Genomic DNA, 57,671 nt, shown 5'->3' with positions numbered 1-57,671 from the left:
ATTTCGTCGAGAAGTACCAGAGTGTATTCGTTATTATTGCGATTCTGAGTGGGTTAGTGCTCGGTCAGATCGCTGGTGTTCCGCCGATTGCGGACTCACTCATTCTCCCGTTCTTGATGGTGATGCTGTTCGCCGCGTTCACCGGAATCCCACTCTCTCGCCTCCGGGCAGCGTTCGGAAATCGTCGTGTAGTCGGGTCTAGTCTTCTGGTCAATTTCATCTGGAGTCCGCTGTTAGCGGTGGCACTCGGCGCGGTTTTCCTTCGAGATCACCCTGCCCTGTGGGTCGGACTCATCATGCTGATGGTGACACCATGTACGGATTGGTATCTCATTTTCACCGATATTGCGGACGGAGATGTTCCGCTGGCTACCTCTATTCTCCCGTACAACCTCGTTCTCCAGTTGATACTGCTTCCACTCTACTTGTACGTCTTCGCGGGCGAACTGGTCGCGTTACCGATGGAGCTGCTGATCGAAAGCGTCGTTCTCGTACTCGTCGTCCCGCTTGTGGTTGGTGGACTTGCTCGGTGGGCATTGACCCGACAAAAGGGGACGCAGTGGTTCAAGCAGCACTTCCTGCCGAAATTGAGTCCGCTCCAGATTATTTTCCTCAGTCTCGCCATCGGCGCAATGTTCGCTTCGCAGGGGGAGCTAATCCTCGAAAACCCCGGATTACTTGCTCTTCTCGCGGTTCCCGTTCTCGTCTTCTATGCGATCAATCTCGGCATCGGGTTTGGCGTCGGACAAGTACTCTCGTTCTCCTACAAGGAGATGGTCTGTTTCAACAACACGATCCTCTCACGGAACTCACCGACGGCCCTCGCAATTGCCGTCGTCGCGTTCCCGAACGAGCCGCTCATCCCGCTCGCACTGGTTATTGGGCCGCTGTTGGAACTTCCGCTGTTAGGCTTCATTGCACAAATCCATTTGGCGATCCGAAACCGCGAGTGGTGGCCGTTTGATCCAGCAACGGTGTTTAGCAGAGACTGAATGAAGACTGGCAAGAATCATTACTCCCTGATCCTGAGCGGTCTGTGAATCATATGTCTTGACCACTCAGAGTGATCGGTCGATGTTGTGACTGAGACAAGCGATGGTGAGTTCACGGAACTGCTTCCACCATCGTCGTGAGCGGACGAACGCACCGTACTTCCGCTTGAGCGTAGAGTTGACTGTCTCGGATTGACTCCGCTGGCCATAGAGATCAGCATCTAAGCGCGCGTTCCATGCCTTATGGAGCGATGTGAACTCACGATGCTTGATCAGTGGACGAACCTCGTGTTGACGAGCAAGCCGCCTGATCTTCTGGTCGTCGTAGCCCTTGTCACCGAGCAGAATGTCGATATTCTCGGGATTGCGTTTGATCAGTGACGGCGCAACCTGGCTATCGTGTTTCCGGGTCGTCGTCACGTGTAAATCTAGGATTGCGTTCACCTTCGCATCGACCAGCAGCGTCACTTTGAGCTGCTGAATCGTGAGCTCGGCGCGTTTCGTGTAGTGTTTCGAAGCGTGACTGCGGTCGAACCCTGATCCGATCAACTCCAACAACTCCGCTCGTCGGAAGTAGCGTCGCTGAGAGAGTCAATATGATACGCCATACGGTCATATCAAGTCGATTGAACGCCTTACAGAGCGTTGAAGGAGTAGGAAGTTCAGCTAATCCAAGAGCTCGACGGATGCGTGGCATCTCGATCAGTTCGTCAAGCAAGCCACGGTAGGTTGTGTTCTTTTGAACTTTGAGACACAACAGAACAACGTGTTGGGGAAGTGTATAGCGGTGTTTAGAAAATTTCGAGGAGTATCGGGAGACCGCTCGACGCGCCAGATGGATCGCCTTCTCAGCAAAACGGAGAATCTGCGACTTCGGGAGGGCCTTCATTTCGTCGAATTACAGGCTAAACATGTAACTCTTTGAGGATTTCAACAGAGCCGCGGCGCTGTATCCCCTCCTTACTCGCTCCCTTCGGTCGCTCGTTGAGGAAGGGGCCATTCGTCTTTAGTTAAGCCCAGTAGTAATACTTGAGTTTAAATTATGTCTAAGAGTATTAGATGTAGTAGAAATCACGGCTGAGATTCTGTTGTTGCTGATATCGAACGACAAGCAACCCTCAAAACCGCCATTTTCCACCTATTGCCGGCACGAACGTGTCGAATCTGGATCGAATATGAAGCTACTAAGTATTACTAAGAGTATTAACTAAAGACGAATGAGGAAGGGGCCTTAGCGCCTCAATTCAGGTAATCGTCGAGAATCCGCGACTGCTCGCTGTGATGGCGATTCCCGTGATCGCCTTTTACGTGATCAACCTCGGTGTCGGATTCGCTATTGGTCGTATGCTTGATTTCTCGTACGAGGAACTCGTGTGTTTCAACAACACTATCCTGTCGCGAAACTCACCGACTGCACTCGCGATCGCCGTCGTCGCGTTCCCGAATGAACCACTCATTCCGTTGGCGCTTGTGATCGGTCCGCTCTTGGAACTGCCCCTGTTGGGGATCATCGCTCAAGTACACATAGCGATCAGCGAGCGAGGGTGGTGGTCGCATATTTCCGAGGATGCTACGTAGGTGTGGATACGACTGATTGACACAGATCCACCACAGAGAGTATCAACAACCACATAAACACGACCCACTTACCGAATCATAAGCGACAGACACCCTATCATCCGAATACGTTCTATAAAAAACATGGTTCATAGTGTCCATTCAGACCGGTGTGCTCTCAGACAGACAGCATGAACCACTCCCACTAATATATGACTGAAAAATGTTATTTGTGTGGTCGAGAGATTCAGTCTTCCACGTTCGAGGCTGATGGTGAACGCTCGTTCTGTTCGAGCGGGTGCCACGATGTACACACGACGCTTGGGGCTCCCGATTCTCTCGATGTCACCCAGACCACAACTGAGAACAAGATTGATGAGGGAGACGACACTGTTCCTCCCGATCAGTATCGTTCTCGGACGTTCCTCCGGATTGACGGCATGTACTCCGCGACGTGTGAGGCGTATCTTGAATCTCTCGCTGAGAAACAAGAGGGAGTGATCAGTGCCGAGGCGAGTTACGTCACCGAGACGATCCGAGTTGAACACGACCCAGACACTGTTTCGAAGGAGTCGCTGCGTGATGTATTGAGTACCCTCGGGTATACGGCGTATCTCCGTGAGGATGCCTCGTCAGACGTGAGCGAAACCGGTGGGACGACGCGCCGAGCACGAGAGATGGGTGGAATTCGAAAGCGTCGAGACGACCAGCTGTTGGGAATGCGATACTCCGTCGGATTCCTCTTCGGTGCGTTTCTGTTGGTCCCGTACGTCGCAATTATCTATCCCGCTCACCTTGCGTCAATATTTGACTGGCAAGCGCTCGAAATATTCGAGGGTGCCTTCCGTCTAGATAGCGAGGGAGCGTTCGTCTTCCTCCGGCTGTATTTCGTGATGACCGGCATTATTCTCCTCTTCACCGGTCTCCCGGTGTTGCGCGGCGCATACCTCAGTCTCAAAATGCGACGCCCGAACACCGACCTGTTGGTCGCGATCACCGCGATCAGCGCGTACACGTACAGTACGGCCGCTGTCATCCTCGGACAAAACGACATTTTCTACGACCTCGCGATCGTCGTCACGGCCGCAGTCACCGCGATGGTGTTCTACGAGTCGTCGATCAAGCAGCGCGCCCTTGATCGCCTCACCGAACTCACGATATCACAAGTCGAGCGCGCACGAACGTATGACTCGGACGGGAAGACTGAGGAAGTTCGCGTGGAGGACCTCAATTCAGGGGATGTCGTGCTCGTTCGACAGGGTGAACGAGTCCCAGTAGACGGTGAACTGGTCGAAGACAGCTGTACCGTCGACGAAGCGATCGTCACTGGCGAGTCGCTTCCGGTGCTAAAACGCGCCGGCAACGAGATCATTGGTGGATCGATCGTCACGGACGGCGCGGCCTTGGTTCGTGTCGGCACGGACGTGACGAGCAGTATCGATCGGATAACCACAGCCGTGTGGGACCTCCAGAGCGCGACTCACGGCGTCCAACGCCACGCCGACCAACTCGCGTCGTACGCGGTACTTCTCGTTGTCGGAGCCGCCGTTGCGATCGGTGGTGCCAGTGTAATCGCGTTCGACATGAGCATCCCGGACGCGATCCTCCTCGCACTGCTGGTCCTCCTCGCCGGTTCGCCGTGGGCCCTCGGACTTGCGACGCCGCTCTCGGTCGCGAAGAGCCTCGCAAGTGCGCTCCGTCGGGGGATCATTATCTTCGACGAGACGGTGTTCGAACGACTCCGAGACATCGATACCGTTGTTTTCGACAAGACGGGGACCCTCACGACCGGAGAGATGGAGGTGATCGAAGCGGACGCTCCTGCGGACCTCCTTGACGCCGTCGCAGCGCTCGAACAACGAGCATCACATCCCGCTGCAAACGCCATCACAACGGCTTTCGCCCACAGGAATGCGACCGACCAAGGCCTTGACGATCAATCGAACTCGGACAATAACGGTAATGAGACAGAGAAAACAGGCCAGATAAGCGAGTTCACGAATCACCAGTCCGGTATCGAAGGGGTGATCGATGGAACTCCGTATCTTGTCGGAAACCTCGATCTCTTCGCGGAACAGGGGTGGACCGTGGACGACGACATCCGGTCTCGTGTCGCCGACGCTCGGGGCTTCGGTCAGCTTTCGGTCGTCGTCGGTCGCGACGGGACAGCAGAGGGGCTGATCGTCGTGGGCGATGAGCCGCGGGACGGCTGGGACGACACCATCTCTCGGCTCGGAGCACGAGACACGGACATCGTCGTCTTGACCGGTGACGACGAGGAAGCGACGGACTTCTTCAAGCAGCACGAAGCCGTGACGCACGTCTTCGCGAAGGTTCCACCGGAAGGAAAGACGGCGACGATCCGGCGACTCAAATCAGACGGTCAGGTCGCGATGATCGGGGACGGTACCAACGACGCCCCGGCACTCGCAGCCGCCGACCTCGGTATTTCGTTGGGCGGCGGCACGGCGTTAGCTGCTGACGCCGCCGATATCGCTATCGTCGACAACGACATCCGCTCCGTCGAAACCGCCTTCGACCTAGCGGGTGCGGCTCGTCGTCGCGTGAAACAGAACAACCTCCTCGCGTTCTCCTACAACGGAATCGCTCTCTTGGCGTTGGCCGTCGGGTTCTTCAATCCGCTGTCAGCAGCGATCGCAGTCATTGCCGGCGGCGGTCTAGTCGCTGTGAACACCCGACGAAAGTTGCTTCAGTAGCATGTACGAGCCAAGACGAGAACAGAGTTGAGTCGCTCGGTTGAAATCCTCAGGAGTTGATAGATTTTTCGTGCTAAATTCAGAGGATGACGGCACCGTAGAAAGGTGTATTGATGAGTTACCTGAGTTTTCTATGTGACTTCAATTGAGGTGTCTAAAATAATATTTGTAAGTTATTTACATCAGAGTTTCGTTAAGTCAATAAATTGGGTAATAACGTGTTTAGAGAAAATACTGAACATGAGCAAGAGATGCTCTTTTCGCCTTTGAAAGACCTTTCAGGCAGGATACGAAAGAAACTGCAGAATCACTGGTCTACTCACTTCTGCGAACATGTTTTCACCCAAATTGATGAAACAAAGTTCGAACGGCTATACCACGACGGGTATAGCCGTCCGAACAAGCCAGTCAACGAGCTTGTCTCCTTGGAGATTATCTAACACCTGCCGGTATGTCCGACAAAGAGCTCGAACACGCCTACGTCTTCGACTTTCGCGTCAGGAACGTATTAGGAAAGGAGACACTCGGAGACAATATTTGTGAGAAGACACTCACCAATTTCCGCCGTCGGTTGATGGAATACGAAGAAGAGACCGGTCACGACCTGCTAAACGAGGTTTTCGAGAATCACCGTACCTACTTTCAGGGTGAATTTGAGATTGATGCGAGTACTCAACGGATGGATTCGACGTTCATTGAGGCCAACATCAAGCAACTGTCTCGTGTCGATCTCCTCGCTAAAGTGCTTCACAATTTCCTGTGCGATCTCCTTCGGGAGATCGCACAGGAACTTCCTGCTGGAATGACGAGTTCGCCGACATCGAGAACTTAGAGCTGTCCTATCATCTTGAACCGGGCGAAATTCCCGCAACGATGGAAACGCTCGCCGAGCATACTGCGTGGCTTGTTGATCGATTCGGAGACGAGGATGAATACGCCGGGTTGAACAGCTTCGCTCATCTACAGCGTGTCCTCGACGAACAATGCTATCGCATTCCTGATCTCGAAGACGATGACGATAATCAGGATTCTGCTGATCAGGGCCATCCCGGTGACGAGTCACCGGGCTGGCAGCCACTCCAAACGTACACCTCTTCAAGTGACTCTACAGAGACTGCCGAAGATGAACCCGACTCCGAGTCGTTAGAAAGAGACGCCGAAGACAGACACGATCACATCGGACTGGAAGAGTCCGACGAGATCGACAGCAGCTCACTGCAAAACCCTCACGACGACGAAGCGACGTATCGTTCCAAGGACGCGGAAGATTACTTCGGCTACAAGTCGAATATCGCTGAGACATGCGATGGTGAAAATCCGTTTCGTCTAATTACGGCGGTTCGAGTCGATACGAACAACACGGATGATGGAGACCTCTTGGCCGAAGACGCGAGGAATCTCGCCGAGGAAACGGGATTACGTGACCTGCTCGTAGATGGTGGGTACACGCACAAGGAAGTAGAAAAGTGCTGCCGTGATCAGGAGATCACGCAGCACTTCACAGGAATCACGGGTCAACGGCCTGCGGCGGAGAAGATGTCGCTTGCCGCCCCAGAGTGGGATGGGACGAGAATGGTTGCGTGTCCTGCCGGACACGAACCATTCGAGCAGAACCATTACGAGACCGGCCGTATCTCGGGGAAGATGGACAAGAAGTTCTGTGATGGCTGCCAGCACCAAGAGAACTGTTTCGTCGAGGAACAGCAAGAACACTATAGCTACGGGTTCAGGGAACGGCGGGTAGAAGTGGCTCAGCGACGGAGGCGGTTGGATGATCCAGCGGAACAGGAGTTCCTGAACTTACGTGCCGGAGTTGAGTCATTGATGAACGAGATGTATCACAAAGACGGTGAGAAAACGAAGTTCACGGGGAAAATCAAGGTGAAAAACGCCTCGATAGCGAAAGCAATGGGGAGAAACCTGAAGCGAGCCTCCAGATTCCTGGAATCGGAGGCGAAGCAAGAGAAATCGACAGGATAGCCGGGCAAGAAGTGTCGTTTGTCGCTGTCAGCTGGTCCCTGTGTGGTGACGGCTCCGTTTTGATGAGAGAATCACCGGTGATCGGGCCGGGGTGTTCTCGTCAGAACACCCCTTTCTACGGTGCCATCAGAGGATCTATGTAGCACTCGGCCAGTGTGATTTCACGGCGATAATTGTAAATCAGTTGATCATCAGATTTGCTTTCTTAAACACTTTGTTTGTCCAGCCACCATTCCTGATATGGAATTCGACTTCACGCGCTCGGTGATTCCACTTGCTGTGATCGTCGCCGTCGCAACAGTCGCGCTAACGGTTATGATGACCCCCTCGACGGTCTTCATGATGGTCCTCCCCTCAATGATCGTCTTCTCGGTCATCGCGTTCTTCTTCGGGATGAAGCACGGTGAGTTCCGCGCTAGTCCGTAGTGGTACAGCCCAGTCCGTGAGATTCACAGGGTCGAGATCCATGCTCGCCCTGCGTTGTCTCTATCCGATTGATATTGCTGATCAATACGCTCTTTATTTCAACAAGACCTCGGTGAACAATCACCGACAGAGGATATCAACAGATGTAGTTGAGTCTATCTAATCCGCACTAACCTCAAACACGTCTTTTCGGGTAGGTGTAGCGGAATCGATCGAATAGATGAGCGTCCCGGTGAATAGCGCGATGCTACCCAAGAGGAATATCGAGTTGAGCGGCGACGCCGAATCGACGAAGATCCAGTATATCGGCGCCGCAATCGTGGGACCCGCGGCGATTACTGCGACTTGGGAGACGAGCGGCCCACAGCATCCACACGTACACGCACCGACGACCGTCGCCGTCCCGGCGGTGCCCTGTGTCGCTCCTGCCTCACGATTGAGACGCCAAGAGTGAGCAACGGCGGCCGCATTCAGGCCCACGAGAACGCCAAGCGATCCGAGTACCAGTAGTACTCCCGGAGAGATAGCGATGAAGAACGGAACGTCCGGAAGGAGTATTTCGAGTGTGGGCCACCGTACGATCTGATACAGTACGGATAAGACGGCCACAGTTGTCTCTTCGGGGGCACCTTCCTCACTGAAGAACGACAGATACCCCGATGTCGCCATAAAAAAGATACTCACCATGGCTCCGATACCGAATCCGAACCGACGTGCTACCGGATCCTGAAGAATCACGGACAGCGTCGGGCCCACATCTTTCCAGAGAATATATCCAACGAGCAGTGGTGTTGCGAGGACAATCCCGTAACCTATCGGATTCGTGTAGCCGCTAAAACCCGGAAGTAGGTACGGATACAGTATCCATCCTCCAAGTATCATTCCGAGAACCATGTACCGGGGACATGTTGTCCAACGCACGACCCCGACGATGAAACTCACAACCACGACCGAAAGACCCGTTACGATCGCGAGCGGCTGATACCACGACCGGGGGAACGGCATCGAACTGGCCTGATACGTCGGGTCCGGGGCCAGCCCCTCGAACAGAATCGCTCCGGCGACAGTAATCCCGATGCCGACCGCAATCCCGTACAGAGCGGCTGTCGGAGAGATTCGCCCGCTTCGTTTGAGCAGTACGAGAGTACCGACTGACAGGACGCCGATCAGAACGATCGCCAGTCCGTGCGATTGCGAGAGGCCTGACGCTTCGGAGCCACCGTGAGCGGCCACGGTCGGGATCAGAGAGAGGAGGATAACCCCGACTGAAAACAGGATACATAAGCGGGAGAACCTTCGATGAGAGCCCTCTCTGTCACCGTCTGTATCCTGTTGGCGTCCTCTCGGAAGCATTACCCAAGTTTAGCGATCCGCATACAATTATCTGTCTCTTTCGGCCCTCACGAAATCGTTGAAGTGACTCCGCGGAAATTTCCGTCCGGGCAAAACGTTTTGGAGAGAGCCCGATCAGGTTGTTTTGTGAAAATGTCCGATCTTATCAGTTCGGTTCGTATCCGGCGTACTCCATGAGCTGGCTGAAGATGTCCGAATCCATGACGGAGCGATACACGACTCCGGTAAGCATCCCGCCGGGATAGAACGTCCCATTCATGACGTGGTTGACCTTGTGGCAGTCCATGAGGTAGATGCCGGGGTCCGCGTCGGCCGTGAACTCGATCGTGTGCCGCTCGGCGGGGGCAATGTTCGTGACGTCGATGTCGTGTCGGGCTGCTTCCGGGACGACTCCACCGTCCTTTTCGACGCGCTGGAAGCGGTGGTTGTGGATGTGCATCGGGTGGGACATGTACCCGCCGTTGACGAGGTGAATTCTGACTAAATCTCCCTTATCGACGATGATCGGAGAGCCCTGTTCGGGATGGAGGGTTCGGGGTGCGCTCTTCCCGTTGACGGTGAAGACGTCCGGATTGCGCGAGGCCGTGTCGTACGTGAAGTCCGCTTCACCGGCCCACTTCTTCGGGACCCGCGAGTCCCAGTCTTTGATCGTCATGAAGTATTCCCGGTCCGCCGGTTCGTAGCCTTCGGGGTCGACCCGGAAGATCCCGTACATCCCCATATCGATGTGGCGGTGGGTCTGGAGGTGACAGTGGTACAAGTGCGTCCCCGGAACGTTCGCCGGGATCTCGTACGTGTGTTTCTCGCCTGCCGGGACTTGGATGCCGGTCGACGTCGGAACGCCGTCATTCTTCCACGTCTTCGTGACGCCGTGGAAGTGGATCGTGTGCGGCCGGCGTCCGTTCGTGTTGTCGAGCGTCACTTCCATGTCGTTACCTTCGGTCGTTCGGAGGATCGGGCCCGGAACGCTCGGGTCGTTGTCGTCGGCCTGCCACGCCCAGACGCGCGGGAACTCGACCGGGCCACCCATTGAATCGAGCGGGTGGACGGCGTGTCGCGCCGGCTGCGTCCCCATCGTTACGGAACCTCCCTGCTCGTCGACGTTGACCACCGTTGGAGGACTGGTGTAGGGAAGGTCAGACGACGTCTGTCCTTCGTTCGGGGCGTTCGCGGCCGCCGTCGGCGCGTTAATTGTTTTTGATGAACAGCCTGCCAACGCCGATACACCCGTCACGCCGGTTGCAGCGAGAAATTCCCGCCGGGACAGTCCAGTTCCAGGGGCACCGAAAGATCGGGTCATGGTCCATTTGGACGTTGTGCTGTCGCGATAAAGGGAGACTGCAGAATCTCTGTCTGTGAGAGGGCACGCTAACATGTTCGGTAACAGCCGGACGGATCCGGCAAGCAAACGCTTAGTTCTCCGTCACGAGAGCTAGTATCCGGGGTCAACGGGTAGCAAACAGTTACATTCCACCTGTGGCCGTCAAATATGCGCTCGTAAACTGTATCGCATTATACGCACCGTGAATCAGAGCCGGAACAACGAGGTTATCGGTGTACTCGTAGGTCGCACCGAGTACTAGAGCTAGCACGAATGCGATACCGACGTACACAAGCTTTCCTTCTCCACTCAACGAGAAGAGATGGATCGACGCGAAGAGGGCACTCGCAAGAACGATTGCACGGGTTGGATGTAGCGTTTCTCGAAGTGTTCCCTGAACCAGTCCTCGGTATAACAGCTCTTCGCCCGGACCGACTAGCAGAAACGATAGAGGGATGAGAATCAGAAACGCTGTCGGATTCTGCTGGCCAACTGTTACTACCTGGTTTTCCGCCGATTCCAGTCCGAGTGAGGAGATAACGCGTGATGCGACAATGAGCAATCCGAGAAGTGTACCTATTCCCCCGATGATTACAGCAATATCCCGCCTGTCCGGAATCGAAAGCGAAACGAATTCGAAGTCGAGATCGCGAAATCTGAGATAGAGGATTGAGAGCCCTCCGAATGTTACCCCCTGTAATAGGATCGTGCTCATTACGAGGCGCAACGATGGACGAGCGGTTACATCGACCCCGAATGCGCCCAGCAGTGCGGCAGCGATGGTGACAATTATCGACCCGATAACCGTTGAGCCGTACGTGAGCCCAACTGCACTCCCGACAGACTGAATCCGTGTCGTTGATTCTGTCATTTGAAAATACTGGTCACTGATCGATCTGTGAAAGCGATACGTCGAGTTCTGATACTGGGTTGTGCTTGTAAATTGGGTTTGATCATTGGTTGCGTGGTTTTGTCTTCGTTTGTCTCACAGATACAATTATACAGATAGCTCCTGCGGCTGTAATGAGCGTGAATGCCAGAAGTGAGAGATTCAGAATTGTCATCTTTTCTACAGGAACTGCTATTGTACAGCGGCACACGGTCCTTTGAGGGAGCAGGTGGTTGTCGCGCTTGCAACACTGTGTGATACGTTGCGATCACTCCACCCAGAACTGACAAGGGAATACTAGTCCGCCAAACAGTAGGGCGAGCTTCGATCGCTGCGACACCCATAACCATTACTAGTGGGTACATCAGAATTCGTTGGTACCAACAGAGGTCACACGGTACCAGTCCGAGGCTAAACCAGAGACTCCCAGCTGTTGCGATCCCGGCGATGAGGGTTGCGACTACCCAATACGAGCCAGATCCGATCACGATCCATCTGCGAGTTGTTCGATAAGGGTACGAGTTCGTTGTTCGTCACTCAGCGGGTTGACTGTTTCACCATCGATCACAAGGGCGGGGGTTCCCGAAACGCCGGCGTCGGCTGCTGCCTGACTCGTCTCTCGAACCGGTGATTCGTAGGCTTGTTCCTGAATTTTTGTCCGGAGCTGTTCCGTCTCCGTTACTCCAGCCTCCTCAGCGAATGACACGAGTTTGTTAGTGGTTGCCCATTCCTCACCCTCCGGTGGTTGATTGGCGAAGACGTATTCGTGGTATCGCCAGTAGGTTTCAGGAGCTACATTCCAGACACCGAGACCACCTTGAGCGGCACGAGGGGCATCAGAGGCGAGGAATGGCTCACCGTCGATGTAGGCCAACGCACGGAATTGTAGGCTGATGTCTCCGGGCTCGACGTAGTCTGTGACTATATTCGCTAGTTGTCCACTCTGGCTCAGCAGCTCACAAGCTGACACGTTGTAGTGAAGGAAGCGGGTGAATCAGGAACCTGATTCATCCGCTGTCCGGATACGCACCTAATGAATCTTCCACAACTCAAGCAGGTGCTTACAGATCCGGACGAGTTCATTACGAACAGCCAACTCAAGACTCTTGCTCTGGAGGTGCTTGAGTTGATTCCGATGCCAGGAATCGAGGGGTCGCCCCTCGATTCCGGCGATATCATGGAAGTCGTTCTCCGTGCGGCTGTCGGGACAACCTCGGTCAACGGGGTCACGACCAACACAGACGAGACACCCAACAGAGAACCCGTCATGGACTGGCTCCATACTCTCGACAAAGAGCCGATGCTGGACGCTGTCAACGACATTCTCGCGACGTTGGCGATGTCGGTTCTCGACCGGTCGCGGTCGAGAACCGTCTGCATCGATTTCATGGACAACCCGTTTCACGGGCACCCAGCGGACGAAGACGAGTTCAGGCGAATGCAAGCGCGTGATGGCACGACGAAGTGCCATCGGTACTCGCACGGCGTTCGTACTCGCGCAGGGAAAGCCGCTGACGCTGGCGGTTGAACCGGTTGCTGGCGACGATAGCGCAGCCGACGCGGTCGAGCGCGTGCTCGCCCGCGTCGAACTGTATCCGTTCGAGCTCGAGCGGATTCTCATGGATCGAGCAGCCTACGTCGGCGAGGTGATCGGCGTGCTTCGGGCGACAGCGCCGCCAGTCTTCCCGGTCAAGACCGGGAAAGACTCGCTCCGGAAGAAACTTTCAGCGACAGCGTCGTACATGACCGAAGAAACGATCTGTGAAGGTAAAGCGCACGAACAGACGTTTCCGCTGGCGGTGAACGTGACCTACCAGAACGGTGATCGCGGGAAGTCAGGACTCAAACAGACTGGATACGCGGCGTACGGTCTGGAAGACCGCACGCCGCGGCAAGTGGCGCGGATCTACAACAACCGCTCACGGATCGAGAAGAGCTACGAGAAGTTCCGGGAAGCGCGGGCCCTTACGACGACGCCATCGACAACAATTCGGCTCTTCTACGTGGGTGTAGGGTTCCTGTTAGAGCAGTTGTGGCTGGTGGTGCGAGTGGGCAGTGCTCGCCCGGCCACGGCGTGGCGGGCGAGCACGCCTGGTAGAGTTCACGTTCAGTGATGCGTTTCTCCATGGGATCGAACGGGTGTTGGACGACGAGCTCGGCTGGAAGACCAAGCATCGGACAAACGGGGAGGGACTGCCACCAGGATACGAGCACGGACTCGGGTGAGCCGCCTCGCTTCGGTCGAAGCGAGGCTGGCGGGGAGCAACAGCTGTCTTCTGAGAGCGGTTTGAGCGATGGCCACAGCGGAAAGCAACCAGATCTTTGACTCTTTTCCCAGTCTCTGTAGTGCCAAAAGTGTCCTTCGTCTCGTTTCGGCGCTCTCACCATGTCAGACCAGCCTCTTGCTGCCGCCGCTATCGAGAGAGTGGACAACTAGCGACAATGGACCGAAGAAGATCACCTTCCGTTAACGGGGCGAGCGTAGGATTCTGTAGCGGTTCTACCTGGCTACCCTGGAACGTCACGAACTGTAGACCATGTCTATGGTCGTATACTGGGGGAGATGTCCCAATCTCATCGTAGAACTCCTTGAGTGGGCTATCATCGAACGGGATGTCTTGGAGAATGAGACCAAGATTTGAGCGAGTGAAACTCTCTGTTTCACGCTGTAGCTCAAACCAAAGGAGTCCGTAATCAACAGGGAGAACACCGGCAATTACTGGTCCATAGTTCCAGCCCCGCTCAGTAGCGTCATCAAGCCGGGTGTAGATATTATCAAGACGACCGAGATCCGTATAAAGGGATTCGCTAGCCCGACCGATAAGATGAACATCGGCAACTCGAATCGAGTACCCGAATTGGCGCCCTATTTTCCCACCAAGATGTTCCTCAGCAGCTTCAAGAACGTCTGGGATATCTGGATATCCAGTCTGACCGGAACTGGGTTCGGAGCCGAACCGTGTGGGACTTGCGAATATAGTCGTGGAAGAACCCAAACCCGAACACGGCTGTATGGGTGTCGTTGGTGCGAATGGTGGCGCGTCGCTCGAAGAGGTTGGACCTATTATCGTCACCAGAAAGAGGTCCAGGAGTAAAATTCAGATGCTCAGTTCGTTTAACCAGCGAACTCGGGACTGCTTCCTCACGTTGTGCCCGTCGCTGATAGAACTGATCGATTTCGCCAGAGGTCATTTCTCGCATCCCATCCTCATCCCGAATCCAGACCTGGTATTCTCCCTCATAGTCAACCTGTATGAGTCTCTGCTGAACTTGGTCGACATCGATACGGAGGACCCGATGTCCCATACACTCCTCAAATGAGATGTCCCAGAAGTTCTGTAGCTGCGGACTGGTGTACTGCTGAGCAATATGGGTGAGTTCTTGACGGGGTTCCTCGTCCGGTGAGAATGTTTGGTATAGTAAGCCACTATCTTGGTGCCGAGCTCCGATGATCATCGTTCCCCCCGCTTGATTGGCCATCGCCGACAGGATACGGACGACTTTCTTCTTTTGCCCTGTCGTCTGAAGAATCTCCTTCGATTTGAATTCTAATCGAGAGTGCTCAGCCCCAGGATTTTCAGCAAATTCCGTCAGGAGATCCTCAGTATCGCGCTGAATTGTCATGTACGCGTGATTGGGTCCGGATCGGATAAGATTAGGTAGTAAACGAAGAGCAGCGCATGAGTTTGTCAGGTCCTGATGGGTGGGGCCCTCAAAAGGAGGTGTCCCAGACAGAGGTGAGAACGATGGCAACCAGAGACATCTACGAGAGCGGATTCGACGAAGACGTCCGAACGGAATTGAGTACGAACCAATGCCCGGAATGCGACGGCCGAGTCACTACGAACGCGGTCGAAACGGTCTGCGAGGACTGTGGCCTGGTCATCGACGAACAGCGTATCGATCACGGGCCGGAGTGGCGGGCGTACGACGACGAGGAGTGCGACCGGACGGGTGCCCCACTCACTGCGGCCCGGCACGATCGCGGCCTGTCGACAGAGATCGGTCGCGGCACCGACGCGAAGGGGAACGAGATCTCCGAGCAGAAGCGACGGCGACTTGCGCGGATGCGCCGTGAGCAGACCCGTGGGCGGTTTCAGTCGAAAGCGGAACGGAACCTCGCACACGGGCTGGGCGAAGTGCGCCGGCTGGCCAGCGCGCTCGACCTCTCCGATTCGGTCCGTGACCAGGCGTGCCAGCTCTTCCGGAGCGCCCAGAACGAGGATCTGCTTCGTGGCAGATCCATCGAGGCCATCGCCGCGGCCAGCGTCTACGGGGCCTGCCGGTGCAACGGCCGCTCGCGGTTGGTGGATGACGTCAGCGAGATGGCCCGCGTCGCGGAGTCGCGGGTCACGAACGCGTACAAAACGCTGAACGAAGAGCTGGGCCTTCCCGCTGAGCCCGTCTCCCCCAGCATGTTCGTGCCGCGACTCGCCTCGGACCTCGAGTGTCCGGACGAAATCCGACAGCGGGCCCGAGCCCTCGCGGAACAGGCCGAGGAGCGCGGCGTCACGACGGGCGTCCATCCGGCCGGGTTCGCCGCGGCCTGTCTCTACAAGGCCGGTCGCGAGGAGGGGCGATGGCTGACGCAATCCGAGGCCGCGGACGTGGCGAACGCCTCGAAGGCGACCGTCCGGGCACACCGGGATACGTTGGAGGAACAGGTCGCCTGAGGCAGATCACGGTCTCTCCGTCTGTACTGCACATCGCTCTATCCACGCTACGATTTAAACACGAAGACGAACCATGTTCTCTGTAGACTGCTCTATGAACGGTCGTTACTCCGACTTTGAGGAACTGCGGCCGACCGGCGAGGCGTCCCACATTCCGGACACGAGGCTGGACGACGGGTGTGAGAGTGCCCCCCGACGGCAACGCGTCGCGACGAACTCTGATAGCTACCCTGATGCGCCGACGGCCACCGACGGCGAGTGTCGGTCCTGTGGGGCGTCAGTCCCAGACGGCCAGACGAAATGCCGGTTCTGTCTCACCAACCATCTCGGAAGTGACGCCACTAGCACGAACGAGACAGCGTCGACGACGTTCCTGGGCATCATCCACCTGGTCGTCGAGTCGACCACGTTCTACGGCGCCGTGGCGAAAGGCGGCGCCGCGGCGACCCTCCTCTCTGCCAACGAGGCGGAGCCGGCCGTCGGCGACTACACGCTCATCTACGATCTCGACGAGGCGCCAGCGCGCCAGCTGGCCGAGCAATGGCCCTCACTCCCCGACGCGGTACAGGTGGCGTCAGCGGAGGGAGAGCGGCTTCTCAGTGCTGCCAGTGACCGGACTGGGTGGCACGGGCAGGGAGCATCGGAGCGTCAGGAGCAGGCCCCGACGCGGCTCTACGACCAGCGTGGGGACGGCATCCGCGGCGCGTCGCGTCTCAACACGGTCCTCGACGACGCCGACGACGCGGTGTGGCTGGTGCCAGCGATAGCGCTGACCGAATCCACTGGCGAGGCTGCGGCTGATCAGCAGGAGTCGTCGGTACCGACGACGCAGGAACTCGAGTGTCAAACCTGTGGACGGGCGACCGACCATCGGTTCAAGACCCACGAGTCGGTCCCGGATGAAGCGTGGACGGGGCAACCGATCTGGGAGTGCCGGGTATGTGGCTCGGCTCGCTACGGACCCAGCCTCGAGTAGCCCTAGTGCTGAGCGTCGATTAACCAACAACCTGCGAGTATCGTCGAGGTTCGTTGGTTAAGGCCGCGAGCTCCTCCAAGCCCGACGCCAGTCTCGATGGGGCGTCTTTCCACGCCAGCGAGTGGTGAGGCGCTTCCGATGGAGCAAGAGTTCAAACAGGGCTACCGGATCAATCGTGTACTCAGCAATCTCAACCGACTCGACGTCGGCCGATTAGAGGACGCGGATCGAGAGCGAGTCGAGACCGCGAGAGACCTCCTGGAAGAGGTGAGCCTTCTCACGCGGCCGGGCGACGGAGCCGGGGCGGACGCCCACGCAGACTCCTAACTGGAGTCGCCGGCCACACCTCGTGGGGTACCTCTCGTGTCGGTTTATCGCCCCCGACACGGGTACGGGGGCGACCCGTGAAGTCTAAACGGGGTGACACTGCAAGCTGCGAAGACGTCGACCGGCGCGATCGTATCGGATCCGCAGACTGTCCGCGAGCTCTACAAGATTGTTACCAACACCCCCCGACGCCAATACCTACGTCAAAGAAGAACTCAACATCGACTTACAACAGTCAGAGACATCCTGCTACCTGTGGAACAGTTCGTCAATTGTTCCTAACTCCTCAACGACAGCTTGGTAGATCCTAGCATAATTTCCTTCCAGTTCGTCAGTTCGCGCCTCTAAGAGATTATGGAGCTTTGCGGACTCTTTGGGAAGGTTGATGCTCTTATTCACACCAAGACAAGCTGCTAGGAATGACTTCATCAATTCATAGTCATTTTCAAACCATATGAAATGGAGATCGTCATCTAGTGCGATTGAGAGGATTCCTTCGTGGGAAAGGATCCAAATGAGCCATCCTGGTCGCGGTTCCATCTCTGCCCGGGTAGCGGCCCATTCCACGATGGACTTGTAGAACTGGCACTGATTCTCTGGCTCAAAAGTATCATTCACATGCTCCTCGATAACGTCCGGCCAATTATCGACCAAATCAAACTCGTGATGGTACAGTAATGATTTGATGAAAAGTGGATACCCCTGTATCAACCATTCTACCTCACTGAATACTTGTAGCGACGACCCCTCACTGTCAATATCATCGAACTTCCGTCTGAGATGATCATGAATGATTGATAGGAGTGACGCGATATTGGTTGGTTCATTCTCAACATGAGCAACCCCAGCAATTAGCTGACTATAGTAGTAGACTGTCGTCTGTAAAGTGTGAGATCCTTCAGGAAGACCGCGATCAGGGACCTGGAGATCGCCCTCTTGATATTCTAAAATGATGTCCAGAATTTCCTCGCTGTCTGTCATTAAATCATCAATATTTTGGTAGGCGGCTACCCGTTCAAAGCTACTGCCAATACACTCCATAACATACTGAAATTCGTACTCATAGACGGTGTCGCCTCGGTATTGAAGCATCCAAGAAGCATCCGGACTACTCTCCTGGTGCAAACGGTATGCCTCAATCATTACCCCAACTAGATCATCGACCTCATCATACTCCGCTGCAAGTGTATGATTCGCAGCAACTCTAGATAAGATATCGAGCGACGAATACTCTGGACGTTCGGTCGTATGTACTTTTCTCCCTCGCTGATAGGCATTATTCGCCTCCGCGTCAACCTGTTCTACGATACCCTGGACTAATTCGTTCGCCTCGATCGTTGCAAGGGGCAGTGGTAGATCCGTAGTAGATAATGTCTCTACCGATCGGTAATACAATTGATCCGTATCATCTGTCTCTAGGATAGTTGAAAGAGTGATCTCGGCGCCGTCAAGACACTTCTGCTCAAGTCGAGGATACTGCTCCCGGTGGGATACATTCGCGCAGATAGTGATGTTTAATGCAACATCGGAGAAATATGACTCGTATCCTTGCTCAGCGAGTACCGGAACATATCGGTCAAGTTGCTCAAGACATTCCTCGCGGAAAATGATCTCTTGATAGACATCTGGAATAAGCCGAAACGTTCCATTCTCCGACGTCTGCCAGTACCGGGACAGATTGTCAAGTGCCTCCGCAAATACACCTCGCGAGATATCGGTCAGCTGTTCCAACTCATCCTCTGGCAATCCACGGGTCGTTGCCAGCCATTTAACGATTCTCCGTTGCGCAGTCTCGATCTGGTCACTCCTGGCCGATGTCAGGTTCTGAATATCGTGCCAAATTAACTCATCTTCAGTCTGAATACTCGTGAGATCCTGACCATCACAGACCATGCGAGCGGCTATTTTCGCAACCTCCGGATTCTGCCCTGCGATGTCGATAATTGAAGACAGTTGTTTCTGGACAGTCTCTTGATCTCCCTTTACATCACCAACCCACGTTGCGATCGCCCGAATTCCGTCTTCGTCAATTTCTGGGAGTTCGAATACATCACTAAACCGCCAAAGCTCATCTTTCCTGGATTCTACCCGTTCATTCGCTGTCCGACTCTGCATCTCATCGTTCAGTTGGCCATATACTTCATCACGGCACTCAATCAGTAGTTTATCGATTATCCCGTCGTCGACAAGCTCAAGCAAAAAGGAGATCTGGGACGCATCATCAACAGCAAACGCACCCACACGATAACTTGTAAAGACAACTAACGGCCCCTGAACGGCCTCAAGAGCCGTTTTCACAAAGGTACGTGACTCTTGGTTGAACTGAGGGATGCGAACAGTATATTCGTCAGCCGCGAACTGTTGGCAGAGCCGATATGACAGTGTTGTCTTGCCGGTTCCGTGTGGTCCCCGAAGGACCTGAATTCTGGACCCAGTAAGGATATCGCGGTACCGCTGATCCAGATCGACGTTCTGCAACTCTAGGTCGTCAATCGATATCGACCCAGAAACCTGTAGATACTGACGTTCCAAAGCTTCCAACTCTGTCCGGAGTGTGTCTTGTGACGTGACCGCGTCGTGTGTTCTGGCCGAGATGAACTCCTCTATAACCGTGACGCGGTCGGAAAGCTGATCCAGATCCTCTTGGAGTTCTTCGACCTCTGCTTGTGTTTGTGTAGCGATGGTTTCCAAATGGTCGATATCGGCTTCCAGCAGTTGGGTGAGCTGTGAGTGGAATTCAGGGCGCGTAATGGTTCGTAGATATTCGAGCGTCATCGGCGGAACGCCCATTTCTTCTTCGAGCGCACAGCGACTTGGGGGAAGCAGTTCGTCGTCAAGTAACTCGCCGAAGAAGTCGGCAGTAGCATCACGGGACTGTGCTGTCCCATCTGGCCGCAGAAGGGCACCAACGAGGAGTGGGCCGACAATCGGAGCGGCACTTGCACCGATTCCACTAGCGATGCTTGCCGTCGCTGCTTGGATGCTCTCTTGATTTTGCTCAAGAATCGGTTGGATAGTGTCCTGATACGCTTGGTCGTAGTCTTGGAGGAATTCCAGTGCGTCTGACCCGGCAGCAGTGAGCTCATCGGATGAGGGAAGTGTGATGTTTCTGAATCCGATGCTTTCGCTGAATCGGCCAGCGAATCCACGGAGCGAAGTAAGGACTCCGTCCTCCGAAAGGTCAAGCAAGTCACCGGGGAAGATACCGCCACTCTCACCAAGAACTGACGACCTGAGCACGATGAAAGGCACAAAGGAGGAATAATCCTCCAGTGAATCGTCTTCGAAGGTGTAGGCGTACTCAAGTCGGTCGATATTGGCTTGGATCTCCTCCTCGGAGAGGTCGGATGCGAGGCCTGCGGCTGTTTCAATAGCTTCGCCTTCATCGAATTGCCGAGCTAAGAATGTGAATTCGGTTATCTCAGCTACATCAGTAAAATCGGAATGTGTGAAGAGCCAGTCCAAGCTTCGTGGCCGCGTCACCAAACAGACACCATAGTCTCTCGCTAGCACCTCCTCAAACTGCTCTGTTAGCTCGTCATTTGTCGATGATCGATATTCTTGGTAGAGACAGTAGATATCGTCCAGAGCTACGTACTCAGCAACCGGATCACTGAGATCAGCCAGTCGCTCAATCTGTTGAACGTTATCCGTTTCATCGATAACAGTAGACTTCCCGATATCAGCTGCACCAAAGAACACGAGATTCCCTGACTCAAGGTACTGCATCAGATCCGGAGAGCGAGAACAGATATCCGTCTCAGGCATAGCTAACTCATATAACACCATCCATTTATTGATTGCCACCAGTGCCCGTGGGTACGCATCCCTTGTCCCCGTAGAATTGCCCAGTTTTCCCGGAACCGTTCTACTTCAGGGAAGCATCGTAACCAACGAGTTATTGCGAGAACTCGCTGACCATCTCGAAGCCGACGAAGAACTCGATATCCAGACGGCGGGGTTCACCAAGTGCCGCTTCCCAGTCCTGGCCAAGCGGTACGTCGTTCGCGATGGCGAAGTCCTCCACGCGGACCTCAGTTCCCCCGATCCGATCGACCAGTAGCGTCGTTCGTCCCCCGGGAGGGGTGCGGGGGGATCCAGTCGCGGTCGCCCCGTGAGGTGATTGCTCGATGGGACACCGCGCACTCGTTGCGTACGAACGCACAGACGGACAGTACACGCTCCACTACAGCCATTGGGGCGCAGCGAACCTCAAGCTCAAGCACCGAATTTCGACTGAGTCGCCGTTCGGTGGCGACGACACCGACTCCAAGTGGGCGAAACAGCTGCTGGCGGAACTGGCCGATGGCCTCGAGGCAGAAGCCGTCGACGGCTACCTCGCTGACGAGGATCGACCGTCGACGGTCGTCGAGCCGAAGCCCCGCGCCACCGGGCTCACCCTCGACGAGATCGTCGCTGACCATCTCGACTACCTCCACCACGAGGCGTTCTTCGTGGTATCGACGACGTTCGAGGTGACCGCCTATCGGACGCTGTGGTTCGGCCTCCAGTACGATTCGGAGACAGTCGAACAGGGAGAGACGGTCGGGAACGGCGCGCTCGCGACGGTGCGGTGGTACAACGGCGAGCCGGTCGGCGATGGCCACCTGCAGGGACAGTTCGCGGCCCTCAAAGACGTCGTCGGCGATATGCTCGACAAGGGCGTCTTCACGCCGTCGACGTCGAGACAGTACCTGAAACGGAAGCTGGCCGAGCGAGTCGGAGACCGACAGGAGCTGCTCATTCCGATCGGAGAGTCACCCTTCGAGAAGGCGAGCCTGAACCACTCCAAGTTCGATCTGCTTCGTGGCAGGTCCTGTTTTTCAGGGGTCGGAATGGGTGAGCCCCGCCGTAGGCTCGTGATTCGATGGCCTCAGAGGACGACCCGTTTCACGACTGCGAGTTGGATCCCGAGACGATCCTCGGGACACACACCTTCGAAGACGTCCTGTTCACCAACGAGACGGAAACCCCGGTGAACGTGCTCACCGGCGAAACACCGGCACATTCGCAAGCAACCGTCGAGGAAGCGAAAGAGTTCGCTGCGAGTATCGACACAGAGACGCCCCAGATCGCGCTCCCCGCATCCGTCGAGTCGCAGGTCGAAACACAGAGCAAGCCCTACACGGCGGCCGCATTCTTCCACTTCAAGGCGACAGGCTCGCTCGAACGCCACCGTGCTTACCACGCCGCCTACGAGTCGGACGCATTCGTCGTCGACTTCGAGGCCGACTACGAATCGGGCGACCTGACCATTACTGTCGAACGAGCGGACGAATCCTGAGAATCCGCCGTCACGAGGAGAGTTTTTCGAGCGCCGGCGATGGGTGCCGGCGCAGCTGGAGCGAGCAACGATTCCCGGTGCGTCGGCGTTTCGAGGTGTTCGAGATGCATATGGTGATATACAGGCGATCGAGGCGAATGCTCGGGGGGTCGAACGCGACACTCCGAGACACTAATCATCAAGTGGCAACACGCCGATAATCACAGTACAGCGATGTGGTACGACTATCGCTTCCGCGCCTATCCCGACCGGACGGATGTGGCTGCGAAAGTGGAACGTCACATCGACATCCACCGCCAAGCCTACAACCACACCCGCTACGAATACCAAACCCTCGACACCGACGAGGACAACATCGGTTCGGCGTACCAACACCAGAAGCGCCTCACCGAGTGGAAAACGGAATGGACCGTATTCTCGGAAGTTCATTCAAAGGCGTTACAGAAGACCGTCGAACGTTTCTACGACAACCTTTCAACCCTCTCCGAGAAGAAGCAGAGCGGGCACACCGTCGGGTGGCTCAAATGGAAGGCACCACAAGAGTACCAGAGCGTAACGTACTCGCAGTCCGGCTTCGAACTCAAAAACACGAGTGGCCGACACGCGACGCTCTGGCTCTCCAAAATCGGTGACATCCCCATCCGCTACCACCGACCTATCCCCGACAACGCCATCATCAAAGAAGTAACCCTGAAAAAGGAGACGACGGGTGAATGGTACGTCACGTTCGGCCTCGAAATTGAGGACACAGCGCTCCCTGAGAAACCCGGCGTGGATGACTTGGATGCTGAGGATTGCGTTGGCATCGACCTCGGCATCAACAACTACATCTACACGAGTGATGGCGACAGCGTAGACTGGCTCGACCTCTCCGGGGAGTACGACCGGTTGCGCCGTGAGCAACGCAGTCTCTCCCGCAAGGAACATGGGAGCAACAACTGGGAGAAACAACGCCGAGAGGTCGCTACGATCAAGCGTCGGATTAAGCGGAAGGTCGAGGACTTCCAGCACAAGCTCACGACGTGGCTCGTCTCGACGTATGACGCCGTGTTCGTAGAAGACCTGAATGTCTCGGGGATGCTTCAGTCCGAAGGTAATGCGCGGAACAAGCAGGATGCCGCGTGGCGTGGGTTCATCGAAATGTTGGCGTACAAGGGTGACCTGTACGGCACGCACGTCGTCCAAGTGGACCCTGCGGGGACGACCAAAGAGTGCGCGGAGTGTGGTGTCGAGACGGAGAAGCCGTTGTGGGTGCGGGAACACAGCTGTCCGAGTTGTGGGTTCGAGGCGGACAGGGACGCGAATGCGTCGTACAACGTTCTTGCTCGGGGCCTTCAGCGGTTAGGTCTGGGACAGACCGAAGTGACGCCTGTGGAGACTGCGACCGCTGTGGAAACCGATGGAGTCTCGTCTTCGTCGGTTCCTGCAAGTCGCGTCATCGAAACAGGAAGCCTCAAGACTTGATCTCGAGGCGGTTCACGCACTCGTAGAGGCATCGACACACGACGATGCGCTGGATTGGCTCTGTTGAAATCCAATTGTCTCGATAACTTCCACGCTGAAATAGCCGTTTGGTGAGTGTGCTCACCGACGACTAACGCCTATAGGGATTTTCCCTGCCAGAGTCCTTGATTCTACAAGAATGTGAAGCCGTGGGAAGCATTACTTGCCCACACTGTCAAGAACGCCAGTATGGGCGACGCAGAGGACACAAACTGGTTTGAGGAGGCCGTCGAGAACGCATTAAGCACCGACCCCGAAGACGTTGTCGCCGACGCAGACGAGATAGCAGACGTGGTATTCGAGTACAGTGACGAACTCCTCGCCGAATACGCGGTAAAATACCCGTCCGTGATGGACGATGAGTCCGCCACCCGAGAAGGATTCGAGACGCGTCTACACCACCGATGGGGAAAAGCCTTCGACAACCTCGAGTTCTTCATCCTGCTGAACCACGAGGCAGGTTCCACGTTCAAACAACACCTTATCGAGGACGACGAGTTGTCGGACACAGACCCGCTCTACTCCGCACTGTTCCGGCTTCACGCACGGGCTTGTCAGGTTTCACGCGAGGTGTTGGCGTTGATACGAGCTGGATACGCCGACGGCGCATTTTCCCGCTGGCGCGCACTCTATGAGATCGCAATCTCTGCCCAATTCATCTCGAAACACGGTGCGGATACGGCAGAGCGATTCCTCCACCACAAAATCGTCGACGACTATTTTGAAGCCCGGCTGCTTCAGGAACACTACGAGGAACTCGGTATTGAATCGTTTTCAGACGAGGAAATGGATGCTATCGAAGACCGATTAGAACAGATAGTGGACAAGTATGGAGGCGCGTTCAAGCAATCCTATGGATGGGCACACGTGGAATTAGATGAAAACCCGTCTCGACGTACTGTCGCCGAGGACGTCGGACTGGATAAGTACGAGCCCTACTTCGCCTTCGCAAGTGATACCGTCCACGGCGGTGCGAAAGGCACCCTGTACCGGATGGGGTTAACTCCCAATACTCAGACGGAAGTGATGGCAACTGGTCCGACGAATACCGGGTTCACAGACCCCGCGCAATTCACCGTGTTGATGCTCGCCGATGTCACCGAGGCCCTGCTACTCAATCGGGAGGAAGTCACGTGGTCGCTTGTTTCTACGTCCGTGATCAATCTGACCCACGAAGTCATCGCGACGTTTGACGACATCCGCAAGCAGTTAGAGGCAGAAATAGCGATGGCCGAAGGGAAAGGGTACACTATCGGCGGTCGAAACTGATTAGCAGATTTTAGTCGTCGACGGCGACGATTTCGTCGTGTCGGAAGTCCACTGACACGCGTTCCCCAATCTCCACGTCCTCGAACACTGGAAAATCCTTGTACTGTACGGATCTATCGTACTGAGTGAGATTTGCTTCGTATGGCCACCTGAATTATCCCTCCCTCTGGTGGCTGTTTATTCGCGCCAGCGAGAGAGTGGCGCGCGTCGGTGACTGTACCGACGGGCGTTGGAGTGGTTCAGATGCATATGGTCATCTACGCGCTCGTCGAGGCATCGACACAAAACGAAGCATTGGCTGCAGGGCAAACGGTGTTCAATCGATTGGTTGGGGCTGAGCCGCATTCCTGCGCAGTATTCGACTATTTTGTGACCTTCGACGAGGAGGACACGTCCGTTGCGGGGAAGGCACGATGGGGGGAGTTGCCGACGGCAGCCCCCGTCGACTCTGATGACGGCCAGGACCTCCTCGAGCGTGGCTGGGAGGCGACGAAGGAGGAATTCGAGCGTAATCTCGATCGGGTGAAGGAGGCCATCGACGAGCTCTCCGACGAGGAGATCATGCGCGACGAGGACCTCGCCCGGCACGCCTTCCACCAGGTCGGTGCGTACGACGGCCCGACGATCTTCCTGTACACCGAACACGGAACCGGCATTCGCCACCGTGGACAGTTGGACCGACTCCTCGAGGAGAGTGAAGAGCTCTGGATCGTACCCGCTGACGTCCACTTCTGAATAATGCCTCCCATCACCAACTGGCGACGCGAGAGCCGCTCGCCGACACTCGCGTATCGGAACACCGAGACCGGTGCGCGAGCCGTCCTGCATCGAGCCCCGGACTCCTACCGGTACAAGTGGCGCGGGGTGATTCTCGTCGACGGCTACCCGGTCTGGTCGCGGGGATACGAGACGAAGGATGCGACATCGTTCCGTGACGAGCTCCGGGAGCGGCCCGCACCGGGCCTTAACTGCCCGGAGTGTCCGAACGACGACGTTCGCGTCGGCGAGAAGGCAGCAGACGGGGCGAAAATCCAGCGATGGTAGACTGGCCCCGACTGTGGGTACGAAGCCCCCTCACGCATCGTCTACGGCGCCGAACGGTGAGTGAGTGAGCGGTGGGCGCTGTTTTTCGGCCGGGCACGAGATGGTGGCCCGGTACGACCGGGTGAGTCAACCAATGACCCTCGAAGTACATGACCGACACAGCGAGGCACTGTTCGAGTTCCTCTGGTGCCCCGTCTGCGGGCAGGAGGTCTTCACTCACATCCCCTTCGAGGGGGTGTTCTCGAAGAACTCCAACACCCAGGTCGAACTCCAAGAATCCCGAGAGACGCGCGGCTACGAGGAGGCCGTGCTCGCCTGCTTCGATTCTACCACGACCTGGAACCTCCACGTCGACGAGAAGCTACGTCGCGACCTGCCTGATGGGTCAGCCCGCGTGAAGATCCTCGGCGCATCGGGCGCCTACGAGGTCGACTGGTGGAGTCCGGAGCCAGGTGAGGACTGGGAGCCTGTCGAGCGTGGGGAATTCGACGACGTTGAGGAGTCAGACGAGGTGGCGCATCTCGCGTAGTATCTACCAATAGATCCCAATTGGTTTGATTTCAAACTCCACATCCTCGTCATTCTGGACCTGGTCTTCCTCTCCCGTTATAGTCTCCCAGAGCAATTCGGCTTTATCGTCACTATCTACATCGGCATCAAGTTCCTCTAATACATGTTCTACCTCATCACGAGCCTCAGTATAGTCCTCAAACTCGCTATCAGCTGTAACGTCATCCGAAGCGAATGTTGTAAGGTCAGAATCCACAAGAGAATATCCTCGGGTTTCGAGACCCGATTCCAGATCAGATAATAGCTCTTCGAGATTCTTCTCAACATCAATTGACACCTCGGATTTTCCGCCCTCTTTTTCTAAGTTCAGCAGGGCAGTTTTTAATGCCATATTTACCTGTCTTGCTTGATCAGGGAAATGGTCCTCAAGAACTCGCGTGAGTCTAAGAGGGGTCCAATCCACATCATTTGAGATCACGCGCCCATATATTGTAAACTCCGTATTGTCGGAAAACACTGTTAATGGGTCGTCCCAAAGGGAGTCGCGATTGAGATACGCTACGATAGAAATTGGCTTACCTTCTTCAGCAGAGTTGAGATTATGTATATGTTGAATATGGCCCTCTACTATCCTGTAGTTGGCGGCATCAATCTTTACTGGAACCTGATTGCCAAATAGTGAAGAGAGGAACCCCGAAACAGCGTCAACCTCCTCACGTGGAATATCCTCAATAGACTCTTGCAGTTCCTCAATATCCTCAAACGTATTAGTCATGTATTCAAGTATTTTGAAAACTCTATACGACTCAGCTACATTTACATAGCCATCCAATTCGATGATTTCACTTCTCGTAACTTCCTCAACCTCCAGCCCTTCCTCAGAAGGGAGAAGAAGCTGATTTTGTCGTGATTCATAGAGTTCATCAAATCGGGATTGAATTACGGACTTCTGGATAGTTTCAGAGCCACTCCTCTCCAGAGTTTCCGACTCATTGATTCGATTATAGCCGGTCCCTTTGTACGAGAGGCCTTTATCACTCTTCCCGAGCTCTCGGTTTACGGACTCTGAACGAGTGATTAGGCTCTCAGTGATCTCGCCCTCCAAAGAGGCCAGTAAACTCACAACGCTTGTTTCATCAAGATATATGAATTCGCGAAGTGGTTCAGGGTCATCATCACTCTCCTCAGAGAATCTCGATTTTATCCAATCTATCACACCCATATCATTCACCTGTTGCTTCAACAGCCCGAAGGAGGTCATCTTGAGTTACAAGATCCCCTTCTCGCCTAATCGATATTGTGACGGCACGGCTAATGACCCCCGATAAGTCTGCTCCAGTCCATCCTTCTGTAGATTGGGCAAGTAATTCTAAGTCAACAGATTCGCTGAAATCGACATCCTTAGTGATTTTTTCGATAATCTCTTTTCTCTCAGATTGTTCCGGTTTCGAGAATTCGATTTTCCGATCAAAGCGTCCTGGTCGAATGATGGCAGGATCAACCTCATCAAGGGCATTGGTTGCACCAATTACGACAACATCATTCAGTGGTTCGAATCCATCCAGTTCTGTGAGAAGTTGGGCAACTATTTTGCGCTGAAACTGTTTTGTATCTCCTCGATCTGGAGCAATACTGTCAACTTCGTCCATAAAGATGATAGCACGTTCTTGTTCTTTGGCATGTGAAAATATTTCTCGTATAATATCTTCTGTTTCTCCATACCATTTGTTGATGATCTCCGGTCCATTGACGAGATAGATACTAGATTCTGTTTCTTTAGCTACAGCCTTAGCGAGCAGGGTCTTTCCCGTCCCTGGAGGTCCGTGGAAAAGTATTCCTGTGTCAGGTTTGACCCCATGCTTCTCAAACCTATTTATATCATTATCAGACTCTCGCAGTGGTATCTCGACGACGTCCTTTACCTCCTCTATCGTCTCTGTTAATCCCCCGACATCATCGTACCCTGAATCAACCTCACTAATCTCTCCAGGTTCTTTTAAATACGATTCTGCTCTGCTCTTCTCCTCAAACCGGTCTTCTATTCCCTTTGGCGCAACCGCTTCACTTGAGATTGTTGAGGTTATCATACCTCCATAGATCTTAACCGTCTCACCACTCTCTGGATTTTCAGAATCAAGAGAGTCACATAGTTCTACACGACTATTTCGCTCAACGAGGTACTCGCTTTCGCTGACACGCTCTCGAATAATACCGACAGAAGGGGATGCCCGCCCAATTGCGTCAGCCGCCGCTCTTCGGTCTTGAGTAATCCAGACTTCAACTAGGTCACCAACCGATCTATCACCTTCAGTATTATCTTCAACAACAACTTCCTGTCCCCCAATCTGTACCTTTAGCGTATCCTCAGTAGGACTCGTCGATCTAACGGGGGCAAAGTGGATATCCATACTCGGCTTCTTGGTTTGATTATGATTTAGAGGGCTGTTTGAAGTAGTTTAGCCCTCTGTATCTATCCGCGTGAGAACGCAACCGGTCTAAATGATGCCGCCGATGACGAGAAGGCCGACGACCAGTAGCAGGGTCGCGACCACGCTCCCCCGGCCAGCCACTTGTTCTCCATCACCTTCTCGTGGATCGGCATCGCGGCGTACTCCTCGCGGAAGGCCTCGAGATTCTCCTCGTCGTAGAAGTACTTCGTCTTCAATGCGAACCGTTCCGTCACCGCGCAGCCCGTACAGACCGGTTCGCCTTCCAGCCGCTCCGTTTTGGTGTGGCTGGAGCAGGCGATGGCCCCGCAGTTCGGACAGTAGGTGTACGTCTCGGTGACGCCACTCGTGTCACAGTGGACGCACTGATGGATGCCGTCCTCGGCGGTCACTCTCGACGGGCCTGCCGCGTAGTACTCGTAGGGGTAGGTGTACTCCTGGACGTCGGTAGTGTGCCGAACTTCCGGGAGGTAAACTGGTTCGATCGACTGGACAGAGATGTCCGAGCGGTTCGGCTCACAGGTCTTGTTGTACGTGACGTTGTTGTCGCCGGTGTAGGTGACCGTCGTCGTGTGATGCTTCTGGAGGCGCTCGACGGCCCACTCCTTGTACTCCGTTTGCGTCTGCCCGAACCGCCGCTCCTCGACGTCGTCGAACACCTCTCCGAACTGCTCGGCATCGAGGTCGACCGTCGCGTGGAGATTCTCGGTGACCAGCGTCGCGACGTCCTCCTCGACGACCTGCGGCTGCCCACGTTCGGCGTGGGCGAAGAATCGGGTCCGGTCGTTGATCCGGTGGATGACGCCCACCGACGTCTCGAAGACGGCGTTCGTGGCCGCGGTGACTGAGACCACCGGGCGGAACGTCACCGATGAGTGTGGGTCTGGGAGGTCGGCAGCTTCGATGTTCTCGATCTCACGGAACGCCTCCGTGACGGGTGCGTCGACGTCGGCGGCCGGGTCGTACGGGCGAAGCGTCTCGTCGCAGAGAATCTCGATGCGCCCGTTGTAGAGGTCGAGGCCGATCTCGTCGGCGAACTCCCGAAGGTCCTCGCCGTCGAGTAGCTCGATTGGGTGTGGGTCGTCGTTCTGCTGGAGTCGGTCGGCGTACTCCTGAGCAGGGTTCGTAAACCGGCCGGTCGTGACGACCATTCCGCGTTTGGGGCCGTCGAAGTCGAACGTCGCGATGGCGGAGTGGAGCTTCTGGACGACCGGCCGCCCGACCGTCCCCGTGTGCTTACACTCGACGATGATCGCACGCCGCGTGCCGTCGACGACCTCCTCCATGATGACGTCGCGCCCCTCGTCGGCGGTCTTTTCAGCCTGTCGGACGTTCTCGTAGCCGAGATTGCGGAACACGTCCTCCATCACGTCCTCGAACTCGAACCCCGAGAGATCGTCCAGTACAGCCATCGGATCTAGCTGGTACTAATCTTACAAGACTCAAATACGTTGCCCGACCTCCACGACCAAAACGCCGCCATAAAGATGGTCTTCCCAGTGAATCCAAGGACACGGTTTAATGCGAATACACGGGGCGAGTCTCTTCAGCAGCAGTCTTCGTGATATTGTAGTGTCATATCGGGAATCAATAGTATTTCAAAACATGAATACGTAAGATGGAGACATGCACGATCTTACAGCCTTTCAGCGAGATCTGTTGACCGTAATCGCCGGCTTAGATGCCCCCCATGGACTTGCAATCAAGGACGAACTTGAGGACTACTACGAAAAAGAGATCCATCATGGTCGCCTCTATCCAAATCTCGATACGCTTGTCGAGAAGGGACTCGTCGAAAAGAGCCAGCGCGACCGGCGGACCAACGAGTACACTACGACTCGGCGAGGTACACGGGAGATTGAGGCGCGGACTGCGTGGGAAGGCGAATATATCGAACACGGTAACTGACAAATCGTCGTGGTTAGAGGTTACAAGAAATTGTTATCTCCCCACTCAATCAATATAGCCGCCTTGTCGGCAGTGTACTATTCGACCCGAAGCGATCAATGAGGAGCTCAAATCCTTGTGATAATTTCGGTGTGGGTCTCATGGCGTGATTCTGATCAAGCGTCCTCCGTGGTTTGTTGATTCATATCAACCATCAATATATGAAACAAATATTATGCTTTGGTGCCAAATCATCAATCAGATTCTGTCTGATGAAGGTGCCAATGTTTAACGTCAGCGGCCACTGTCAATTCGATATGACACAGATTGTCGAATATGAGCTTTTCAAGGTACCACCACGCTGGCTCTTTTTGAAGATTGAAACCAGCGATGGGACGGTCGGCTGGGGAGAACCAATATTAGAGGGTCGTGCAGAGACCGTCAAAAGTGCCGTCAACGAGCTGATGGAGGGATATCTACTCGGAGAAGAGTCAAGCCAAATAGAGAAGCTTTGGCAGACAATGTACCGAGGAGGGTTCTATCGAGGTGGTCCAGTTTTGATGTCTGCCATTGCTGGGATCGACCAAGCGCTCTGGGACATCAAGGGGAAGTACACCGGAGAATCAGTCTCCGAATTGCTCGGGGGACGGACACGCGAACACGTCCCACTATACAAACGATTGGTACCAGAGACCGTCGAAGAAGTCTCGTCTCTCGTCGAGGACGCCGTCTCAGACGGATTCGACACGCTCAAACTGCTCACGACGTATCAAACGTCGCCGATCGAGTCGACAGTTGATATTGACGAGATCTGTAAATACCTTGCGACGGCACGCGAGGTTGCCGGCCGGGAGGTCGATATCGGGATTGACCTTCACGGGCACATCTCCGCGAGCATGGCTCCAAGGGTGCTTTCTCGACTAGCAGAGTACGATCCGATGTTTGTCGAGGAGGTTGTTCGGCCGGAGCATCTTTCCATGCTCGATCGATCCGCGGCATACGATATTCCAATCGCGTTCGGCGAACGATTGTACTCTCGGTGGGAGTTTCAGCCACATCTGGAAGCAGGACGGCTCGACATCGTACAACCGGATGTTTCCCACGCAGGCGGAATAACTGAGATTCAGAACATTGCCTCACTCGCTGAGACGTACGGGGCGAAACTGATGATGAACTGCTCTGTCGGACCGATCGCATACGCAGCAAGTACGCAGCTGAGTCACCACCTCCCGAACGCGATTCAACAGCCTACTATCGGAGAGAGATACATCGACGCTTACGTCGATAATGCGGAGAATCTCCATAGTGAGGAGGGTCATGTAACACTCCCTACGAAGCCCGGTCTCGGTATCGAGGTGAATGAAAAGGGCGTACGAGAGCACGCTGGTGAAGGAAGTGACTGGCGGACACCAGTCCGCCGATACAACGATGGAAGCTTCGTCGAGTGGTGAGGTGTTTCCCGATGAGTTCCCAACCAGTCAGCCAGATCTGATTGTGGAGATACCGAGGAGTACACTATCTGTATACTTATTGGTGGTGAGGGGGTATAACTGGATATGTCCGAGAGCGATAGAATTGAGGCGACGAGAACCTCTTTCGATATTCTCGATACAATTCATGAGTTGAAAGGCGCATCGGCAGCCGAACTGATCGCCGCGACCGGCTTATCACGCGGGGGTGTCTACAAACATCTCCGAACGTTGATGGACGTGGACGCTGTCGAGAACCAGAACGGAACATACGTGATCGGCCCGAAGTTCAATGAATACGGTCTCTCTGTGACCGGATCTCGGCCTGTTCTCTCCCAACGTGACAAAGTCGATAAACTCTCTCGCTCACTCAACGCGCCGACGAATCTATGGTTCTACAGTACCCCGGATTGCCACTGCCTGTACACGACCGTCGGCGACGAACGAGATCAGTATCCACGACAGCGAGGAGACACAGAATCGCTCGTGGAGAGTCCAGCGGGCAAGGCGATATTGGCGCACCTGCCGTCTGATCGGCGCGATTCGATCGTCGATGGGGACGAAACAATCGCCGCGCAGATCGAAACGATCCGGGAACGGAGCCTCCTGGAAGAGCCGCTCTCCTTTGCGCCGGAGTGGGTTTCGATAGCGACCGCAGTCAGAGACCCGGAAGACGAACCGATCGCGTCCTTAGAAGTCGTCATCCCGGCAGAGCGGGCGCGAGGCATCGACGTGAAAAACAACATCAGTGGCCTCCTCACCGAAACCGCGAACCGAATGCGCGTCGAGATGTTGGCCGGATCGGATCGGTGAAAACTAACCGTTGTGCTGTTATAAAATCTGACGTATTTTAATACTAGTTTGATTTTCTATGTTTGTTCTATGAGAACATGGTGGCTGATACAGTGACAGCCACTCTCAGTTACGTTCCTGTTTTTCAGTTGCCGTTTCTGTTTCCACGGCCGTTACCTTTCCCACGCCCGTTACCGTTCCCCGGTCGTTTATCGCGACCCTTGTTCGAATCGTCTCCATCCTCCTCCGGGTTAGCGACGCGGAAGACAACCCGACCGTCGATTGATTCATCGGCGCCGATGGTCGGATCCTGATTGACCGGTTGATGTCGACTTAACCATTCGTCGGCGTTGGTTCCGGAAAGCGAGCGATCGATAGCAAGCAGATCGACCGTCTCGTCGCGGACCTGTGCCCGTACGTGAGTCTCACCGTTGCCGAGAACACGGAAACCCCGATCCGATTCGTTTGTTAGAGCCGCTCGATAGACATTGCGTTTCGTCCCCCGGAAGTCGTTTGAACCATGTGATGTCGCGTCGTCTTTCCACGGCTGATCGCTTCGAATGCGGATCCCCTCGTGATTCGGCCGAGACCCGTCGGGGAACGCTTGTGCTGAGCCAGTTTCCCGTCCGATGTGTGTTTCCGGATAGGCGGTCCACTGACCATCACGCGTCCACGAGAGCGTCGTGTAATCGCGATTCAGCGGCATGGCGACACCCACCTCTCGGGCGTCAATCGCCTCTTGAATGCTGAAGTCGTACGACAGGTCAATCCCACGCTCTTGTGGATAAATAACGAAGGTTCCTTCCGCGATGTCGTACGTGACATCGACAGCGATCGCACTCTCACCGTCTACACGACGAACATCGGTAACTGTCCGTTCAGAGAGTCGGTGATCGATAGCATTCTCGTACGCACGTCCCGTTGCGTTCTGGGTTGGAGTAATGACGAGTTCCGGACCAGCGGAGACGATCGGGTTACCGTCGGTTCCTTCAATTACAACGTTTCCGGTGCCCCGGTCAACACTAAGGCTGAACGTGTCCGTCTCCACTGACAGTGTTTCGTCGGTTGCGGAGATTGACTCCGTAATCGGTGTTGAATCAAGTCTGGTACTCGGCGTATCGGCAGTAAACACAACCTGCTGGATCACGTGACCCTCGGGATGGGTGACGGTCATCTCTATGCGACCGTCTTCAACCGGCACCGTGATCTGTTCTTGCTCTCCAGGTTGGGCTGAAAGCTCACGGTTCCCGCGTCCGCGAGCTCCTTCAAATGACACCGCCCGCTCGGTGAGGTCGATAAACTCGTGACGGTTCTCGACAGTAAGGGTGACGACATTTCCGTTGCCGCGCCACGTCGTGTCAACTACCTGAACCGGTGAATACGCTTTCTTGACGTGCCAGTACTCGGGACGGGCGCGCCTGTTTCGGTCGAGCAGTCCCCAGAGATATTCACCCCATTGCTCAAGGTGATCGCCACCGGCCCAGATAGCAGCACCGGCAACTGCCTCGGCATCCCGACACCGCTCCCAGATGAGTTCAAAGACGCTCCCCCACTCATCCCGCAACCCGGGATCAGTCACAAGCTCCTGATCATTGTAGCAGTAGGTATGTGCGTATTCGTCGAAGAGAGTCGGCGCATCGAGGTCCCCATACGCTGTAACGGTCGAGTCAGTACGTAACGCGGGGTAGTGGTGCGCTCGCAAGCTGTAGGATTCGTGCCATGGGTCCGACTCATCGTACGCGTCGTGGTTGAAGATTAGCGGTCTAGTGGGATCTGCTTCCTTCACAAGAGCGGTAACAGTCTCGAACGCTTCGTACCACTCAGACTCGTTGGCGATTGACCAGAGACAGACAGAGGCACGGTTCTTATCTCTCTCAACCATTTCGAGGGTCTGTTCGATGACCACATCTGGGTACGGATCGCCACGCTGGCGGCCGATGAACATGTGTGGTGCCTCTACCTCCACTACGAGACCCAATTCGTCACAGGCGTCAAGGAATGCTTCAGATGTCGGGTGGTGAGCAGCCCTCACATAGTTTATGTTCGCCTCTTTCAGCCGGCGCGCATCCTCCCGAGTGATCTCTGCTGGGATGGCGTGTCCGTGTTTCGGTAGGTGAATTTCTTCCCAGTTGACTCCCCGAAGTGTGACCGATTTTCCGTTGATACGCAACGCCTGCCCGTCAACCTCTATCTCTCGAATCCCAATCCGCTCAGTCACTTCCTCTGTGACACCTCCAGCATCGAGTGACACGTCGAGATCATGGAGTCGGGGCTGTTCAGGATTCCATGTCTCGGGATCATCGACGGTCATCTCAACGGTTATACTACGGGCTTCTCCGGGAGGAATAGCATCAAGGACTGCCTTGTCGGAACCGACGACAGTTCCGTTAGGATCTGTTAGCGAGACAGATAACTCAGCAGTCGTCTCAGATTTTCCCGAATTCTCAACAATAGTGTTGACGTGAACGGTTGCCGCTGTTCCGTTATCGGTGAGGTCAGTCCGTACATCGCAGTCGGCCAGATGAACCTGAGGGACCGAGATCAGCGTTACGTCACGCGGGATACCCCCAGTGACGTTCTGCCAACCCATATCATCGGCTTCAGACACCTGTGCGACACCGACTGTCACTGTGTTCGACCCCTGGGGTTCGATTTCGTCGGTAACGTCTACCTCGAATGGAGTGTGACCGCCCACGTGGGTCCCCACAAGGGACCCATTCACATACACCCACGCTTCGCTGTAGACTGCACCGAACTGTAGCAATACACGACCTTCTCTCCAGTCTTCAGGGACATCGATCTCACGACGGTACCAGCCGCGCTGGTTTCCTGGAGGATACCAGTCGGCGGAATCTTCAGGTACTTCATAGCCGTCATAACCCCACTGACCAGGAACGGTCTCGTTACGCCACTCAACGCTCCGGTCCTCGATGGTCGCGTAGTCGAACCAGAGAACGGCGGTATCTGGGACAGTCCTAAATCCGGTGCTTACCTGTTCCGCTGATAGGGCAGAGGGGAGTGCCCATGTCGACGTGACAGCTACATCGAGATCGCCTCCACCGACGATGAGTGGTCCATCACTCTCGGCGGGTCCAGTCGCCTCGTGTTCAATAGTTCCGATTGGGTCACCATCGACGTACAGCTGATTCTCGCCTTGGTTACCGACGATTGTTACGCTGTGCCACGTACCTGATTCCACATCGGTTTGGAGCGTCTCTGGATACGTCCCGTCCGCTGTTTGCATATAAAATGAGAGCGTACCATCGTAGATACCAAGCCCGAACTGCTCAGTCCCCGATCCGATAGCACTACTGCCCCGATCGAGAACCAGTCCGCTCCCCCCATCATATTTCAGCCGTGCGTGAAGTGTAAACCCGGTGGAATCGAACGCCAGCGAATCGTCGTTTTCGACAATAACGTACCCGTCCTCCGCAAGATCAATTCCCTGTCCATCAGGGCTGGGGACAAACGACGGACCGTTTTGGAGAATGCCATCGTTCCCCTGCCCTGACTCGTCGGGTGCCACTCCGTTAGTGGCTTCGTTTAACGGCAGCCACGCGACAGCGTCGTCCGGGATTTCAGCGAATCCGCTGGTAATTTGATCTGTGGTGAGTGCCGTCTCGAACGCGCGGAAGGAGTCGACTGTCGGCGATCCGCTGTCGTCGTTTCCGGCATCATATCCGAGGTGTAGCGGGGAGTCAGTAGTTGGGAGTGACGCGAAGTCGTGCGGCGTTGATCCGATCTCTTCAGCATCAACGTAGAGTCGAATTTCATTCGCAGCAACGACCAGCGTCGTCGTGTACCATTGTCCTTGAACGAGATTTCCGGCGTCGATACCCGGCCAGTTGCCGCCTCCTTCTGTCCAGAACGACAGCTGGCCACCCCAGACACCAAGCGAGTACTGACTTCCGCCCTTAGAGTAGATTGGACCATCACCAGTGTACTTGAATGTCGTCTGTAGTGTAAAGCCGGGTTCAGTGAAATCAACCCCCTTTGTATCACCGACTGCCACGTATCCGTTGTCGGTAAGATCAACTGCCTGCTGAGCGGGATCGGTGACCGTCTCCAGGTCATTCCTGAGATTCCCGTTGTTGCCCGCCGAGGATTGGTCAGGAACTACGCGCCGCCCCGATTCAGAGGGGGGACCATCTCCCGGAGCCAGTGCAAACCTCCACCTGCCGTTAAGCGATTCTGTTCCCCGACGTCGGTCTCACCCGGGCCCGGGACGACCCGGGCAGACGACGCGACCTCATCATACTCGTCACTCAGTTGTGCGGCTGCGTTCCCTGCTGAGAGCGCAGAACCGAGTGCGACTCCAGATATTGCGGAAAGAACCGTCCGACGGCGAAGCGGTACCGCCCCATCATCTCCTTGATTGCTATCTGTTGGCATGTGTGTACCCAACAACCAGTTGTTTTCGGATATTGATAAAAGTTCCTGATGGATTATATAAAACCAACTAAAGCTATCAGTTCAGCTTTCAGCCCAGTTCTGCAACTGGCCAGGACTTAAAACGAAAGTGCCGCAGCGTCTCCTGCCCAGTTACACTCAGGCTCTATTGCTGTGCCTGTTCGAATTGTTCATGTTCCAGCGCTGTCTCACCCGTTTTGGTCTTTATCGATTCTTTCGTGTTGGCATCGAAGAGGTAGAGGTCCTCCTCATCAAAGCCGAAGATAACTGTTGAGTTCTCCTCAGGCCGAATTTGGCTCCCGCTCCGTACCGTCAGCTCCACGTCACCCATTTCGGCGTAGAGGAAGTTCTCGTTCCCCATATGCTCGACAACCTTGATCTCGCTCGGAACGCTGCCATCGGACGCGACGTAGAGATCTTCCGGTCGAATGCCGACACGGACACGCTCGCGGCCTTCAACCATCGAGGGATCGTCTAGGGTATACGTGAATCCGGCGGGCCCGCGAAGCGTCTCTCCCTCAACATCGGCCGTGAAGAGGTTGATGTTCGGGCTGCCGATGAACCCGGCGACGAACTCGTTCGTCGGTTGCCTGTAGACGTCGTCCGCCGTGCCGACCTGCTGGAGCATTCCATCATCCATGATCGCGATGCGGTCGCCCATCGCCATGGCCTCAGTCTGGTCGTGCGTGACGTACACCGTCGTCACGTCGAGCTGCTGTTGGAGCTCTTGGAGCTCGGTGCGCATATCGGACCGGAGCTTGGCGTCAAGGTTCGACAGCGGTTCGTCCATCAGGAAGACCTCAGGGTCGCGAATGATCGCCCGACCGAGCGCGACGCGTTGCTGCTGTCCGCCGGACAACTCCTTCGGCTTCTGTTTCAACAGCTCTTCGATCCCCAGCAGTTCCGCCGTCTCGATCACCCGTTCGTCGATCTCTTCGGACGACAGCTTTGTCGAGATTCGCAGCGGGAATCCAATGTTGTCTTTGACGGACAGGTGCGGGTACAGCGCGTAGTTCTGGAAGACCATCGCCACGTCGCGGTCCCGGGCACGCTGGTCGGTCACGTCGACGTCGTCGAACGTGATCTGTCCGTCGGTCGTCGTTTCGAGACCGGCGATACAGCGTAACGTTGTGGTCTTTCCACAGCCCGATGGACCGACGAAGACCAGGAACTCTCCGTCCTCGATCTGTAGATCCATGTCTTCGACGGCGACGATGTGCTCGTCTTCCGTGCTAAACTCCTTCCGTAGCTTTGTGAGCTCAATTTGTGCCATGTGTAGTCACCTCATTGTTTGACCGACCCCGCGAGAATTCCCTTGATGAAGTACCGTTGTAGGAAAATGAACAGGAGGGCGATCGGGACGATCGCGAGCGTCGTCCCGACCATGATCTGCTCGAAGGCGACCCGCTGTGCGCCGACGAGCTGCGAGAGGGCGATCGGGATCGTGAACATCGCCTCCTCCTGAAGCACCACGAGTGGATAGAGGAACAGCCGCCACTGATTGATGAACAGGATAACCGCCAACGCAGCCAGCGACGGGATCATCGTCGGGAGCGCGATCTTGTAGAAGATCTGGAGCTCCGTCGCGCCGTCCATCCGCGCCGACTCGAGGAGGGCGTCCGGCAGCGACTGCGATGTTCTGGCGCATCAGGAATATCCCGAGAGGATTTGCCGCCCACGGGAGGATCACGGCGAGATACGTGTTTAGCAGGTCCAGCGTCGATACCAAGAGGAATAGCGGGACGACGAGTGCCTGAATCGGGAGCACGAGCGTCGCGAGCACAAAGTAGAACAGTGGCTCCTTGTACTTGAACTCGTACTTCGCGAACGCGAAGCCCGCCATGGAGCACAACAGCATCGAGAGTAGGGTGTACACCACCGCAATCAGCGTGCTGTTCCAGATTGTGCGGACGAAATTCAGCCGATTCTGGAGCGCTTCGAAGTTCGTCAGGAACTGCGTCCCTGGGAGGAACGGGATCGACGAGGAGAATAGTTCTGACTGCGGAATCGTCGCGGCGACGATCATCCAGTACAGCGGCACCACGATCAGCGTTACGACGGCGAGAAGGAACGCGTAGCTCCCGAACTTCAAGGCCGTCTCTCGCTGGGGCTCGTCCATCATTGTGCCGCACCTCCTCTCCGGACCTGAACAATCGAGATTGCGCTCACAATTACGACGAGACAGACAGTCACGGCGCTTGCGTAACCCAGATTGAGCTGGACGAACGCCTGCCGATAGATGTACTGTACCACGGTGAGCGTTGCATTCGCTGGGCCACCACCGGTGATCACGAACGGTTCAGCAAACAGCTTAAACGTCCCGATCGTCGAAGAGACGATCACGAACAATAGCACCGGACGTAGCTGTGGAACGGTGACGAATCTAAACTTCTGCCACATCGTTGCTCCGTCGATCTCGGCGGCCTCGTACAGCTGTTGCGGAATCGTCTGGAGGCCCGCCAACAGGATGATCATATTATATCCCATCCACCGCCATGTGATCGCGATCACAAGTGTGATCCGTGCCATCCACCTGTCTGTGAGCCACGGAACCGCGTCAAGACCGACACTCATCAGCACCTGATTTATCATTCCGACATCACCCTCGAACAGCAACAGAAACACCGTGGAATACGCGACCATCCCGGTTGCGACCGGGAGTGCGATGAGCGTTCTCCACAGGCCCTTGGCTCGAATAAACTTCGAGTCAAGTACAATGGCGACCGCCAGCGCGAGGATCACCATCAGAGGGACCTGGATCAGGAAAATAAACCCCGTGTTGAAAAGCGACAGGTGGAACACCGAGTCGCTAAAGATGAGGGACTCGTAGTGCGCTAATCCGACGAACTCCAAGTTCGATATCTTCGGAATTGTCAGTTCGAAGATCCACGCCTGGATTGAAATGATGTACTCGCTTCTCGCAGGGCCTTCGTAACTGAAAACGGATAGGTAGATCGTATACAGCGTAGGGAATAGCAGGAAGACCGAGAACAATAGGTAAAACGGCGAAATATAGAGATACGGGAGTCCAGGAATCTTCGGTACGACGCTCGACACGTTTTGTCTCAGAAACCGGAGTCGGTCCGACAACTCCTGGTACGATTCAGACGACTGCAGTTCGGATCTGATACTGGTAGCCATGAAGGGGTGGTGAGTGCTGGTTACGCGAGGTCCCGGTCTTCCCGGTCCGCAACGGTTTCAGCGGCATCCTGCATCGCCTGTTCGGGACTCTTGTCGCCGTTCAGCAGGTTATCGAGTTCAGTCGAGATCGCGTTGTTGATCTCGGTCTGAATCTCGTTATACCGGTACGGTTCGATGTTTTCGGCGACTTCTGCGAAGAGGCTATAGATGGCCTGTCCGTCGTAGAAGTCCTGCGATTCCTCGTAGAGGTCCGCGTCGTACGCGGTGCTGAGCGATGGGAACAGCCCGTACTCTTCGAGCATGTAGTTCTGAATTTCCGGCGTCGTCATCACGTACAGCGCGTAATCCCACGCCCGACTTACCTTCCCCTCGTCTTCGATCTGTGCGGGGATCGCGACGTTCGATCCCCCACGGTTGGAGGCACGGTTTCCCCCTCCTCGAACGCGGGGAGTTTGTACACGCCCCAGTTTCCGGCAGTGTCCGGCAGCTCAGCGCGAAGTGTTCCGTCCATCCATGCGGCCGAGGGGAGCGTAGCGATCGTCCCCTCCGCGAACGCCGTGAACCAGCTGCTCGACCACATCCCGACCGTTCGGGTGATCCCGGAGTCTTGGAGGTCAGCGATAAGCTGCGCCACGCGAACACTCTCCTCGCTGTGAATGTTGACCGCTCCGTCCTCGGTGACCGGCTGCCCACCGAGCTGACGGAATAACATACGCCAGAACTGCGGGAGTTCGTCGGACTGCGGCAGGTTGATCATCGCCGCGTCGTCCGGGAGCTTCTGTCCCTCCTCGATGAAATCGTCCCATGTTTCGATCGCGTCGGGATCGATTCCGGCGTCCTCGTACTGATCCCGCTTATAGTACATTCCCGTTGGGCCGAGGTCCCACGGGAGACCAAAGTCCTGCCCTCCGTACTGGACTGCTCGCCACTTCCCTGCGACGATATCCTCGCGAATTCCAGCCTCCTCGATTCGGTCAGTGACATCCGTCAGCGAATCCTGACTCGCGTAGGTGAGCATATCGTAGTTTTGCAACGCGGTCAGGTCGGGAGCACCGGTCCCGCTCGTCACGGCTGTCTGGAACCGTTGCTCGTGGACGTTATCGCCCAGTTCCTCTACAGTTATCGTTGCGCCCTCGTTCTCGGCTTCGTATGAGGGGACCCCGACATCATCCGGGAGGTCACTCGCGGCGTCGTCCATCGCGCGGGCCGCGACGTTCCACGCCCAGTAGGTGATCGAATCGGCCATTTCTGGTTCGGCCGATCCGCCGCTGTCATCGGACGACTCCCCACTGTCGTCCGACGACCCGCTAGCGTCGTCCGACGATTCTCCGCCGGTATCGACGCTACACCCGGCCAATCCCGCTATCCCAGCGACCCCAAGCGCACTGAGAAACTCTCGTCGACGTTCCTCAGGCAGATCTATGTCTGTCATGGTGGCTACGGTATAGCGGTCTGTGCCAATTGTTATTAATGTTCTGGATCATCCCACTCTGCGGAGACAGGAAAACGGGATGGTCTGATGGCAAGCGGTACATTTGACGGAGCCGGGTCGATTACACGTCGCGCCGATAGTCGAGGTACAGATCGTCTTGCATCACCTGCGAGCGTCCTCCGTCAATAAGAATACTTTCGCCGGTGATGAAGTTCGCGTCGTCGCTCGCGAGGAACGTGGCCAGCCCGGCCACGTCAGAAGGCTTACCGAGCCGACCAACCGGATGGATATCCTGCGTGTACTCGTAGTCGTCGCCCAATTCCTCTTTCGTGCGGTCGATCTCGATCCACCCAGGGTTGATCGTGTTCACCGTGATTTCGTCCGGCCCGAGTTCCAGCGCCAGCGCGCGGGTCATCCCGTTGATCCCGGCCTTGACCGCGTTGTACGGGAACAGCCCCGGCATCGTGAGGAACGCGTGGTTCGAAGAGGTATTGAGGATCGTACCGCCCGGGGGCATGTGGTCGGCTACGTGTTTCGCGCACAGCCAGAACGCCCGGAAGTCGGTCTCGAGGACGAACTCCCAGTCGCCCATCGTCGCCTCGCGCGCGGTCGTCTCCGTCTGGACGCCCGCGTTGTTCACTAATACGTCGATACTGCCGTACTCCGCGACGGCGTGTTCGACGAGCGCCTCGATCTCTGCGGGCTCACGCATGTCAGCCTGAATGAACGTCGCGTCGCCGCCCGCCGTCTCAATCTCGTCGACCACCGCCTGCCCGCTGTCGGCGGAGCGACCGGTCACCACGACGGATGCCCCCTCAGCGGCGAAGCGGCGGGCGACACCCTCGCCGATCCCGCGAGTCGATCCGGTAACGATGGCGACTGTGTTCGCGTGTCTGTTCGCGACGGCATTTTCGATCGGGTCGCTTGGTGACATACCTATTACTGCTGTTGCCCCAGTCAAATAATCACCGCCTGCGTGGACGTCCCGGTGGAGTCCTTACCACTCGGCGACGCTCCCGTCGGCGTGTCGCCAGACGGGATTGTGCCAGTCCACATCCTTCTCGGCCTGCGCGCGCACGTGCTCCTCGTCGATTTCGATCCCGAGCCCGGGTGCGTCGGGAATCTGGACGTAACCGTCCTCGTAGTCGAAGACCGAGGGGTCCGCGAGGTAGTCGAGCACGTCGCTCGTCTCGTTGTAGTGGATGTCGAGGCTCTGCTCTTGGATGAAGGCATTTGGTGAGCAGGCATCGACCTGTAGACACGACGCGAGCGCGATCGGTCCGAGCGGGCAGTGTGGGGCCATCGCCACGTCGTAGGCCTCGGCCATCGAGGCGATCTTCTTCACTTCGGTGATCCCGCCCGCGTGCGGAGATCCGGCTGGATCACGTCAACGGCGCCGTCCTCGAAGACCTCCTTAAAGTCCCATCGCGAGTACATGCGCTCGCCGGTCGCGATCGGCGTCGTCGTGTGCTCGGCGATCTTCGGAAGTGCGTCGTTGTGTCCGGAGAGGACGGGCTCTTCAACGAACATCGGATCGTACGGTTCAAGCGCCTCGACGAGCCGCTTTGCCATCGGCTTGGAGACGCGTCCATGGAAGTCGACGCCGATGCCGACCTCGTCGCCGACAGCCTCTCGGACCTCTCGTAGTCGTGTCTCGGCGGCATCGATCGTGGCCGGGTCGTCGACCCGCTCGATCTCCTCGGTGGCGTTCATCTTCAGCGCCGTGAACCCGGATTCGACTTGCTTGCGGGCCTGTTCGGCCACGTCGGAAGGTCGGTCGCCACCGATCCACTGGTACACCCGGATCCGCTCTCGTGCCGGCCCACCGAGCAGTTCGTGGACGGGGAGGCCGATCTGTTTGCCCTTGATGTCCCAGAGTGCCTGATCGACCCCAGCGATAGCGCTCATTAGTACCGGGCCGCCGCGGTAGAACCCGCCGCGGTACATCGTCTGCCAGTGGTCCTCGATCCGACCGGCGTCCTCGCCGAGCAGGTAAGTGTCAAACAGCTCCTCGACTGCGGTTCGCACCGTCTTCGAGCGCCCCTCGACGACCGGCTCCCCCCACCCGACCGTCCCGTCCGCGGTCTCGACGCGCAAGAAGAGCCACCGAGGTGGCACCTCGAACAGCTCGTAATCAACGATTTTACTCATTCCTAACTTGGTGTACCCAGTCATCTCTGTTAATCGTTTCGGGTACGGCTACGACAGGAGAGACGTGTATGCCGTATCATCGAAGAGAACTCGGCCCCCTTCAGCCCCATCTATAGTGATTAATAGATATACTCATAGTGTATCCTTAGATATCCATTACAATAGTACAACTGTAATTTCTTGGGTTGGTGTGTATACTATTTGTGTATTTTTTGGGGGAGAATACCGATTCAGGTTAGTTCACCGTACACTCAACGGATTCGCCGGGATGCCGATTCGGTACCTGTCGCTGAGGAACAGAACTTTCCAGTACGAAGCGATTCAGAATTAAATGGAACGAACGAAACGAACCAGGATATCGTGAATAGCGAAACGGACTATCGGTCGGAACCGCGCACGATAGATGCCGGGTCAGCCTCAGCCTCGTGCGGTCGGATGGTGAATGATAACGAGACCGGCTCCGCAGAAATCCGGTGTTCACGCAGTGGTTTTACTGGCGTTCCGCCGACGCCGGCGACAGCGATATCGACGAACATGGTTGTCCGCTCGGCGGGAATGAGCTCCTGAATCCGCTTCGCGCCGGCGAGGTTCTCGTACGTGTCGAACCGCACGTTCAACGGAGTCTCACCGGCAATCGTGAGGCCGGTTTGTGATCCGGTGGTGCTTGCCCACCGCACATCAGTTTTGTTCCCGTTGTCCGATGGTAGCCGGTAGGGAACGAACTGATCATCGATGCGTCCCTCGTACCGGCCGACCTCGCAGCCGGTCTTTCGGTCCGGATACGTCTCGTGCGGGCCACGGCCGAACCACTCCACGTCGGTCATTGACGACGAGAGCTCAAGCTCGATTCCCAGTCGTGGGAGCCATGTCGACAGCTCTTCTGTGAGAGCAGGCGTGGGACGGGCGTCGACGCTCGCGTCGACGGCACCGTCTCGACTCACCTCGTACGCGAAATCGACCTCGAAAAGCGCATCTCTCTCGGGAGGTCGGAGCTCTGTCGAGCACGTGATTCGGACCCCCGACTCGTCGTCCCGTTCGACAATGTGTTCGGTTGCGACCTGACTGAGGGCGTGGAGTCCGAGTGAGCGCCACTCCCCCTCGTTGTCGTACCCCCATTCGGTGTCGCTGTCCATGTGACCCTCGTTGGCGATCGGCGCCCGAAACGCGCCGAAAACCGGACCATCAGACGCCACGGTCTCGCCGTCGAACTGAAGCTCGTCGAACCGCCCACGGCCGGTATCAAACCGATATCGGAACCGATCGCCAGAGAGAACGATTACATCGTCCGTCTCTTCGAGGGCGATCTGCTCGCCTGGGCTCACCTGAGCCCCATCTGCGGCGAACTCAGTTGTCTCCGTACGTGGGACAGGAATCGAAAACTGGTCGAACCCAATCTCGTGACCCGCAGGGGCCCAGTCCGTCTCTTCGGAGAGTCGGACCCGGAAGGTCAAATGACACTCGCGGTCTGAGGGAATCTCCGATAGATCGAAGGGAACAGTTACACCACGCGTCTGACCGGGCACCACATCGAGTTCCAGTACCCCCGACTGGATCTGCTCGCCGTCGACCGTCAGTTCCCAGGTCGTCTCGTACGCTGAGAGGTTCGTCGAGCTGTAGTAGTTCGTGACAGTGAACACGCCCTCTGCCAGATCGACGTCATCGAACGCGAACGGCTGTTGAGTCTTTTTCACCTGCCGAAGCTCAGGCTGGAGAGTGAGATCGGAAAACGCGGTGCCATCGAGCAAGAAGGGGTCGTCATCGAACCACCACTCGCCCGGCGCCGCATCGGAGACCACGTGGCCCGCAAGCGTCTGATTTGTCCACTCCCAGATGAATCCTCCCTGAAGTCCGTCGATGGCGTTGACAAGGTCCCAGAACGCATCTTGGAGCCCGAGGCTGTTACACAGGGCGTGACCGTACTCGCCCATAATGAGGGGCCGGTCCTCGACGGCGCTGTGTTGGGCGAGGGTGTGCGGAACGGCGTACCGCGGTCCCGAGATGTCGGCGAACGGTGCGGTTCCTGTCATGCTCTCGTGGAACTCCTCGTACGGCGCGTCGCCGGACCCCTGATGGTAGACGAACCGCGTGGGGTCTACCTCGCGGGCGTACGCCGCCATCTTCTCGTGGGGAACGCCCTGTCCGGCCTCATTGCTGGTGCTCCAGGCGAAGATCGAGGCGAAGTTCTTGTGGTTATCGACCATCTGTTCGAATCGACGGAGGAACGAGGTCTCGAACGCCGGCCGCTCGTTGACGAAGTTCATGTTGAAGTGGGTCTCGACGTTTGCCTCGTCGATGACGTAGAAACCCAGTTCATCCGCGAGCTCGTACACCGCCAAGTCGTTCGGGTAGTGAGCCGTCCGGATCGCGTTGACGTTGTGCTGTTTCAACAGCGTCAGCTCCTCACGAACGCGCTCGAACGACACGGTTCGACCAGTCTCCGGATCGTGTTCGTGACGGTTTATCCCCCGGATGGTGATCGGATCACCGTTGATCAGAACCTGTCCATCCTCGATTGTAAACTCTCGGAAGCCGACGCGATCGGGTACCACCTCGACGACGCTCCCGTCCGGGCTCCGGATTTCTAACGCGAGATCGTATAGAGCCGGCTGCTCCGCCGACCACGGCGTCGGCGACGGGACCGTCGTCCGGATGCTCGCGTCCCCTTCTTCCGCGCCGAGCGTGGTCTCGGCGGTCGCCAGTTCGGTCTCGCCGTCGAACATCCGTCCGATGACGCGCCACCCGTCTGTGTCTCCACCGACCACCTCCGCGTCGACGGTGAGTGTCGCGTCGCCGCTCGGATGGAGTTCGGTCTGAACATCATAGTCCCGGAGGAACACAGACGGCTTCGAGTAGACGTAGACGCTACGGAAGATACCGCTGAATCGAACCATATCCTGCGTTTCCAAGTAGCTCCCGTCGGAGAACCGAAACACCTGTACGGTGAGCGTGTGGGACTCGCCCGGATCGAGGATCTCGGTGAGGTCGAACTCCGAAGGAGTCATCGACCCTTGATCGTATCCGACGTACTCGCCGTCGACCCAGACAAAGAAGGCAGACTTGACCCCCTCGAAGTGGAGGAAGGTGTGGCGCTCACCATCCCACTCCGCCGGCACCTCAATATTCCGTTGGTACGTCCCTACCGGATTGAATGTCTCCGGAACTCGAGGCGGCTCTGGCATGGATTCCACTTCCGGAATCTGCTCCCACGTCAGTGCAATGTTGCGGTAGATCGGGCGATCGTACCCGGAAAGCTGCCACACTCCTGGTACCGAGATCTCGTCCCACTCGATATCACCACCGAGCCTATCTGGAAGATCAGACGGCTTTTCGGCCCAAGCGAACGACCAGTCGCCGTTGAGGAGCCGGAAGTACTTCGAAGACGCCCACCGCGTTTCGGGCTCTGTCAGCCGCGCGGCGGCGTCTCTGGCTGATGCTGTTGACTCGTACGAGACTGACGGGACGTGTGTCGGCTCAACGCCTTCTTCAATCCGCGCTGGATTTTCGATATAGTCGTCTAGTCCCGCCAGTTGGGCTGGCTCTCGTGACACGGGTCTTCACCCAATCTATTTGGGCATGATATAAAAAATAACATGACCCACTTCACCGAGCCCTTCTCGTGGTCATCACGCCCCTCCCCTCGGTCGCGTGTCTTTCACCCGATAACTTGTGAAATCTTACCGTGTCGATGCTTCACGTCGTCACGATTGGCAAGAGCGTCAGAACTAACTTGGCCGCTGGGTAGATGCGTTTGTCAACATGTCGGGCACTACCGTCCGGGGATTCGATGAGTGATATCGCAACGCTCGGTGAAACGATGCTTAGACTCGCTCCTGAGTCAGGAGAACGGTTGGAAACTGCGGAGACGCTCGGGTTCCGCACCGCAGGCGCAGAGAGCAACGTCGCCATCGCGGCGAGCCGGCTCGGCGCCGACGCCACTTGGATTTCGAAGCTCCCGAAGTCTCCGCTGGGACGGCGCGTTGTTAACGACGTGCGACGCCACGGTGTCACGCCGCTCGTCGAGTGGAGCAACGACGGGCGACAGGGAGCGTACTACATTGAACCGGGCGGTGAACCCCGAGGAACGAACGTCATCTACGACCGGGAGAACGCCGCCGTGACGACTCTCATGCCTGACGAGACGCCGCGCGATCAAATCCAATCATCGTCGATCTTCTTCACCACCGGCATCACGCCGGCACTGTCCGAGACGCTGTTCGAGACGACCCAAACGCTCCTACAATTGGAGACGACGACTGCGTTCGATCTCAACTACCGCAACAAGCTGTGGACTCCTGAGAAGGCGCGGTCAGCCTACGAGACACTCCTCCCCGAGGTCGACCTGCTCTTCGCCCCCGTGCGAGACGCGCGAAATGTACTCGGGCTCGAAGGCGATGCTGCGTCGATCTCCGATCAGCTTCGGGATCGATTTAATTGCGATCTGACGGTCGTGACGAGGGGAAGTGACGGTGCAGTCGCGAGTACTACAGAGGGAATCGTTGAACAGGAAACGTTCAACGCAGAGACGATCGATCCGATCGGGACCGGCGATGCGTTCGTTGGCGGCTTCCTCTCTCGATACGTCAAAGGCACATCCATAGCAACCGCCCTCAGATGGGGTGCGGCTACAGCGGCAGTAAAGCGGACGATTAACGGAGATCACGCGGTGATCACCGAAGACGAAGTCGCAGCCGTTACAGGCGAAGACAGAAGGGAGATCGACCGCTAACAACGAGAATTGCTATTCACGGAGCGAGAAATGTCGAACATGAGTCGTCCCATTTATCACGACGCCCATCCCGAATACACATATGTACTCACGACGGTTCGACCAGATCCACGAGAGCGGCGTCGTCGCAATTCTCCGTGGCGTGGACTCCGAATCCGCAATTGATGTGGCAGATGCCGTAGTAGAGGGCGGCGTCACAGCACTCGAAGTGACTGCGGACACGCCGAATGTCGCGAAAACGATCGGTGTCCTCTCGGACCGGTACGACGACGTGCTCGTAGGCGCCGGAACGGTTCTTGACGCGGAGACCGCCCGGGCGGTACAGATCTCGGGCGCCGAGTTCTTGGTCACGCCGACGGTCGACGAGGACGTCATCGAGACCGGAAACCGCTACGGGACGCCGGTCGCGACCGGGGCGTTCACCCCGACGGAGGCCGTCCGCGCGTACGAGGCCGGCGCCGACTTCGTGAAAGTATTCCCGGCTAAAACGGGGGGACCGACCCACGTCGCGGCTCTCAGCGGACCTCTTCCGCAGATTCCACTAGTGCCGACCGGTGGGGTCGGCCCAGAGAACGCCGGTGAGTACGTCGAGGCGGGAGCTGTTGCGGTCGGCGTGGGTAGCGCGATCATCGACGACGACGCCGTCTCGAACGAGGAGTACGAGACCATCGCCGAGAACGCGCGCCGAACGGTCGACGCGGTCGCGACCGCCAAGGATCGATAGTCCGTCGACCGATCAGGCGATCTGGGACCGAAATTCAGGGACTCCTCCGGTGTCGAGATCAGTAACACGAAAGACGGCACCCGCGCCATCACCCTCGGTCGACCGATTTCCCTCGGTGAGTCGCAGTCGTCACGTAGAGCGTCTCGTACCCGGCCCCGCCGAACGTGACCGAGGAGACCTTCCGCGCCGGGAACTCGATCTCGGAGACCGGTTCTCCCGTCGGGGCATACCGTACGACGCGTCCCCCATTCCATCGAGCTGACCACACGTGATTGTTTGCGTCAACTGTCATTCCGTCAGGAACACCGTCGTCTATCGGAATTTCACAGAACGTACGCTGGTCTGTGAGTTCGCCAGTCTCAGGATCGTAATCGAACGCGTAAACCTGACGAGCTTCGGATTCTGTGACGTAGAAAGTCTTTCCGTCCCCTGTAAATCCCATCCCATTTGGGATATCTAGATCCTCGAGAACGGTGGTAACGCTTCCATCCGGATCGATCCGATAGAGATCGCCAAGCGACCCTACTCCAGGCATTGTTCCACAGAACACCCGGCCCTCTGGATCGGCTATTACGTCATTGAATCTTGTCTGAGAGTTAACTTCGAGTATGACGGAACAGGTACCACTATCCGGTTCGAACCGTTCAACGGTTCGGTGAGTGAATAGAAGGAGTGCTCCGTTGTTTTCAAGCGTGTAGCCGCCAATCGGACCAGATTCAGCCTCGTAGGCAATACTGTGTTTGCCTATTTTGGGATCATACTGCCAGAGGCGACCCGCTGGAATATCCACCCAATACAGCTGTTGTCGGTCAGGATGCCACAGCGGGCCCTCACCAGTGTGGTTATGCGTATCCGCTATCCGCTCAGGCCTAATCATATCTGATCACCCTGATGGCAGCACTTGAATATAGTGTTCAGCAGCTCTGTTGAAGCCCTCTTCTTCAGACATATACGATTTGAAATAGCACAATGCCAAACACTACAATTAACCACCAACTACGAGAGAATCGTGTATAGTTAAGGCTGAAAAGTGAGTGGGGGTGATCTTCAGCAGGTACATGGCAGACATCACTTGCCTCAACGATCGTGGCGACTGGATCTAGTTATATGGGGCGAGAGCGAACACCGAGCAAGGTGGGGGCTTGGTATTAGACCCATCCCCCAAACTATCACTTTCAAATACTATTAAGAAATGTAGAATTTTGGATCGAGAACTCACAAAAGCTTTCATGAATAGATTCAGAGAGCCGATCAGTAGTCCACTAGCGACGCCAGCCCGAATCAACAGACAGTTGTTCTAGCTATACATAGATTTTGTCCCAAGAAAAATATTTTTATTCATGAGATAGTCTACACCCACTACAACAGAATTTACGTGGCAGTTTTCACTAGAACTCCGTGAGGAACACGACATATCTGACACCCTACTTCTAGTTAACATGAACAACGTTTAGCGGCCGCCCTACAACGAGCAAGCCACTGATTTCAAATGATTGATCACAGATAATAAAATTCTGTTGAACATATATCTTAAGATATGAAATACTAAACTTCCCTGTTTAGATATATTTTAACCAGGTCGTTCCAGAGACCGCCCAAACGTGATTAAACCACTCAGAATGATCGATCAATGTTTTGACTGAGGTGAGCGATAGTGAGTTCACGGAACTTCTCCCACCACTGTCGTGGGCGAACGAACACACCATACTTTCGCTGGAGCGTATAGTTGACTGTCTCTGATTAACTCCGTTGTCCGTTGAGATCAGCGTCAAGCGTGCGTTCTATCTTCGGTAAGGCGATATATATTCACCTTCTTAACCTGTAGATGAATTTCGTATTGACGAGTAAGACGCCTATACCGAGTGCGGAATGAACGTCTGGCAAACTCGCCGCGCCCCGTACGTCGCCGAATACGATACCGGCGCAATCTGTGGATGCTCCGAGCTACGAGTGCTACTACAGCCACCGTCACCGGAAAAACCTTGCGGAGATCTCCGGCGAGCAGAGCGTCTACCTCCCGCCGGCGTGACTTCGCGACCTGTTTTTCGTGCCCCCAGAGAGGGCGAGGGCTCCTCCGAAAGCTCTCAGAGGTGACTTCCAGTGAGTCAACAACAGAGTCCCGACAACGTCTCAATCGACGATATCCCGGTCGATATCGACAACACGCAATCAGCGGAGATCAATCCCGCCGACGTCCCCGACGAAATCGAGTCCATCACCCGTGGGCTCGCCGGTGAGCAGCCGCCGACGAATCCTATAGTGGTTCTCAAAGCGGCCCGGTGGTGGTATCTACACGGCAAGGGCGGGACGAGATCCCGCCTTCCAGTGGGCCATCGAGTGGACACGTCACCTTGCGACCGACACGCCCAGCGACGTTGAGCGGTTCGACGAGTTCCTCGAGTACCTCGTTACGGTCGGCTTCGCTGACGAACGCCACGAGCTCCGCTGACCGACAGAGCGGTTTTTCGGACCCCCTGAGGGGTGCGGCGCGGTCTGAACAGACGCAGTCGCCGTGAACTCGATTCGGTGATCACGATGTCTACGACCAGAGACTCGTCGGTCTCCTTCGACCAGACCGACACGCGATCAGACGAGATGAACAGCACTATCGAACAGTGGATCGACGACCTCGTCGCCGGCGTCGACGACGCGCAGGCTAGCGCGGAGTTCCAGGAGTGGCTGGACGTCCAGAGTCGCTTCCACGACTACTCGTATCGGAACACACTCCTGATCAAGCGGCAGTGTCCCGAGGCGAGCCGGGTGGCGGGCTACCGGACGTGGCAGGAGGAGTTCGACCGGCACGTCAAGGAGGGCGAATCGGCCATCTGGATCTGGGCGCCGATCATCTCCAAGCAATGCCCGGAGTGCGAGAACTCGCCGAGCTACCACGAGGACAGCGACTGTGACTACGATGAGACGCCGCCCGAGGAGTGGTCCGAGGGCCTGGTCGGGTTCAAGCCCGCGCCGGTGTTCGACGTCTCCCAGACCGAAGGTGAGCCGCTTCCTGACCTGGACACGGAAGCGACCGGGGACGCCGGCGACCTCGTCGGTCGGCTGACTGGTGCCGCCGACGAACTTGGCGTGACGGTTCGGATCGTTCCGGAAGCGGAGTGGACGCACGGCGAGGCGAAAGGCATCTGCGAGCAGCTGAGTCTCGTCGATATGCAACCGCGTGTCGAGGTGCGTGACCGGGAGAACGATGCCGACCTTGCGCGGACGCTGATCCACGAGTACGCCCACGCCCTGCTCCACTTCGACGTCGACGACGACACCGAGCGGTCGAAACGCGAAGTCGAGGCCGAAGCCGTCGCGTACGTCGTCGGGCGGTACTGTGGGTTGGACACTAGCGGGTCGGCGTTCTACTTGGCCGCGTGGGAGTCGGACGATCCCAGATCGTTCGCGACCGTCTCGACCGGATCAGTTCCACAGCAGAAGAGCTCATCGACGTAGTCGAAGACAGCGCTTGAATCCTTAACCAACGCACGGTTCTATACCCCGATTTTGTTGGTTAAGTCTTCTCGTCTCCGCCGTCCGCGGCAGTCGCAAGGCTAAAGCAGGCCCGTGTTTATACTTTATGTAAGAAACGCAGGTATGAGTACCATAGAACAAACGCAAAATATACGCCAAGGTCTCTCGACTCGAGAAAGTCGACTCCTTCCACGACTCGCTGGCGCGGGTCACCAAATCATCTCCGTCGACGACATCGAGACGACACTGGAGGTCCCCCCAAATACCGCCCGCGAGATCGCCTCCCGACTCACCGAGAAGGGCTGGCTCGACCGGCTCTTCCCGGGCACGTATCTCATCATTCCACTCACAGCCGGCGAGGAAGCCGTGTACACCACCCACGAGTACCTCATCGCCGCCCACGTCGCCGAGCCAATGTACATCGGCTACTACAGCGCCCTCAGCCACCACGGGCTGACCGAACAGGTTCCCCGGACAGTGTACGTCGTCACGCCGACCCGAGCGCAAAGCCGAGAGATCCACGGTGTCCCGTACCGCGTCACGACAGTCACCGAGCGGAAATTCTTCGGCTTTGAGCCGACATCGGTCGAGGGCACGACCGTTCAGGTCAGCGACCTGGAGAAGACGCTGGTTGACTGTGCGGACCACCCCGAGTTCTGTGGTGGTCTTCGAGAACTCGCAACCGCGATGCGCACCGCCGACGACCGGGGCTGCGACTGGGACACGGTCGGCGAGTACCTCGAGCGCCTCGACAACGGCGCGGCGACCAAGCGGATCGTCTACCTCGCCGACCAGCTCGGCATCGACCTCCCCGCCCGCGAAGAACTCGTTGCGTCGTTCACGAGTGGCTATTCCCCACTGGACCCGACGCGGCCCGACACCGGATCGACCGACAGTACGTATCACCTCCGAATCAACGTCGAGCCAGCCATACTGGAGCCGGCGGAGTCCTGATCGCGATGATCACTCAGGACCGGCTCCGGATTCTCGCTCGCGAACTGGGCGTTCGGCAAGGGTACGCCGAGAAGAACTACGTTAATTCGTGGCTCCTCTGGGGCATCTTCACGAGCGGCTACGGCGACAACCTCCTGTTCAAAGGCGGGACCGCGCTGTCCAAGCTGTATTTCCCGCAATCGTGGCGATTCTCGGAGGACCTCGATTTTGGCGTCGCAGGGGAGTACCAGGGGTCCAAACAGGAGCTTCGAACGGTCCTCGAGACGATTACCGACCGCTCTGGCATCGAATTCGAGATTCGCGAGCACCACGAATCCCAGCAGGAGCACTACCCGACCCACTACGTCGACATCAGCATTCAGTACCGCGCCGTCCTCAACCACCCCAACACGACCAGCATCGACGTGATGGTCGACGAGCACGTCGCCTTCGACCCTGTTCAGCACACTCACGCGTACGAAGATGTGCCCGAATTCGATCTCCAGGCGTACAGCGTCGAGGAGATCTTCGCCGAAAAGCTCCGAGCGATTTACCAGCGCGGAGCCGCCCGTGACTACTACGACCTCTATCAGCTGCTCGAAACCGATTCGGTCGCGATCAACTTTGCCGACGTGGGGCCCGCCTTCGACGCGAAATGCAAACACGATGGGCTCACCGTTGATCTGAACGACGGACTCCGGACGAGCAACAAGAGACGATCCGCCACCAGTGGGAGACCACGCTGCCGGATCTGACCGGTGATTCGCCGGCGTTCGAAATGGTCTGGGAGCAGTTGGACACGGCGATCTCCCAACAGGGATCGCCGTAGGCAACGGCCGATGACGGTGTCGATGACCGATGAGTGTCGCATCCGGAGCTCTGCGATTAACCAACAATTCGGGATATCTGGCTGGTGCGTTGGTTAAGTTTTTGAGCGCCCGCCGAGGGGTGGAGGCGCATTCCAGCCTCACCGAATTATGACAGAGCGACATCTCAGAGCCGTTCTGGCAGAAGCGGAGCGAGTCGCAGAGCAGTACGACCAGATCGCCCAAACCACGAACTCCCCTACACACGAGTATCTCCGGTACGCTGTACTCCGACTCCTCGAAGGCGACGCCAACGCGATCCCCGAAGAGGTCCCGCAGGTCGATGGCGTGACGGTCGGATACGGCCGAGATCAAGCGATGTACGACAGTTGGGGGTCCGACGTCGAGTGGTGGGACACAGTACCGCCACAGGACGACTGTACGCGCTTTCGAGTGTTCTACCCTGAGGACCAAACGCCGATTCCCCGGGTCATCCTCACCGTGATGGCCGCGCTGGGAGCATGGCGAGTCTGGGAAGGGAATGCCGCTGCCTGTGGCTCCTACGACCATCGAGAGCGACGAGAAGTCACTTTCTCTGGCCGGAGGGGAACCTTGCGGAAGCACTCTTGGAAAACCGGATTCAGGAGACTGACGACGCTGTCGCGCCAGACGGCGGACAGGCAGGAGACGTCCGCGACCGAATGCTCGTATCAGACGGCTACACCTCAGCTGATGATCTCGAGCCCCGCACGAAGCGCGCTGTCGAGGAAGCGATGACCGTCTCCCTACTCGCCAAGGGTGGTCGCTACGAAGTCGAAGCGGCGTCCGGAAATCGATACGAAGTCGATATCATCGGGCAATCTTGTACCTGTCCCGATTGGCAGCAGCGCGCTCCAGACGGGGGCTGCAAACATATGCGTCGGGTCGATCACGAAATCAAACAGGGACAGGTCCCACGTCCAGATGGTCAGCTTCCACCACACGTGTAAGCTCCTGTCTTGCTTCTCAGTCGCTTCTGGGTGGTAGTTTACTCTGGGGTAAACTACTTTGGCGTACTCGATTGAACACACCAATATGGACGATGGCCTTGGGAACGGTGAGAACACGACACCACGGGAACTCATCCATTTCGTCACTCAGCAGACGCGGTTTGCCCTGATCAACAACATCCTCCAGCACCCCGAGCAGCTTCCTTCGATGTACGAACTCGAGGAGCTCAACCCCAGCGTGAGTGACGCCACTGTCTACAAGCACATCCAGAAACTGATCGATGAGGGCATCGTGAAGGAGGTCGCCCTGGACGACGACCAGCGCCGACAGGGCTACCCCTGGAAGTTCTATGGTCTCACGGAGGATGGGCGAGAGTTCCTCAACGACCACAACCTGCTCGCCGCTGAAGAGACGCTCCAGCAGATCTACGACACCATCGGCGATAAATCCGAGAAGATGGTCAAGTACGAGAACGCGCTTCGTCCCGACGACATCTAATGGAACGTTCTATTCCCGAATAGTTTGCTATTCATACTCTTCAGCCCGTGACGGGGCGATATCTTATTAACCAACAAATCTATGCCGATACGGTCTTTGTTGGTTAACACGAGGCGACCGCTGATGTCCTACGAGCCACCGACGCCGCCGGCGGAACTCCCGACAGACCTCGTCAATACGCTCAACGAGTCCTCTTCTGAGCAGCTCCAGCACGTTGCCCGCTACGCTGAAGAGCTAGCTGAGCACAAAGCTCGCGAGGCACGTCTCGAAGAAGACTCAGATGAAAGCGAAATCGAAGAACGTCCCGACGATCTGCCGGACGACGTCCCGGCGAAGGCCACGATCACGATCAAGGAGATTAACGACAACCGCTACTACTACTGGCAGTGGCGAGAAGGCGAAAAAGTTCGTTCCCAGTATAAAGGCCCCGTCAGTCCCGACGAGTAGACGGTGGTGAACCGTAGCCGGAGGTTTGTCAAGCGCAATTAGTAGCGTAGCAGAGGACACCCCCCAGAGTGTGAATGGGTTCAACCCACCCCACACCCCTCAGTGTGAATGGGTCCGGTCAGTCTAGACAGGTAACACTCGGAGAGAAGATACCCACCCCACGTTTCCGTCGTAACTGGAGGTCGGTGGAGGGAACGCAGCCACGATCGAGGGGATCACACCCCCCACGTTTCCGTCGTTTCGTCACCCGGCCAAAGTCGATTATTGGGAGTAGAAGTCGATCTCGGATCACCCACCCCACGTTTCCGACGTATCGAGAGATACACTCGTGATCAGGGGTGTGGTCAGCGACTGAAACGGGAGCTAGGCTAGGTCTTCAAGCCGGCTATCCCGGAGGACAGATTTCAACACGATGCCGGTGTCCTGAACCAGCCGGTGCTCGAGATAACTGCCTTCACCCCGGCCACCCCCGGTCCGAGTTGATTCAACGACGCCGAGGAATGCCTGCTCTTTCAACAGTTCGTAGACG

At 56.4% G+C, this 57,671-nt stretch carries 40 protein-coding genes and 15 pseudogenes (1 of these 55 running past the window's edge); 32 read left to right on the top strand and 23 right to left on the bottom strand.

Translation table 11 applies throughout. The features are described 5' to 3' along the window. Window positions 1-992, top strand: the 3' portion of a protein-coding gene (locus tag ACODNG_RS15040; protein ID WP_144800187.1) for an arsenic resistance protein. 4 nt of this gene lie to the left of the window's left edge; the window shows 992 of its 996 coding nt (coding positions 5-996); its start codon lies off the left edge, out of view; the stop codon is at window positions 990-992. Between the two features lie 66 nt (window positions 993-1,058). On the opposite strand, the pseudogene ACODNG_RS15035 reads toward ACODNG_RS15040, so the two are convergent. Continuing rightward, a pseudogene (locus ACODNG_RS15035) lies at window positions 1,059-1,881 on the bottom strand (IS5 family transposase). Between the two features lie 356 nt (window positions 1,882-2,237). Here ACODNG_RS15035 and ACODNG_RS15030 point away from each other — a divergent pair. The 5 genes and pseudogenes from ACODNG_RS15030 to ACODNG_RS15010 all read left to right on the top strand — a co-directional run. After that, window positions 2,238-2,570 (top strand): annotated as a pseudogene (locus tag ACODNG_RS15030) (arsenic resistance protein); the annotation flags it as partial. A gap of 191 nt (window positions 2,571-2,761) precedes the next feature. After that, window positions 2,762-5,266, top strand: coding sequence for a heavy metal translocating P-type ATPase (locus tag ACODNG_RS15025; protein ID WP_058365062.1), 2,505 nt, complete (start codon window positions 2,762-2,764; stop codon window positions 5,264-5,266). A gap of 451 nt (window positions 5,267-5,717) precedes the next feature. Further along, window positions 5,718-6,098 carry a hypothetical protein gene (locus ACODNG_RS15020; RefSeq protein ID WP_206664951.1) on the top strand — a complete coding sequence of 127 codons (381 nt, stop codon included), beginning with the start codon at window positions 5,718-5,720 and terminating at the stop codon, window positions 6,096-6,098. 41 nt (window positions 6,099-6,139) lie between these two features. Next, a complete protein-coding gene (locus ACODNG_RS15015) occupies window positions 6,140-7,246 on the top strand; it encodes a transposase (protein ID WP_206664950.1) in 1,107 nt (368 codons plus the stop codon). Between the two features lie 240 nt (window positions 7,247-7,486). Next, complete coding sequence (locus ACODNG_RS15010) at window positions 7,487-7,672, top strand: DUF7333 family protein (protein WP_058365063.1); 186 nt, start codon at window positions 7,487-7,489, stop codon at window positions 7,670-7,672. A 159-nt stretch (window positions 7,673-7,831) separates the two neighbouring features. Here the strand turns inward: ACODNG_RS15010 and ACODNG_RS15005 are convergent, their stop codons facing one another. The 5 genes from ACODNG_RS15005 to ACODNG_RS14985 form a co-directional block, all read right to left on the bottom strand. Then, window positions 7,832-9,025, bottom strand: coding sequence for a hypothetical protein (locus ACODNG_RS15005; protein ID WP_241659220.1), 1,194 nt, complete (start codon window positions 9,023-9,025; stop codon window positions 7,832-7,834). 145 nt (window positions 9,026-9,170) lie between these two features. Continuing rightward, window positions 9,171-10,325 (bottom strand): multicopper oxidase domain-containing protein, encoded by a 1,155-nt coding sequence (locus tag ACODNG_RS15000; protein WP_434523293.1) that lies wholly within the window; start codon window positions 10,323-10,325, stop codon window positions 9,171-9,173. Between the two features lie 163 nt (window positions 10,326-10,488). After that, window positions 10,489-11,061 carry a CPBP family intramembrane glutamic endopeptidase gene (locus tag ACODNG_RS14995; RefSeq protein WP_206668691.1) on the bottom strand — a complete coding sequence of 191 codons (573 nt, stop codon included), beginning with the start codon at window positions 11,059-11,061 and terminating at the stop codon, window positions 10,489-10,491. A 152-nt stretch (window positions 11,062-11,213) separates the two neighbouring features. After that, window positions 11,214-11,723: a disulfide bond formation protein B gene (locus tag ACODNG_RS14990; RefSeq protein WP_434523262.1), complete on the bottom strand. Its 510-nt coding sequence runs from the start codon at window positions 11,721-11,723 to the stop codon at window positions 11,214-11,216. Beyond that, window positions 11,720-12,205 (bottom strand): DsbA family protein, encoded by a 486-nt coding sequence (locus ACODNG_RS14985; protein ID WP_434523261.1) that lies wholly within the window; start codon window positions 12,203-12,205, stop codon window positions 11,720-11,722. Before ACODNG_RS14985 ends, ACODNG_RS14990 begins: the two co-directional genes overlap by 4 nt. Before the next feature lie 63 nt (window positions 12,206-12,268). Between ACODNG_RS14985 and ACODNG_RS14980 the strand changes: the two are divergent. After that, window positions 12,269-13,461 (top strand): annotated as a pseudogene (locus ACODNG_RS14980) (ISH3 family transposase). 672 nt (window positions 13,462-14,133) lie between these two features. On the opposite strand, the gene ACODNG_RS14975 reads toward ACODNG_RS14980, so the two are convergent. After that, window positions 14,134-14,859, bottom strand: a complete 726-nt coding sequence (locus tag ACODNG_RS14975; protein WP_434523260.1) for an AlbA family DNA-binding domain-containing protein — start codon at window positions 14,857-14,859, stop codon at window positions 14,134-14,136. A gap of 122 nt (window positions 14,860-14,981) precedes the next feature. Here ACODNG_RS14975 and ACODNG_RS14970 point away from each other — a divergent pair, with 122 nt between their 5' ends. From ACODNG_RS14970 to ACODNG_RS14960, 3 genes are all read left to right on the top strand, one after another. After that, window positions 14,982-15,908, top strand: a complete 927-nt coding sequence (locus tag ACODNG_RS14970) for a transcription initiation factor IIB (protein WP_434523259.1) — start codon at window positions 14,982-14,984, stop codon at window positions 15,906-15,908. A gap of 94 nt (window positions 15,909-16,002) precedes the next feature. Further along, on the top strand, window positions 16,003-16,884 hold the full coding sequence (locus ACODNG_RS14965; protein ID WP_434523292.1) for a hypothetical protein: 882 nt from the start codon (window positions 16,003-16,005) through the stop codon (window positions 16,882-16,884). A 138-nt stretch (window positions 16,885-17,022) separates the two neighbouring features. Continuing rightward, window positions 17,023-17,211: a hypothetical protein gene (locus tag ACODNG_RS14960; protein ID WP_434523258.1), complete on the top strand. Its 189-nt coding sequence runs from the start codon at window positions 17,023-17,025 to the stop codon at window positions 17,209-17,211. Window positions 17,212-17,460: 249 nt separating this feature from the next. Here the strand turns inward: ACODNG_RS14960 and ACODNG_RS14955 are convergent, their stop codons facing one another. Then, window positions 17,461-20,979, bottom strand: coding sequence for a hypothetical protein (locus ACODNG_RS14955; RefSeq protein ID WP_434523257.1), 3,519 nt, complete (start codon window positions 20,977-20,979; stop codon window positions 17,461-17,463). Between the two features lie 106 nt (window positions 20,980-21,085). Between ACODNG_RS14955 and ACODNG_RS14950 the strand changes: the two are divergent. The 8 genes and pseudogenes from ACODNG_RS14950 to ACODNG_RS14915 all read left to right on the top strand — a co-directional run. Beyond that, a pseudogene (locus tag ACODNG_RS14950) lies at window positions 21,086-21,274 on the top strand (hypothetical protein); the annotation flags it as partial. A 67-nt stretch (window positions 21,275-21,341) separates the two neighbouring features. Further along, window positions 21,342-22,001, top strand: a pseudogene (locus ACODNG_RS14945) (DUF6735 family protein); the annotation flags it as partial. Between the two features lie 77 nt (window positions 22,002-22,078). Then, window positions 22,079-22,495: a hypothetical protein gene (locus ACODNG_RS14940; RefSeq protein WP_434523256.1), complete on the top strand. Its 417-nt coding sequence runs from the start codon at window positions 22,079-22,081 to the stop codon at window positions 22,493-22,495. Between the two features lie 213 nt (window positions 22,496-22,708). Further along, window positions 22,709-23,959 (top strand): RNA-guided endonuclease InsQ/TnpB family protein, encoded by a 1,251-nt coding sequence (locus tag ACODNG_RS14935; protein ID WP_434523255.1) that lies wholly within the window; start codon window positions 22,709-22,711, stop codon window positions 23,957-23,959. 228 nt (window positions 23,960-24,187) lie between these two features. Beyond that, window positions 24,188-25,267: a DUF5677 domain-containing protein gene (locus ACODNG_RS14930; protein WP_434523254.1), complete on the top strand. Its 1,080-nt coding sequence runs from the start codon at window positions 24,188-24,190 to the stop codon at window positions 25,265-25,267. Window positions 25,268-25,510: 243 nt separating this feature from the next. Next, on the top strand, window positions 25,511-26,002 hold the full coding sequence (locus tag ACODNG_RS14925; RefSeq protein WP_434523253.1) for a hypothetical protein: 492 nt from the start codon (window positions 25,511-25,513) through the stop codon (window positions 26,000-26,002). Between the two features lie 3 nt (window positions 26,003-26,005). Beyond that, window positions 26,006-26,311, top strand: a complete 306-nt coding sequence (locus ACODNG_RS14920; RefSeq protein WP_434523252.1) for a DUF7568 family protein — start codon at window positions 26,006-26,008, stop codon at window positions 26,309-26,311. A gap of 133 nt (window positions 26,312-26,444) precedes the next feature. Continuing rightward, window positions 26,445-26,840 (top strand): DUF7567 family protein, encoded by a 396-nt coding sequence (locus ACODNG_RS14915; RefSeq protein WP_434523251.1) that lies wholly within the window; start codon window positions 26,445-26,447, stop codon window positions 26,838-26,840. A gap of 3 nt (window positions 26,841-26,843) precedes the next feature. Here the strand turns inward: ACODNG_RS14915 and ACODNG_RS14910 are convergent, their stop codons facing one another. The 3 genes and pseudogenes from ACODNG_RS14910 to ACODNG_RS14900 form a co-directional block, all read right to left on the bottom strand. After that, the gene (locus tag ACODNG_RS14910) at window positions 26,844-28,082 is read right to left on the bottom strand and encodes a DUF6414 family protein (protein WP_434523250.1); all 1,239 of its coding nucleotides are present in this window, start codon (window positions 28,080-28,082) and stop codon (window positions 26,844-26,846) included. Further along, window positions 28,045-29,229, bottom strand: a complete 1,185-nt coding sequence (locus ACODNG_RS14905; RefSeq protein ID WP_434523249.1) for an ATP-binding protein — start codon at window positions 29,227-29,229, stop codon at window positions 28,045-28,047. The genes ACODNG_RS14910 and ACODNG_RS14905 overlap by 38 nt, the downstream gene beginning before the upstream one ends. Window positions 29,230-29,316: 87 nt before the next feature. Next, a pseudogene (locus ACODNG_RS14900) lies at window positions 29,317-30,680 on the bottom strand (restriction endonuclease). 214 nt (window positions 30,681-30,894) lie between these two features. On the opposite strand from ACODNG_RS14900, the gene ACODNG_RS14895 reads away from it, so the two are divergent. The 3 genes from ACODNG_RS14895 (at window position 30,895) to ACODNG_RS14885 (ending at window position 33,437) form a co-directional block, all read left to right on the top strand. Beyond that, entirely contained in the window at window positions 30,895-31,176 is a 282-nt protein-coding gene (locus ACODNG_RS14895) for a helix-turn-helix transcriptional regulator (protein ID WP_434523248.1), read from the top strand. Between the two features lie 296 nt (window positions 31,177-31,472). Further along, complete coding sequence (dgoD, locus tag ACODNG_RS14890) at window positions 31,473-32,606, top strand: galactonate dehydratase (protein WP_434523247.1); 1,134 nt, start codon at window positions 31,473-31,475, stop codon at window positions 32,604-32,606. A 105-nt stretch (window positions 32,607-32,711) separates the two neighbouring features. Beyond that, window positions 32,712-33,437: an IclR family transcriptional regulator gene (locus ACODNG_RS14885; protein WP_434523246.1), complete on the top strand. Its 726-nt coding sequence runs from the start codon at window positions 32,712-32,714 to the stop codon at window positions 33,435-33,437. Between the two features lie 124 nt (window positions 33,438-33,561). On the opposite strand, the gene ACODNG_RS14880 is transcribed toward ACODNG_RS14885, so the two are convergent. The 3 genes from ACODNG_RS14880 to ACODNG_RS14870 form a co-directional block, all read right to left on the bottom strand. Beyond that, the gene (locus ACODNG_RS14880) at window positions 33,562-37,428 is read right to left on the bottom strand and encodes a glycoside hydrolase family 2 TIM barrel-domain containing protein (RefSeq protein ID WP_434523245.1); all 3,867 of its coding nucleotides are present in this window, start codon (window positions 37,426-37,428) and stop codon (window positions 33,562-33,564) included. Between the two features lie 543 nt (window positions 37,429-37,971). Next, complete coding sequence (locus ACODNG_RS14875) at window positions 37,972-39,099, bottom strand: ABC transporter ATP-binding protein (protein WP_434523244.1); 1,128 nt, start codon at window positions 39,097-39,099, stop codon at window positions 37,972-37,974. Window positions 39,100-39,110: 11 nt separating this feature from the next. Further along, window positions 39,111-39,422 (bottom strand): ABC transporter permease subunit, encoded by a 312-nt coding sequence (locus ACODNG_RS14870; protein WP_434523243.1) that lies wholly within the window; start codon window positions 39,420-39,422, stop codon window positions 39,111-39,113. 245 nt (window positions 39,423-39,667) lie between these two features. Between ACODNG_RS14870 and ACODNG_RS14865 the strand changes: the two genes are divergently transcribed. Then, window positions 39,668-39,904, top strand: a complete 237-nt coding sequence (locus tag ACODNG_RS14865) for a hypothetical protein (protein ID WP_434523242.1) — start codon at window positions 39,668-39,670, stop codon at window positions 39,902-39,904. A 40-nt stretch (window positions 39,905-39,944) separates the two neighbouring features. Here the strand turns inward: ACODNG_RS14865 and ACODNG_RS14860 are convergent, their stop codons facing one another. The 6 genes and pseudogenes from ACODNG_RS14860 to ACODNG_RS14835 all read right to left on the bottom strand — a co-directional run bounded on the left by ACODNG_RS14860 (window position 39,945) and on the right by ACODNG_RS14835 (window position 48,098). Beyond that, window positions 39,945-40,820 (bottom strand): carbohydrate ABC transporter permease, encoded by an 876-nt coding sequence (locus ACODNG_RS14860; protein ID WP_434523241.1) that lies wholly within the window; start codon window positions 40,818-40,820, stop codon window positions 39,945-39,947. Window positions 40,821-40,987: 167 nt separating this feature from the next. Next, window positions 40,988-41,296 (bottom strand): hypothetical protein, encoded by a 309-nt coding sequence (locus ACODNG_RS14855; protein ID WP_434523240.1) that lies wholly within the window; start codon window positions 41,294-41,296, stop codon window positions 40,988-40,990. 29 nt (window positions 41,297-41,325) lie between these two features. Then, entirely contained in the window at window positions 41,326-42,399 is a 1,074-nt protein-coding gene (locus tag ACODNG_RS14850) for an extracellular solute-binding protein (RefSeq protein WP_434523239.1), read from the bottom strand. A 121-nt stretch (window positions 42,400-42,520) separates the two neighbouring features. Then, window positions 42,521-43,333, bottom strand: a complete 813-nt coding sequence (locus ACODNG_RS14845) for an SDR family NAD(P)-dependent oxidoreductase (protein ID WP_434523238.1) — start codon at window positions 43,331-43,333, stop codon at window positions 42,521-42,523. A gap of 63 nt (window positions 43,334-43,396) precedes the next feature. Continuing rightward, window positions 43,397-44,550 (bottom strand): annotated as a pseudogene (dgoD, locus tag ACODNG_RS14840) (galactonate dehydratase). A 377-nt stretch (window positions 44,551-44,927) separates the two neighbouring features. Beyond that, the gene (locus ACODNG_RS14835; RefSeq protein ID WP_434523237.1) at window positions 44,928-48,098 is read right to left on the bottom strand and encodes a glycoside hydrolase family 2 TIM barrel-domain containing protein; all 3,171 of its coding nucleotides are present in this window, start codon (window positions 48,096-48,098) and stop codon (window positions 44,928-44,930) included. Window positions 48,099-48,334: 236 nt separating this feature from the next. On the opposite strand from ACODNG_RS14835, the gene kdgK1 reads away from it, so the two are divergent. Together kdgK1 and ACODNG_RS14825 are read left to right on the top strand one after the other, a co-directional pair. Further along, window positions 48,335-49,276, top strand: coding sequence for a bifunctional 2-dehydro-3-deoxygluconokinase/2-dehydro-3-deoxygalactonokinase (gene kdgK1 / locus ACODNG_RS14830; protein ID WP_434523236.1), 942 nt, complete (start codon window positions 48,335-48,337; stop codon window positions 49,274-49,276). A gap of 82 nt (window positions 49,277-49,358) precedes the next feature. Further along, complete coding sequence (locus ACODNG_RS14825; RefSeq protein ID WP_434523235.1) at window positions 49,359-50,000, top strand: bifunctional 4-hydroxy-2-oxoglutarate aldolase/2-dehydro-3-deoxy-phosphogluconate aldolase; 642 nt, start codon at window positions 49,359-49,361, stop codon at window positions 49,998-50,000. Window positions 50,001-50,012: 12 nt separating this feature from the next. On the opposite strand, the pseudogene ACODNG_RS14820 reads toward ACODNG_RS14825, so the two are convergent. After that, window positions 50,013-50,877, bottom strand: a pseudogene (locus ACODNG_RS14820) (SMP-30/gluconolactonase/LRE family protein). Window positions 50,878-51,614: 737 nt separating this feature from the next. Then, window positions 51,615-51,773 (bottom strand): annotated as a pseudogene (locus ACODNG_RS14815) (IS5/IS1182 family transposase); the annotation flags it as partial. A gap of 78 nt (window positions 51,774-51,851) precedes the next feature. On the opposite strand from ACODNG_RS14815, the pseudogene ACODNG_RS14810 reads away from it, so the two are divergent. From ACODNG_RS14810 to ACODNG_RS14775, 8 genes and pseudogenes are all read left to right on the top strand, one after another. Next, a pseudogene (locus ACODNG_RS14810) lies at window positions 51,852-52,029 on the top strand (DUF6610 family protein); the annotation flags it as partial. Between the two features lie 71 nt (window positions 52,030-52,100). Next, window positions 52,101-52,449 (top strand): annotated as a pseudogene (locus ACODNG_RS14805) (hypothetical protein). An 86-nt stretch (window positions 52,450-52,535) separates the two neighbouring features. Continuing rightward, window positions 52,536-53,467 (top strand): annotated as a pseudogene (locus tag ACODNG_RS14800) (ArdC-like ssDNA-binding domain-containing protein). Window positions 53,468-53,591: 124 nt separating this feature from the next. Next, a complete protein-coding gene (locus ACODNG_RS14795) occupies window positions 53,592-54,422 on the top strand; it encodes a type IV toxin-antitoxin system AbiEi family antitoxin domain-containing protein (RefSeq protein WP_434523291.1) in 831 nt (276 codons plus the stop codon). A gap of 5 nt (window positions 54,423-54,427) precedes the next feature. Beyond that, window positions 54,428-55,230: pseudogene (locus ACODNG_RS14790) on the top strand (nucleotidyl transferase AbiEii/AbiGii toxin family protein). Between the two features lie 148 nt (window positions 55,231-55,378). Continuing rightward, a pseudogene (locus ACODNG_RS14785) lies at window positions 55,379-56,196 on the top strand (hypothetical protein). An 85-nt stretch (window positions 56,197-56,281) separates the two neighbouring features. Beyond that, entirely contained in the window at window positions 56,282-56,695 is a 414-nt protein-coding gene (locus tag ACODNG_RS14780) for a PadR family transcriptional regulator (RefSeq protein ID WP_434523234.1), read from the top strand. A gap of 123 nt (window positions 56,696-56,818) precedes the next feature. After that, window positions 56,819-57,142: a hypothetical protein gene (locus ACODNG_RS14775; RefSeq protein WP_008846864.1), complete on the top strand. Its 324-nt coding sequence runs from the start codon at window positions 56,819-56,821 to the stop codon at window positions 57,140-57,142. 363 nt (window positions 57,143-57,505) lie between these two features. On the opposite strand, the pseudogene ACODNG_RS14770 reads toward ACODNG_RS14775, so the two are convergent. Then, a pseudogene (locus tag ACODNG_RS14770) lies at window positions 57,506-57,670 on the bottom strand (cell division control protein Cdc6); the annotation flags it as partial. Between the last annotated feature and the right edge of the window lies 1 nt (window position 57,671).

It is taken from the genome of Halorubrum sp. AS12, assembly GCF_051122765.1.
Classification (GTDB): domain Archaea; phylum Halobacteriota; class Halobacteria; order Halobacteriales; family Haloferacaceae; genus Halorubrum; species Halorubrum trapanicum.
This window is presented reverse-complemented; position numbering and strand designations above follow the sequence as displayed.

Bases quoted from the DNA above. Each gene is read 5' to 3' on its own strand.
- ACODNG_RS15025 (WP_058365062.1), top strand. From the start codon at position 2,762: ATGACTGAAAAATGTTATTTGTGTGGTCGAGAGATTCAGTCTTCCACG.
- ACODNG_RS15020 (WP_206664951.1), top strand. From the start codon at position 5,718: ATGTCCGACAAAGAGCTCGAACACGCCTACGTCTTCGACTTTCGCGTC.
- ACODNG_RS15015 (WP_206664950.1), top strand. From the start codon at position 6,140: ATGGAAACGCTCGCCGAGCATACTGCGTGGCTTGTTGATCGATTCGGA.
- ACODNG_RS15010 (WP_058365063.1), top strand. From the start codon at position 7,487: ATGGAATTCGACTTCACGCGCTCGGTGATTCCACTTGCTGTGATCGTC.
- ACODNG_RS15005 (WP_241659220.1), bottom strand. From the start codon at position 9,025: ATGCTTCCGAGAGGACGCCAACAGGATACAGACGGTGACAGAGAGGGC.
- ACODNG_RS15000 (WP_434523293.1), bottom strand. From the start codon at position 10,325: ATGACCCGATCTTTCGGTGCCCCTGGAACTGGACTGTCCCGGCGGGAA.
- ACODNG_RS14995 (WP_206668691.1), bottom strand. From the start codon at position 11,061: ATGAGCACGATCCTATTACAGGGGGTAACATTCGGAGGGCTCTCAATC.
- ACODNG_RS14975 (WP_434523260.1), bottom strand. From the start codon at position 14,859: ATGACAATTCAGCGCGATACTGAGGATCTCCTGACGGAATTTGCTGAA.
- ACODNG_RS14970 (WP_434523259.1), top strand. From the start codon at position 14,982: ATGGCAACCAGAGACATCTACGAGAGCGGATTCGACGAAGACGTCCGA.
- ACODNG_RS14965 (WP_434523292.1), top strand. From the start codon at position 16,003: ATGAACGGTCGTTACTCCGACTTTGAGGAACTGCGGCCGACCGGCGAG.
- ACODNG_RS14960 (WP_434523258.1), top strand. From the start codon at position 17,023: ATGGAGCAAGAGTTCAAACAGGGCTACCGGATCAATCGTGTACTCAGC.
- ACODNG_RS14955 (WP_434523257.1), bottom strand. From the start codon at position 20,979: ATGCCTGAGACGGATATCTGTTCTCGCTCTCCGGATCTGATGCAGTAC.
- ACODNG_RS14940 (WP_434523256.1), top strand. From the start codon at position 22,079: ATGGCCTCAGAGGACGACCCGTTTCACGACTGCGAGTTGGATCCCGAG.
- ACODNG_RS14935 (WP_434523255.1), top strand. From the start codon at position 22,709: ATGTGGTACGACTATCGCTTCCGCGCCTATCCCGACCGGACGGATGTG.
- ACODNG_RS14930 (WP_434523254.1), top strand. From the start codon at position 24,188: ATGGGCGACGCAGAGGACACAAACTGGTTTGAGGAGGCCGTCGAGAAC.
- ACODNG_RS14925 (WP_434523253.1), top strand. From the start codon at position 25,511: ATGCATATGGTCATCTACGCGCTCGTCGAGGCATCGACACAAAACGAA.
- ACODNG_RS14920 (WP_434523252.1), top strand. From the start codon at position 26,006: ATGCCTCCCATCACCAACTGGCGACGCGAGAGCCGCTCGCCGACACTC.
- ACODNG_RS14915 (WP_434523251.1), top strand. From the start codon at position 26,445: ATGACCCTCGAAGTACATGACCGACACAGCGAGGCACTGTTCGAGTTC.
- ACODNG_RS14910 (WP_434523250.1), bottom strand. From the start codon at position 28,082: ATGACCTCCTTCGGGCTGTTGAAGCAACAGGTGAATGATATGGGTGTG.
- ACODNG_RS14905 (WP_434523249.1), bottom strand. From the start codon at position 29,229: ATGGATATCCACTTTGCCCCCGTTAGATCGACGAGTCCTACTGAGGAT.
- ACODNG_RS14895 (WP_434523248.1), top strand. From the start codon at position 30,895: ATGCACGATCTTACAGCCTTTCAGCGAGATCTGTTGACCGTAATCGCC.
- dgoD (WP_434523247.1), top strand. From the start codon at position 31,473: ATGACACAGATTGTCGAATATGAGCTTTTCAAGGTACCACCACGCTGG.
- ACODNG_RS14885 (WP_434523246.1), top strand. From the start codon at position 32,712: ATGTCCGAGAGCGATAGAATTGAGGCGACGAGAACCTCTTTCGATATT.
- ACODNG_RS14875 (WP_434523244.1), bottom strand. From the start codon at position 39,099: ATGGCACAAATTGAGCTCACAAAGCTACGGAAGGAGTTTAGCACGGAA.
- ACODNG_RS14870 (WP_434523243.1), bottom strand. From the start codon at position 39,422: ATGGACGGCGCGACGGAGCTCCAGATCTTCTACAAGATCGCGCTCCCG.
- ACODNG_RS14865 (WP_434523242.1), top strand. From the start codon at position 39,668: ATGGAGCACAACAGCATCGAGAGTAGGGTGTACACCACCGCAATCAGC.
- ACODNG_RS14855 (WP_434523240.1), bottom strand. From the start codon at position 41,296: ATGACGACGCCGGAAATTCAGAACTACATGCTCGAAGAGTACGGGCTG.
- ACODNG_RS14850 (WP_434523239.1), bottom strand. From the start codon at position 42,399: ATGACAGACATAGATCTGCCTGAGGAACGTCGACGAGAGTTTCTCAGT.
- ACODNG_RS14845 (WP_434523238.1), bottom strand. From the start codon at position 43,333: ATGTCACCAAGCGACCCGATCGAAAATGCCGTCGCGAACAGACACGCG.
- kdgK1 (WP_434523236.1), top strand. From the start codon at position 48,335: ATGAGTGATATCGCAACGCTCGGTGAAACGATGCTTAGACTCGCTCCT.
- ACODNG_RS14825 (WP_434523235.1), top strand. From the start codon at position 49,359: ATGTACTCACGACGGTTCGACCAGATCCACGAGAGCGGCGTCGTCGCA.
- ACODNG_RS14795 (WP_434523291.1), top strand. From the start codon at position 53,592: ATGAGTACCATAGAACAAACGCAAAATATACGCCAAGGTCTCTCGACT.
- ACODNG_RS14780 (WP_434523234.1), top strand. From the start codon at position 56,282: ATGGACGATGGCCTTGGGAACGGTGAGAACACGACACCACGGGAACTC.
- ACODNG_RS14775 (WP_008846864.1), top strand. From the start codon at position 56,819: ATGTCCTACGAGCCACCGACGCCGCCGGCGGAACTCCCGACAGACCTC.